Raw genomic sequence first — 53,856 nt, forward strand, 5'->3', positions numbered from 1 at the left:
CTGCCAACGCCACGCTTATGTTAAGGTCGTCGTCCATGGCTTGCCCAAAACATGTCTCTAACCGGTCAGTTAACAGGACAAGTTTTTCGGGGTTGCCTGTGCCGTCTGCGTCTTTGAGGCGGCGCTGCAGGTTTGCGAGGCGTTCGATGGCGCCTTTGGCTGCGTCCAACCCGTCGAAAGTGAAGTTGAATTGCTGCCGATAATGCGTACTCAACAGCAGATAACGGATTGCCAACGGGTCCAATCCCTTCGCCAAAAGATCCCGCAACGTGTAGAAGTTGCCTAGGCGTTTGGCCATTTTTTTGCCTTCCGCCAGCAGGTGCTCGTTATGCATCCACACATGCACGAAGGGTTTGCCGGTTGCTGCTTCGGTTTGGGCGATTTCGTTTTCGTGATGCGGAAACATGTTGTCCACTCCGCCGCAGTGGATGTCAAAGGTTTCGCCCAAATACTTGGTGCTCATGGCAGAGCATTCGATGTGCCAGCCGGGTCTGCCCTTGCCCAACTCTGTTTCCCAGTAAACATCGCCGTCTTCTGGCGTGTAGGCTTTCCAGAGGGCAAAGTCTTGGGCTTCTTCTTTGGCGTACTCGTCTTGGTTGACTCTGGCGCCTGCCTTAAGCTCACCAACATGCAAGTGGCTAAGTTTGCCGTATTCGGGGAACTTGCTGATGGCAAAGTAGATGCTGCCGTCTTCGCCTTTGTAGGCAAAGCCTTTCTGGAGGAGGGTTTTGATGATTTGCACCATTTCGGGGATGTGGTCGGTGGCGCGTGGGTAAACGGTTGCAGGCTGGATGTTGAGGGTTTGGATGTCCTCAAAAAAGGCGTCCGCATAGAAGTTTGTGTATTGGCGTAGCGGCTTGCCTTGTTTTTGACTGCCTTTGATGGTTTTGTCATCCACGTCGGTGAGGTTCATCACGTGTGTGACGGAAAAGCCGCGGTGTTGAAGCCACCGTTTGAGCAGGTCTTCGAAGACGAAGGCGCGGAAGTTGCCGATGTGGGCGTAGTCGTAGACGGTGGGTCCGCACGTGTACATTCCCACCTTGCCCTCGTGTATAGGTTTGAGAGGCTCTTTTTGGCGTGTGAGGGTGTTGTAGAGTTTGATGCCGCTGCTGGGTTTGGTCATCAGTTTTCCCATCAGAGTAGTTTTTGGAAGTTATTTAAGGGTTCCATCCTCGGGTTGTTTGCGGGGTTTTTCGCGAGTCAGGCTCAGCGTCGCAACGCCGGCAACGATGAGTGCGCCGCCAATCAGCTGGTTCACGGTTGGCATTAAAGACAAGATGGCAAAGGAGAAAACTGCGGTGAGGAAGGGTTCCATGGTGCGGATGGTTGCAGTTTTAGAGATTTCCCAAACTTCCAGCGCCTTAAAGAACAACACAAAGCTCACGACCATGCCTGTGAGTGCCCCCAAGGTTGCGTAGCCCCAAGTGATGGGTGGAAAGGTTAAGTCGAGTTTTCCAAACGCCAAAGCGTACACGAGTAGAAATAGGAAGATGAAGAAAGAGCGCCCAGCGGCGAGGCTGAAGGGGGGGATGTTTTCGACAAAGAACTTGGAGAACAGGTTTACGGTTGCGAAGAGCACGGCTGCCGCCAGAACCGCAAGGGTGCTGTAGAGTTCGACCTGGGCGTTTCCCCAAGCCAAAAAGAACAAGCCGCCAAGCGCCACCAGCACGCCTAAAACTTCGACCTTGCTCATCCGCTCCGCCAAGAGGGCGACACCGAAGAGTATGCTAAAGACGATGGTGAATTGGATGATAAAGGCGGCGTTTGTAGGTCCCGAGATGAGGATGCCGTAAGCGTACAGCAATGAACCTGCCGCGTCGAAAACTGCGAGCAGGGCGATGGGGCGCCAGTTGCTTTTGATGATGAGTAGATGCCACATTTTTTTGGATGCCACAAAATATGCCAGAAAGAAGATGCTGGCAAGGGCGGGAAAAAGCACGTTCATCGTTTCCAAGTTCGTGTAGTCCAAAACCAGCTTCATGAACACGGGTGTGATACCAAACATGAGGCTGGCTAGGACAGTGAACAGGACACCTTGGCGTTTTGCAACCATGACAAGCATACCTTTGCGGCTGCATTTAACTCTTAAGCCCAACCGCAACAAGCAACTGCCTTTGGCAAACGATTTTGGTTTATAGCCCCCTTTTCTATTGTAGAGCGAACAAGCGAGAAAGCCAGAACACCACGCCTATACGTTTCAGCGCCCTCAAGCAGGGTGGTTGAACAAGGTTTTTGCATTTGCCATGACTACTGCAAGTTTTCTAGTTGCGGGCAGGCTGGTTTGGTTGTGGAAGGTAGACCCTCTATAGGTTTCTGCATCGAATCAATATTTGGAACCTAATAGGCGGCTAATAGGTTCACGCTGCCTCTTGTTGTAGGGTACTTTCTCCGACCAAAACTCCGTTAAAACAGGCGGTTTGAAAACGAAAAATAGAAGGGAAAAGCAGGATTTAAGAATAAATTTACCTTGTTGAACTTGGCTCACGTCTCAATACTAACAGCACTACACCTATGACAGCAATAATTGCAATGACACCTATGACTATGTATATCACTGATGCCCCTTGAACTGCTCCGAACACTGAAGCGGTTACTGTAACTGTCCATGTATTAGATGTTGCTGTTGCAAGTAAAGAATCTTCGGTGTCTTCGACAGTTGCATGTATATTAAATGTTCCAGCTTCGGTTGGATTATATACGAAATTTGCTGAGGTTGCACCAGCCAAGTGATCACCATTTAAATACCATTGGTAGCCGTATGAGTTTGTTCCACCGCTTGCTGAAGCTGTGAATTGAACTTCTTGGTTTACGTCACATGATGTTGTTGAACCGCTAATTTGTAGCTGAAGTGGAGGATTTATAGTTAAAGCTGCAACATTAGATGTTGTAGTGTATTGCCCAGAAGAGCCTACTACAGAATATACTCTGAAATCATATGTTGCTGGGCTTAGACCAGTTACAGTATAAGTATTCTGGGAAGAATCAGTAACTGTTGTTAATGTAGACCATGAACCCCCGTTTGTACTCATTTGTATGACATAGCTTCTAAAAGGCACTAAAGAAGAGTAGCTGTTATAATCACTCCACTGCAGGCTTGCTGTTGTTGATGTTTTGGAAGTAATTGTTATTGCTGGAATCGATGCCGTTACTACTTGTAATGTGTTTGACTGCGCTGTGCTTGAGCTTATTATTTCTGAAGCTGAGTCTTCTACAATAAAATAGTAACTTGTACTTGGACTTAGACTATCAACAGCAAAGTTCGTTGTGCTTTGGTCGGTTATGGTTGCAACGGTATTGAACGGGCCGTTCACCGATGTTGAGTATTTTACGGTATAGCTTTTGAATAGCCAATCATCAGATTTAGTCCATGATAAGGTCACTGTTGTCTCGGTTTGTGCTGGCGAAGACAATTTAGGACTGAATGCACCGTATGCAGGTTTCGTCGCGTAAATCAAGCTTAGAATTAAGAGCAACGTTATAGCGAAAAAAATACAATTTTGTGCTCTCACAGTTTTCATTTCTCCAAATTTTAACCACTAGTTATCTCTTTATGACTCAATGTGCATTTAAGATTTTAGAATTATTTAACATCTCAAGAGAGCCAATCTATTGGGCGTTCTCGATTTTATCGAAGGGTTTATTGTTTGCATTATACATTTTATTAACTGACTTCGTATGGCTGAAAAAACATTATCCATCCTACGAGCCGTGGGAAACCCCAACAAAGCCAAAATAATAGCCCACCTAGCCAAAAACAGGGGCGAAACCGCAGAAGACATAGGCAAACATCTCGGCTACCCGTTGCCAACCGTCTACAAATATTTACGGGAACTTGAAGAGGCACAGATTATCGAAAGCGAAGTTAAAGGCAATACCCGAATTTACTCCGCTGGAGACTTCAAACTTGAGGTGTCACCCAAAACGTTGGCAGAAGCGTTTGCAGAGCAAACTTTTGAAGATGCCTACAAAGGCAAGTTTGGCGGTGAAGGCATAAAAAGACTAAAGGAAGCCATCAAAAAAGTGAAAGCAGGCAAGCTAACGTTCAGGCAGGCAGCATCTACTTTAGGAATTTCCTACTTTGAATTTGTAATGCTCATGGAAGAAAATGGCGCGCTCCATGCCTAAACGCATAGTTATTGACTCCTCAGTTATCATCGCTTTAAACAGTGAAGGAAAGTTAGAGAGTCAGTTGGGTCAGTGGGTAAAAGAAGGGTACGAATCGGTTATTCCAAGAGCTGTAGCAGAAGAAGTTATTGATGAACCGTTACGTTGGGCTAAAAAAATCAGAGGAAAAATACCAGCCATAGCAGAGAAGATAGACGCATCAGTTAACAAAATAGAAAACGCCATTGAACACGGGTTGATAAAACAGGAAAAGGTCAACTACAGAAAATACTCCAAGGTAATGGATAACGTTAGACGACATCTAAGTTCATTTGAAGCCAAGCCCGAACACGCAATAAAAAAGGGTGACCCCGAATTGATTGCATTAGTCATTCAACTGTTCGAGGAAAAACAAGAAAAAGTATTTGCTTCCACTTTTGATAAGGGCTTACTGAAGGCGCTTAAACCATTTAGCGACAAAGTTGAATATGAAGTTATGAAAATCTAACGCGGCGCAACATCGTTTAGCACGTGAGCAGAACTTTGATTGGGTTTTGTGTGTGGTCGTTTGCGGTCGCTATTGCCTTCTCGAAGTCCTCCAGCTTAAACTTATGTGTTACGAGACTTGCCAAGTCCACTTTTTTGTGGGCAACCAGATTCACTGCTGTGGGGTACTCGGTTGCGGAGATGTAGGTTGAGAAGAAGCATGCTTCGTCTGCGTCGCCTAAGTTGAGGTAGCCTTCAAACTCGCCCACCAACGCTACCCGCCCCGCTTTGCGTACAAGGAAAGGCGTTTGCTCCACTGTTTTTTGGGTGCCCGCCGATTCCACAACCACATCCGAGCCGCGCTCTGTAATCTGTTTAACCCGCGCAACAACGTTCTCTTCTGCGGCGTTTATGGTGTAGTCGGCGCCCAGCTTCTTGGAAAGCTCTAAACGGTAGGCTTCTTTGTCTACGGCTATGGTGCGGCATCCTTTAAGCTTGGCAACCTGCATCATAAGCAAGCCGATGGGTCCCTGCCCGATGATGGTAGCGAAGTCGTCAGCGTCCGGCTTTAGCATGTTGAGCGTGTGCAAGGCAAGCGCAACGGGCTCCATCATGGCGGCTTCATCGTCGCTGACGCTGTCAGGCAGCGGAATCAGGTTGCGTTCCCGAATGGCTACGGTTTCGGCGAAGAATCCGCCTTTGGTTAACCCAAAATACAAAACCCGCTCACACAGCGACGGCTGCCCCCGCATGCAGTAGAAGCATTTACCGCAGTTAGTCACTGGCGAGAGGACCACGCGCTCCCCCGTGTCGTCTCGGATGCCCCACGCGTCGTGCCCGATGATGCGTCCGCGTTTGATTTTCCAGTCGCCGCGGTACAGGTGCAGGTCGGTTCCGCAGATGCTGCCTGCCCTAAAGTGGACTAGAACTTTTTTGCGCTTCACTTGCGGCTCAGGGACCTGTTCAACTTTGATGTTTTTGGGACCATGATAAACAACGGCTTTCAAAACAACCACCAGTTAACCTTTCGCCGCGGAAACTATTAAACTTGCCCAGCCAGCAGCCAGCAAGTGTAGGCGGAGTGCAGCAACATAGCCTTAAAGCCTTTCAGGAGAGAGGGTTTCTGAACGTTTGGTGTTGGAGGTGATTGTTTGGAAAAGAAAAGCATGCCTAAACCGGTCAAAACCAAGGAAGGCAAATATCAGTGCCCTGAAGACCAAGAGGTGTACAACACCCAAGAAGAGTACGAGAAGCACTGCGAAGAAGAGCACATGAAAAAGTAACAGCCTCAAACAGGGGCTTTTCAGAATTTTTAACCCTTTTTACGCCGCCCTACGTTGGAGTCTGTTTGTTTGTGGTTGCGTTAAGTGTATAACTTGGCAACGCATAATGGCTTGTGCTGATACTTATGGGCACGCAGGAAGTTACCGCAGAGAAGCTTTGGCAAATTTTAGTGGAAACGGTGCAGGCAAACGTTATGTACCCCACGCATAAGGCGTACACGCGGGATGTGATTTTAAAGGAGCAGCCAGACATCTCCGCCGACGATTTAGCTTTAAAGTTGAACATGCCGTTGGGAGAAGCCATGGTTATCTTGCAGGAGCTGCAGGGAAAAAACCCGATCTGAACAGAAAGCCTCATATGGGCAACTCAATATTGCTGACACAGCAAATTTGAACAAATCGTTAAATTGCAATCATTACACGATATGTTTAAATATGCATGACGCAATCTGAGCTTCCTAAAGTGATTATAATGAATAATACAGGCAAAATTATTGTAGCAGCCTTGATTGTGATAATCGTCGCAGCAGCAGGCTCCTACGCTTACGTCAGCATGCAACCTGCAGAATCACCCTCACCTTCGCCTTCTCCAACAGCAACCGCAACCCCCACCCCAACCTCAACCCCAACACCAACAGCAACAGCCACACCAACCGTTGCCCCCACGCCAACCGCGACGCCAACCACAGCCCCAACCCAAACACCCACAACTGCACCAACAGCAACTCCGACGCCCACATCAACACCTACAACAGCACCAACCCCGACCCCAACTGTAGCCCCCACCGCAACGCCAACGCCAACAGCTACGCCGACACCAACAGCAACTCCAACAGTTGCCCCCACACCTACACCTTCCCCAGTAACCTTAACAGTCTCCTCAACCACAAGCCTCCACGACACAGGACTTGAAGACGTCGGACCAGACTCCATAAAGGCGGCCTTTGAAGCCCAATACCCATGGATTACCGTCAACTTCTTGGCTCAAGGCACAGGCGCAGCCATCCAAACCGCCATGAGAGGTGACGCCGACATGATAATGGTCCACTCCCCCTCACAAGAAGAAGCCTTCTTAGAAGGCGACTATGGAGTGAACCGCAAAATCATTGCTTACAACTTCTTTGTCATTGTTGGTCCAGCAGATGACCCCGCCAACATCAGAGGCATGGCGCCCGCAGACGCCCTCAAACAAGTGTACACATTAGCCCAAAACAACACACCAGGAGTCATCTGGGTATCCCGAAATGACAGTTCAGGAACATACACCAAAGAGAAGAGTCTCTGGACATCTGCAGGGTTGGACATAAACACCGTCAGCCAAGACCCAGACTGGTATAAATCAACCGGCAGCGGCATGGGACAAACCTTGCTGATAGCTAACGAATTCAACGGATACACCCTCTCCGACACAGGCACATACCTCTCTTACTACAGCCAAGGCAACATTCAACTCGACACAATCGTTGACGCCCAAAAAGACCTGCTTAATGTCTACAGCGTAATAGCCGACAACCCGCTCAACGAGAACTTAACCAACACAAACTTTGACGCATCCATGCTGTTCATAGAATTCATTGTCTCTGATGCAGGTCAAGAAATCATCGCAAACTACGGCGTAGCAGACTACGGCAAACCACTATTCAACTCCTTCCTGCCCTTAGTCAACGGACAAGCCCCTAACGCCACACTACTGGGCTGGATAGAGAACTATGCGTACATCCCACCCAATGTAACTGAATGCCCCGCTGAATACCGATACAACGCCACTGACCTATACTCAATGCCCTACGACGCGCTTCCAAGCCCCAGCCCCATAGTAGTTCAACCCGCAGCAAACGTTGTCGACGACTTGTACCCACAGCCAATGGTCACCGCCTACGCGCCAGTAGCCACGCAACCAGAGCAGCCTTAAACAGAGCAATCTTGTTTCGAGGCGGAATTTCAAAAGACTCAAAAACCCCCTCCCCCATTTCTTTGTGACTGTGATGCCCGATATTATCCTTCAAGCATTTCAGAGAGCCTTGGAACTAATTTTAAGCGGAAACCCCGAGTTTTACGCAACCGTCTACCGAACAATCTACGTTTCGGGGGCAGGCACACTGCTGGCATGTGTGTGGAGCATCCCTATCGCGGTTATTTTAGGGCTGTACTCGTTTAGGGGAAAATGGGTAATCAAGGGCTTATTTAACGCCTTGATAGGCATACCCACCGTGGCTTTGGGATTGCTGCTTTACTTGCTCCTCTCCAGACAGGGCGCATTTGGCTTCATGCACTTGCTTTTCACAGTCAACGGAGTTATGATTGGTCAGGCCATACTGGTCACCCCAATAATTGTCAGCTTTGTCGCCAACGCATTAAGCACCTCCGACGCCCAAGTTCGAGACTTAGCTCGAACCCTTGGCGCCTCAAACTTGCAAACAAACTTGACAATTATGCGGGAAACAATCTGGTCCATGGCGCTTGCCATTGTAGCCGCCTTTAACCGAGGCTTTGGAGAACTCGGAATCGCCACCATTGTAGGCGGAAGCATACTGGGCCAAACCCGCGTTTTAACCACCGCCATCGCCCTCGAAATAAACTATGGCGCCTTTGACGTAGCCATGGCATACGCAATAATTCTCATGACAATCGTGATTTCATTAACGTTAACGCTTAACTTGATTGAGAAACTGCGGCAACAAGAGAGCATCTGGAACAAAAATAGATTAGCCATATGGAGACACTGGGGTCAATGAACGCTAACCTCCAACTTGAAAACGTAGAGAAAACATTCAACGACGTAAAAGCCTTAGACAAAGTAAGCCTCAGTATGAATGGCGGCAAAATCATCGTACTTATCGGCGTCAACGGCGCAGGCAAAACCACGTTGCTGCGGATTTTGGCAGGTTTAGAAAAAGCCAACAAAGGTAAATTATATTTTAATGGCACAAAAATCTCCGACGGAGAACTACGACACATCGCGACGTTAGTTTTCCAAAGAACAGCCATGCTAACCCGGTCAGTTTACTCGAATTTGGCGTACGGCCTGAAAATTAGGGGACAAAATGATGAAGCAATTAAAGATAAAATTGCTCAGGCACTACATACAGTTGGTTTGAAGAATTTCGAAAAACGCAAAGCCAAAAAAACCTCAGGCGGAGAGCAACAGCGAATTGCCTTGGCAAGGGCGTTTCTGTTGGAACCCAAAATTTTGCTGCTGGATGAGCCGACCGCGAACTTGGACCCGAACAGCGCCATGATTATCGAACGCGCCATCATAAACAGCAAAAAAGATGACACCATCATCATAATGGCGACTCATAATCTAAGTCAAGCGCGACGGTTAGGGGATGAGGTTATTCATATTCATGGGGGGAAAATTGTTGAGCGGGCAAACCCTGACGACTTCTTTGACCGCCCCCAGAGTGAAATCACCCGTAAATTCATAAATGGGGAACTTGAATTCTAACCGATATCGTGGCTAATCAGATTAGATTTATTAATGTTTTCCACGCATACCATAATGGATGCTCAACCACAAACATAAGCCCTTATGCAAAGTCTGGATTGAATGTGATGGAAAACCAGTGATAGGCAAGGGCGGAGCAGAGATTCTTCAAGGTATAACCACCGAAAAATCGCTCACCAAAGCCGCCGAAAAAGTCGGCATGTCCTACCGTTACGTTTGGAATTACATCCAGAAAATTGAGAAAGCCGTCGGCGAACCCATCGTCCAAACCCACAAGGGCGGAAAAACAGGCGGGGGCGGAGCAGAACTAACAGCGTTGGGTAAAAACTTGTTGGATGAGTATAAGCAGTTAGAGGGCTACCTTAACCAGATGCTCTCTAACGCCGATGATGGAGTGGAGGTGAAGAATTTGAAGATAAGTGCAAGAAACAGCCTAAAAGGAAAAGTCCTCTCCGTTGAAAAGGGCGTCATAACCGCTAAAGTCAAAGTTGAAATCGCCGTGCCCTCCACGATAACCTCAGTTATCACCAAAGAATCCGTGGAAGAGCTGGACATAAAAGAAGGCGACGAAGTCACCGTCATCATAAAGTCTACTGAAGTGATGATAGGAAAATAAAGTTTGGATTTTACTCCACTACGTAACGGTAAGCGATGTGCTCGCCGGCAGTGGAGCTTTTTCTAATGATTTTAAGAACATCGCCAGGTTTTGCCCCGATGGCTTTAACCGCAGGGTCAGTGGAGGTTATTTGGGGCATCTGGTAAGGCTTAACTTTCAAGTGCTCCAGCAGACGTTCACGTTCCTTCTTGGGAAGGATTTCGTGGCGGGGAACCAAAGCGTGCTCGAAAATGTCAAACACGGGGAAAGACTTCAGCAATAACTCTACTTTCTTTTTCTTTGCACCTGTCTTAACAGCGTGCGTGTAACGTCCTTCGGTGATAACGATGGCGCGGTCGATTTCTTTTTCTTTCATAATTTTGTAAAGTTGATTCATGGCTACGATGCCGACGGTGGCTTGGTCAAGAATGCACCAGATGAGGGCTTTTTCGTTGTCTTCGGGAATATCTACGGTGTAGCCGAAGGCACCTTCAAATTTTTCTTTGTCAAGCTGCTTGTATTTTCGTAGTTTAATTAGAACTTCTGCCTTGCGCTCTTCCACGGTTAGTGCTTTAACGCTCACACTGCAAACCTCAAATCTTAGAATACTTCCGAGTCTTAAACAAACCCTTAACCCTTAAACTTTATGGTGAAGAAAACAAAGAAGCCAAAACCCCTAAACCCGTCAGGTCAAGTTGTGACTAGCATTTGCCTACAACAACGGCTTCTATCGGAAAACAAGGGGTAAAACAAAACAAAAAGAAACAACTAAGGCAGAAAAATCGGGGTTGGACGGGTTAATGTGATTTTAGCCGTTTAATCAGCTGCTTGGTACGCTCCTCGTCACGCAGGTAATCCTCCAGCATCCCGCTTATCAACTCGTAAATTCGCAAGTCATTAAGCAAAGCCGTTTTGCGCAGTTCCCGATGCAAATCCTCGCGCACTTCCGCAACGACCCGTCGAGGCTTACCCAAACGTTCAACTCCGTTTCGCCGTTTTATAACGGCTTAGGCTATCAGTTTTTGCCCGCAAGATATACACGTAGTCTGCCAGCAAAGGCGCCTCCCTACCCAACTGCAGCGTCGTCTCCAGCGTCTGCGTCGCCGCATCCACATGATACTCCGCATTGAGAACCCGAAAATCCGCGTCCACCCCCTCCACAGGCAACACAACATGCACAGTGTCCCCCGCCAGAATAGGATAAGCCGCAAAGTCCAAAACGGCGCTTTTAAGGGTGAGGCTTTCGGCGGGGGTTTTCAGGTTAGCCAGCAACGCCGAAGCACGTCCAACGCATTCGTGGTCGCTCCAAAGTTCCTCGTTAACCTCCACCTTTTCGCGTAACCCAAAATTTTGTTGACTCGGGGCATCTTGGGCGATTGCAGTGTAACGTTTGCCTCCGAAAAACAAGCCGTCCACCCAAAACGCCCCCGTGCTGGGTTCATTAAACCAGCAGATAAGGCGCACCTGCAAAAGGTGCATCCAGTCAAAACCTGCATCCACTATCCATTGGTCTTGGTTTTGGGTGCCCACGCCGACCTGCAGTTGGAACCATTTGCCTGCCCCCACCGTCAACTCATGGGTTGCTACGCGTCCAACACTGTCAAAAAGCGTAAGGGAAACGTTGCCGTTGTAGGTGGCGTCGCGGTTAAGCCACAAATTCAAAACAGGATACGCTTCAGCGTCAACCATGCTGGCGGTTTCCAGCGAAAAGATGCATCCGCCGTAGCTTACGGTATCGGCGTACGTTTTGATGCTGCCTGCGCCCTTAGCTTTCACCGCCTCATCAAAGCTGACAACGCCCGAGGTGGCGTTCCACCACCCATCCAGCGAAGCGAGGCTTTCAGTCCAAGCGTCCTTGTCGTCGGGCACGCTTTTGTCTTGGGCGCCGTAAATTGTGATTTTGTTGCGCACGCGGCTTATGTCTTGGCTGTATTCGCTTTGCTCCACTTGTTCGGCGAGGCTTGTGGGGTTGGGTTTGGTTGAGCGGCTGAAAAACTCGAATTTGCCGTCGGGTGCCACACGGAAATCAAAGCCTATGACACCTTGTTTGTCGGCGCTTTCGGCGATGTACTTGAGGATGTCAAAGACCGGCGTGTCTTCGTAGCTCAGATTGGTGTAGGTGGTGTCGGTTGCTTCGACCAGTTCCACGCTGTCACGGACGTGGCTTAAGCCCACGTAGTAGTCCAGCAGGTTCTTGACGATGTCTTCGCCTTTTGTGTTAGTGTAGGTTTTGGTAACCACACGACGAAACAGCCGTTCACCCCAGCATCTGCCCGAAACATGCACGTAACTTGCCGAGGGCGTAGAGGTGTACTTGACGGTTTCCACGCGGCAAATCATCAACAGCGGGCAAACGGCACCCCTGCCCACGCTTATACTGCCGTCCAATCCAGCAGTAATAGGAGACATGCCTGTTGGGCTGTATTTGCCCTCGAAATTTGCCAAAACCACCTCAAAACTGCTGACTTCGGTAGTGCAGCCCAAATGCACCTGCAACTCAACCACGTCGCCCTGCGACGGCGCAACCGAACCAAACGCAATTGCCACACTTGGAGAGGTTACGCTCATGTTACTCGACTCCGCGTCGGTACAGTTCGGCTTCGCCTGCGCGTTGGATGCTGCGGGTGGCGGTGGGGGTTTGGGCGGCGGCGTCGTTGAAGTTTTGCACGCTGGCGGTGGCGTTGTTCATGCTGGTGGCAAAACTCATCATGGCAGCAGCAGCCGCAACAATCACCGCAATCCCTACCCCCGTCAAGGCAAGAAAGGTGGCAAAGCTTATGTTGAGGCTGTTTTGCACGGCGGCGGCAACCGAGGTAGCGGCGGCGTACACTTTCTGCGCGATAGCTACGCCTGCGCTGGACCGAACGAATATGCCAAGGGCTGTGACCATCATCATCGCCGAGTTAACAACGCGGGCTTGGGCGTCGTCTAAAATTCCGAATTGGTTGGCGATGTATCCGATGGCGGTTCCTGCAGCGCCGATGCCCGCCATTGCGGTGCCCAAGGTTTTAACGCGGGCGGCCAGGTTTTGGGCGTCGGTTTGGATGCGGCTAAATTCGTTGCTTGCCTGATTCACGGCGCGGATGGTGATGGCGATTTCGTTAAAGCTCAAAGACCTGCCCCCGTTTTGGCGGATTCTATGGCTTGACGTAGGGTGCGTTCTAATTCGGGAAGCCGCTTTTGAAGTGCTGGCTGAAGGAAGGGGCGTGCACGACGGCTGGAAGAGCCTAACTCGATGGCTGCCGCGTAGGGGGCGGTTGCGCCGACTTGGGCTTGCCACTCCTGCGTTCGGGCGTAGATGCTGGTTTTCAAGCGTCCCGTGCGCACAGGCACCAGCCGAACAGCTTCAGCTTTCACTGATTCTGCCCACGCCGCCAGTTTGCTCTGCAATTGAGTGAGGGTTTCTTGGTCGAAACGGCTGAGTGCCTGAGAGAATTCTTTGGCGCCTTGCACGCTGATTTGGATGTTAACGCTCATGTTTTTTGGTTTCCTCCTGGGTTTGGCGGTCTAACTCGTTAAGGATGACCGAGAATTGCTGGATGGTTTTGGCGGGTTGCTTTGCGAGTTGGGTTGGAGTCCATCCGAATTCTTTGCAGAGCCTGAAGTCCGTGACTGCGGGGTTGGGTTTTTGGCGTCGGATGGCTCGGATAAAAAAGCCGTTTCTTCCCGGTTGACAGCGCAAAGGTCGTTGACTTTCTTGGAGAACAACTCGCCCAGCGCGATTGGTACGCCATCTTCTTCGCCCAGCAGCCGCTCAAGTGACAACGGCTGGTTTTGGGGTTGCTGTTTTAAGCTTGCCCAGATGGTTTCAGCTTGAATGGCGATGAAGTCGCTGCTGACCACTTGCCCTGTGATGGGGTGATAGCGGGTGTGTTTTTGGATAATGCGGCTGCGTTTTGCCCACGTGATTTCTTGGAAAACGTATGTACCCGCATATTGGGCGCCGTATTCGGCTCCGAGGGTTAGGGTTGTTTGGTTCATGGCGGATCCTCTCAGGTTAGGGTGAAGGTTTTGGCGACAAACGCCGCTTTGAGGCTGACGAGCTCTTCAATACGGACAGGGGCAGAGGCGTTTTCCCATTTGCATCCACTAAACGTTGCTTTGTTGGCGCCGCCTAAGCCAAATTCAAGGCTGAACTCGGCGTCGTCGATGATGCCGTCAAATTCCTCTTTGCTCTCAAACTCAAACGTTACCTCGCCAGTCAGGTTGCGGTGCCGATGCGGCAAATACTTGAGCAGATGCCCGTTAGAGGCGCGGATAACGGGGACTTGTTTGAGGTTGTTTTCGATGCTGAATTTCCAGTCGGTAACGCGGTCTACTGTGGCGGCGTCTTTTTTGATGTAGCTCTCATAGAAGGGCACGGCTCCCGAGTAGTCTGTGTAGTTTGCGTCCGCAATTTTTGAGGTGCCCAGGGTGAGGTTCTGAGCCAGCAGTTCCGCGTCAGCTTTCACCACGTCTTCAACGCTGCAGGCGACTTGGAGTTTTTGGAATTTGCATCCTGCATAGAGCAGTGAAATAATGTTGGTTGCCGCGGAGAAGACGCCTTTATAGTAGAGCAGTTGGATGCTGAGGGAGGTTTCAAGTTCGTTTTTGGCGTACTGCAGAAAGCTTATGGGGGCATCGCTGGGCAGGGGGTAGCTGAGTTTGAGGGTGGGTGCTCGTAAGCCTTTTTTGACTGCTTGCAGGTCGGGGTTGCCGACGCCGCGGATTTTGAGGTTGTTGGGGTTGACGGCGGGCTCTAAGCTTTCGGCTTGGACACTCAGCATCAACGGGGAAGTGGGGGTTTGCCCAAAAGCCGTTTCAGTCACGTAGTAGAGGCGGCTTTCGTGGGCACTGTAGGTTTCTGGCACTTCAATTTACGCTCCTATGTTCTCAAAGAACCATGATTTCACGGTGAATTCTGTGCGGAAAATTGTGGGCGTCACGTCTACGCGGTCAACGTCGCGGTAACTCACAAGGTCACAGTACGTTATGCCCTTGACCGTTACGGTGCATGCGGCGTAGTCGCAGGTTAAAACCGCAGGGGTTTGCCCGTCACTGGCGTTGGTGGTTTGGGCAAGGCACCACACGTAGCCATCTTCGTCGATGTAGCGGGGCAAATCCTGCAGCAAAGTCACGGTTACGGTCTGGTCTGAACCTGAAACACCTGACTGCGCCTGCGTCCAAGCCGCGGACTCGTGATTCCACGCTTTCACGGTAACGCCGTTTCCGCTTGGCACCGTTCCGTAGCCCTCAAACAACAAACCAACGCGGGTTGCGGCTTCCTTGCGGTTCTCCAGTTTAAACCCAAAAAGCAGGGCTGCCACTTTGCCCTCTTCACTGCAGCTGACTTGGCATCGGCCATCGTCGCTGCGCCAGAGCTGGACAATTTGCTCATTAGTCAGTTCGGTCCAACCCGCATCCTGAGGCGCGGCTTCGGCGGTGCCCCAAAACGCCCTGTGGGTCTGAGACGCGGCGCCCAATGCGTAGAAGTCGTATTGGGTTTGGTTGGGGGTGGCGCGGGTTTGTCGGATGACGCGGCTGATTTCTTCGGTGAGTTTGTTTCGCAGGGTTTTGGCGGATTCATTGGAGGTGGGCTGCTCGGTGACCCAGATGTTGACTCGCAGGGTGGAGGTGCGTCGGCGGGTTTTGCCGCTTAGCTCCAGCTTCTGGTCGGAGGTTTCCGCCAAGCCAACGGTGACTTGGGCGTCGTAGCCTTTGAAGGCGTCCGCGTTTTGCCACTCCCCCGCCACGCCGATGTTGGCGAAGGCACCGTTGTCTTTGACCACCCGTAGGTTTGCTTTCAGCAGCCGAATCAAGGTGAGGGCGGGGTTTTCGGTTTCGCTCACTGCCCAAGCAGCCTCCGGAGGGTGACTTTTTGGAAAGCTGTTTCGCCGCGGAACCCAAACGCCTCCACGGTGACCGCTTCGTAGTCGGCGCCTCGGCAGCGTAGCTTGTCGCGTCTCCTGACAGGCGCAAACACGTGCAGGGTTAGGTAGTCGGTTGTGAGGTATCCGGGCTCCAGCAGGGTCTCCTCCGCCTTGGTGGGCAGCACGATGGCTTTTAGGTCGGTGCCGTCGCCGCACTGGGTTACCTCGCCCAACGCCACCAGAGGATAGAGGGTGACGGCTTCGCCTTTGCTGTTAAGCACCTGCACAAACCGCGTCAACGGCGCCTCATACCCCACCAACAGCTTGCCCAGCCAGCAAACCGTCGCCATCGCCTGCACATCCGCCACCGCCACGTAGTCCGCGTACTTAACGCCCCAATACATGAAGGCGTCAGCGTGGGCTTGGATGATTTGGGTGCTGAACTGGTAGGCGGGTTTGTCGTGGTCCCGTCTTGGGGTGGCGAGGATGCCTGCGGTTACGGCGTCGTAGTAGTCACATGCTGGAGTTTTGGCGTGGACGTTGAGGTAGCCGCCCCAGCAGACTGCGGGGTTGTAGGCGGGGTAGGTGGGGGAGGCGCCGATGCCGTTAAGAAACGCATACGTCTTCTCCACTGTGACGCTCCAGCCCTCGTACTCGTAAAGCCCCAGCAAAGCGTATGCCAATGTGTCATCGTATGTGATGGCTTTGGCGGCGTCGACGCGGCGCCATTGGTTGTCGCCGTATGGTGCTGGGCTGTAGTGGTCAAAACAGCCCTCCAAGCCGACGCGGTAAAAGTTCACGGCGTCCGACATCATCTCCTCGTATCGACTCTTGTTGGCGGGGTCAGACTCAGAGAGCATCCGCAACGCCACCAACCCGTAAAGCGCCTCCACATCCATCTCAGGCAGCCACGCATCCTCCAGCGTCACGGCTCGGGCAAACCCGCCAAAATACCGTTCATGCACACCCCGCAGGCTTGGTTCATGCTGCATGTTGAATAGGTAACTGTTGCCTGCAAGAACCGCAGCCTCCAAGTACGCCGTGTTGCTTGTGAGCTCGTAGGCTTTGAGCAGCGCAGGCACCGTGCGGCAAGCATCCACAGCGTAAAACTGGGTGCTGTTCTCAACGCTTCTAAAGCCGCCACACGCCAGCTTTTCAGTGTCCGTGCATTGCTGGGTTAAGATGAAGTCGGCGAGCTCCACGATTTTTGCCTCTACTTCGGCGCTTCGGTCATCGAATTGGCGGTCGAAGTACGCCTCGAAGAGAAAATCCACCGCGAACGCTGCGGCAAACGCTGCCCTGCCCCAAGTCAAGTCAGGGCCAACGTCGGGAACCACGTAGACGTAGGGGGCGTAGTCCATTACAAAATCATAATAGGTTTCGGGCAGATTTGGCATACTAAACGCTCCCAAGAATTGGCTGCTTGAGCCCCGAGAGGAGGCGGTCAAGTTCCTGCTGCAGAACGCTCAGCGGCGGAGCTTGGCTGAGCACATTAACGTTTTGACCGCCGACACTAAAGCTTAAGCCTGCGGCGGAGCCTCCTGTTAAGTAGCAGACTGCGTGGACGGCGGCGAGCAGGGTGATGTATTCTTTTTCGGCGGCGGTGCAGTCGGCACTGTCAATTTCTCTGCCCAACTCCAAAGACAACGTGACTGTGGCGCGGTTTACCATTTTTTCCAGTTTAGGGTCGGGGACGTCGGAGGCGCCGATGTTGATTGCGTCTCGCACGTCGCTTAGGGATACGTTTGCCATCCTGTTCAACTCCAAGCTTTAAATGGGTAACAGGCGGCGATTTAAGCAATTTTGACAAATAGAAACACAAAAACAGACACATTTACCCAAATATACGTTTTCTTTAACCCATTAACAAAAATAAGCGCATAATCAAGCCTTTCTATTCACTCTTGTTAAAAAAGGCTTTTCTGTTACACCCACCGCAAACGCAAAAGCCGCAGGTTCGGGAACTCGGCGCTGGAACCTCTGAGCGCATGTTTTCTCGGTTGGTCAAGGCGTTAGGGTGTTGCGGGGAAGGGGGAGCGGAAGGTTTCGTCTAATCCGCCCAACCTTTCATCGACAACGCGTTGACACCATCAGGGCAGCCAGTTGAGTTCAACGTGATGGACCCAGCCGCGTCTGCGCCGTAGCTCTCCCCGTAAAACAAACTGTTCCCCCACAGGAATATCAGCTAAATACTCTAGCTCCAACACGCAAGTAAAATTGAGAAAGGAGCAATTAAATTGAAAAAACCTAACGGCAACAGTCGTTATGCAAGTTTTAGGCACATTAAACTATTGAGTCTACTGTGCGCAGTTTGCGTTTTGGCAGTTTCGTTACCTTTAGCACATGCAAACTATAACTACGTAACCCAAGTCGGCAGCGAAGGCACCGCCGATGGACTGTTCACGTTCCCACACGGAATAGCCGTCAACGCAAGCGGATACGTATACGTCGTCGATTCAAGCAACCAACGAGTTGAAGTCTTTGACAGCGCAGGGAACTTCCAATTCAAGTTCAGTGGGGTTTTCTCATCACCCAGAGGCATAGCCTTGGACAGTGAGGGAAACGTCTACGTGTCAGATTCGGGCAATGACAAGATTCACGTTTTTAGCTGCACAGGCCACTATAAGTACGCAATAGGCAGCGTAGGTTCTGCTAATGGCCAATTCAATAACCCCTATGACGTAGCGGTAAACGGCAGCGGCTACATCTTCGTCGCAGACACATACAACCATCGTATCCAAGTCTTTGACAGCACAGGTCATTTCGTATTCAAAATTGGCTCCAACGGCGTGGGCAATGGCCAATTCAATTACCCCTTTGGTATAGCGGTTGATAATTCTGGAAAAATCTACGTAGGCGACACATACAACCACCGCGTTCAAGTCTTTGATGCCTCAGGCAATTTCCTGTTCAAATTCGGCAGCATAGGCTTTGGAAATAACCAATTTGACCACCCCCGAGGAATAGCTGTTGATGCTGCTGGAAAAATCTACGTCACTGACGAAAATAACTTCCGAATTCAGGTCTTCGATAGCACAGGCACTTATTTGGACACGATTGGCGGCATGAGCACCGGCATATTCAGGTATCCTTGGTATGTAGCTGTTGACGGGTTAGGCAACGTTTACGTTTCAGACACATGGCACCACTGCGTAAAAATCTTCCACGACAGCCTATTTGTCCTACCAGAAACACCCTTCGGCACTACCATAGTAGCAGTATTTGTCGCTGCAGCCGCATTCGCCGTAATCAAACAACATAAAGCAAAACGACCTTAAACAGCAACAAAAGTCAGTTAAGTTAGGGAAATTTTTCCACCCTTAACTTTTTTATCTTTTTTATTAATACCCACGAAAAATTAGTAGTACATCTCCGCCCAATTTCCCACACGAACAAAAAACGGATGGTTAAGCGCCAATTTTCTTATGCCTACAAACCATCAGAGACGCCGACGCTACAAAAAGCAAAACCAGAGCAACTTCCGAGGGGAATTCTGGAACTTGAGGCGACCCCGTTGGGGTTGGCTTTGGGGTAGGCGTTGGTGAGGCAGTCAGCGCAATAGTGAACGTTGGATGTGCAGTATCCATCGCGGTAGGCGTAGGCGTCACTGCTGGATCCATTGCCTCTGAGTAGAACGTGTGCAGCACATCGGCCACGGTGTTTGTGGCAAGGTTTAACGATTCGCCGCATCGGCTTTTAAACGCAGGGTCACTCCAGTTGTAATGCGTATCCATCCAAGTACAGGTTAACCCTTCTGCCCCGTCAAAGGTGGTGTCCCTCGCAACCGCAACAGCCGCATCATAAGCCGCCCCAACCGCAAGGTTTCCGTCAAAAACCAAGCAGCCATCAAAACTGCTCGTGTATATCTCTGTTCGGGCAAGCACGTAATTCTCGTAGTCGCTGTGATGCACCTCCGCACCCCACACCGTTGATGAACCCATAACGTGTCCAAAAACCGCCATGTCCGATACGTAATGCGTCACCATCCCCAAATGCAATGCCACGGCGCTGAAGTTGCCTGATGTGAAGCTTGCCTGCGCGTTGGCGTATTCCTGCTCCGCTCTCACTGCAGAGGCGTCATCATGCAGGGAACCGTTCGCATAGAAGTAGATATGGTGTTTAGTGGTGTCGCCTAAGCCGTCGAAAGTGTTTGGGTTGTCTGGAAGCTCGGTTCCGTACAAGAAACTTGAAAGATGACTTTCGAAGAACTGCTGCTCATCCGTGGGGAGCTAGCCCAACGCATGCTGGGCAATCCAGTCATGTGTGCCATAATCAGGAGTTGCAGGGTCGGCACTGTATCCGCCGTTGCTCCAAGCCAAAACCTGACCACACCCACTCAAAATTAAAGCTACACAAAAAAACCCAACCACCAGCAGGCTAACAGAATTTTTCTTCTGCATGACTGCTACGTTGAGTAATCTGAATTTAAGAGTTACCACACACTACCAGGCAAGAAGTGCATTTTGCCAAAGAACTAAAGAGAAAGAACAGGGGGACTGCTGAGTTTTTTGCGGTTCAAGTTCAACACTGCGCGCCCAGACGCAACGTCCACCATGACCGCGGGCCCAATCAACGTGCCAGTTATCTTCTGCTCCGTTGAAGACACGTAAGCGGTTTTGCCGTCAGCTATATCGCCGGCGGTTGCGGTTCCGTCCAAAGCTGCAGACAAAAGGCTGATTTGCAGTTGAGTTTTCTGCGTAAGCATAAGGCTTTCAGTGTGAGTCTGCATACCCGATTTGCTCATGGTTAATATATGGGGACCTTTATCTTGCAGGGCATCCCCATGCGTCTGATTGTAGTAACCACGCGTAACAATTTGAGTAGGAATAGCCCCCGTGGTTTCGTCAGCGACACAGCGGAAAACCTCCAGGCCCGCATTATCGGTGAGCACGACAGTAGCGCCTGGAGTTGTATCAAGGTCTAGTTCGTATTGACGGTTGACAGTTGCCGTGGCGGTTCCGTAGTTAAAGGTCCAAGCGGTACTTAAGCAGTTGACCATGTTAATGGTGTAGGTGCGGGCAGCCGAAAACCAAACTAAAGCACCCAAAGGAACCACAACATCCCAGTTAATCAGGGTGTAGGTCCCATCAAAGTAGGGGGCAAAAGCGTAGTAGGCTTTCGAGATGTTTATGTTGCTGACGGTTACGTTAGCCGGCGGGGCTTGGTACGCGATTGAAACGCCGAGAATAGTGCAGCCAAAAGGAATAACAGTCCCTGCTAACCCAACTCCGCTGGAAATAATGGAGTTCCACACCCTAAAAGTGCCTGAGTTTCCGTTGAGCCGCATGTTTTGTGAGCCAGAGTTTATGAAGAAACAGCCATAAACGTTGACGGCTCCGCCGTTGTTAACGATTGCGTCACCGTAGTATGCTGATTGAGCCAAAGAAAAGCAGACGCCTTGATCAGTTTGATGGACAGCCTCATCAAGGGACCTGCCAAAAGTAACCATCGCGTTTGACGCGACAAAAATTAGGCTTTGACCATGGGCAGTTAAAATGCTGGACCCAAACGATAGCTGCTGAAAAGTGCTGGCAAAGTACGTTGGGGTGGTTCCGTCGCCGATGACCAGTTTGCATTCGATTAAAAACTGGCTTTGACCTTGCAGGTGAATTTTGCCCCAGCCCCCAGCCAAATCAGCGTTGTAGAGGTCTATGAATCCGAGGGGGACGCTGCTGGTGCCGCCTACCGCCGTGACCGCATTTGCGGAGGAGTCATAGGTTATTGTGCCCGTCACAGTCCAAACCTCATACGGACATACAGCAGTTGGGCTGTCGCATATAGATTGAAGCCTCAACCACCTTAAGCCCGCTCCACATTGGCTAAGGTCCCGTTGGCGTTCCAAGTAAAAGTCAAAGTGAAAAGCAACTCCGCACCGCCGTAGGCTGAAAGCGCCGAAACGTTGCCGTCGCCGTTCCACGTGAAAGCCAGCTTAGTGATGCGTTTGCCTGAGGGAGGCGCCATGATACCGTTTAAGGCGCTGTGGATGGCGCGGTAGGCTTCTTCGTATCTGCCGTAGGCAACCTCCCCCACTACGCTTCCTCCGTGCCCTGCATCTCTTGGGGGATCCACAGTTCCCACCCGAACTTCAAAGCGTTTTTGCGGAACTCGTCTTCCCGAATCAGCTTCAACTCCGCCGCCCTCAACAAATCCGCCACATTAACCTCTTTAGTTTGGGGGGTTCCCCAATGCAACCGCACCTGCGCTTTAGAGGGGTCAAAACCCGCCTGAGAAAGCACCGCACTAAAGAGTTCGCGTTCCACTTGCCGCTTGATGTACCGCTGCACGGGGTGGATAAGCATGTTCTGCAGTTCCAGAGCCGCCTTCGCGGAAGCCTCGGTGAAGCCGGGTGTGCTAAACAAGCGGGGCAAAGGGGTTTCACAGCCCAAATAGAACTGGTTAATCAGGTGGTCTACGTAGTATTCGAAGCGGGCTCGCGGGTCCAGCGACACGGGTTGGATGGTGCCTTTGCCGTTGTAGAAGAGCCAAGCGCCTTCTTCGCCGCGGTTCTTGATTGCTTTCTCAAAGTTGCGAATCGTGTTCTCGTCGGCGCGTTCCAGTAGCGCCAACACGTCTGGTCCCGCGTACTTTTCAAAAATCTTGGGCATGATGCGTTCGATTTTGGCTTTCATCCACGCAAACGCTGGACGCTTATCCGAATGCAACGTCAACGTATGCAGCAACACCTGCAAAACGCCCGTGCCGTAGCCTGACTGGTCAAGCGGGTTAATGCACCAATGAATCACCGCTTCGGGAGCAAGGTTTTCGCCGCCATATTTGTGCCGCAGCTTGTAGCTTTCGACTTTGTAGGCGACTTTCAGGTTGCTTGCCGCATCCGCCAAAGTCCGCTGCTCAATGCGCTCCACCGCGTCCACAGGCAACCTACGCAATTCCATAAGGTTTTGGGGGGTAAGTTTGAGCCAGAAGTCGTTGCCGCAGGCAATCAGCGTCCGAGCCATATCCTCCAGCAACGCGTCTAGGTTTACGGCTTCGTTGAATTCGTCAACTGCCCGTTTGGCGTCGGCTGCCTGCGCGTAGCTGTCGTTTACGGTGGTGTAGAAGCCCGAACCAACCGCTGATGCCGCCAACAAATCCACACTGGACTTGCAGGTAGGGTCACGTTCGTAAAGAGCCATGACCTCGCACAGAGGCACAGTGGGGGTTTCGTAAATGGTGGATTGCTGGGGAAACACGTAGCCACTGCGGGTTTTAACGGGCAAAGCTTCAGTTAAGCGTTTTAGGATTTTGCTCACTAAATGACCTCCAAAAATTTGGTTCCTTTCGCGGTTATAATGTAGGCAGCGCGGTGTTCTTTGCCGCTTTTCTCCACGTAGCCACCCTGAACCAAGTAACGAAAGATACCCTCGAAGGTGGCGTGCGTGCCGAAACGGCGAACCGTGCGTTTTTCCAGTTCAGTGCGGCAAAGCGGCTGCCTACTCAGCTCTCGGAGAACGGTCTTTGCCAACTGCATTCGTTCAGCTAAACGTCTCATACTCATCACCTGAAATTTTGGTTAGAGAAAAAAGGGGAAAAAGATGCGGCATCAGCGGCGCCTCAAGCTATTCTGGTGCGGTGAGGGAGGTGGCTATGTTGGTCATTTTCGCGATGGCGTTGCTTCGCAGGACGCCCACACCAAAACGGGTGGTGGCTCGGACTCCGTACTTGCCGTTTTTGATGTCTTCCCAGTCATCCACCGTTATGTCCCGACGCAGAAGCATCACAGACGCAACCCGCGTATCAACCGCATAAGCCGTCCCGTTTGGGACCAGAGTGCTGGCGCAAACCCGCATACCCAAAACGCTGCCGATGCTGCCCTGCTCCAAGTTCGTCTGCTCGGAGGGCAAATACTGCGCATGGATAAACTTGTCGTCGGTGAGCAATTGATGCAGCTGGGTCTCGTTGACTGCCAAAACGGTGGGGCTCCAGTTTTCTTTCCGCACCGCTTCATGCAGCTTCACCAGCCCCGTCCAATCCATCGCGGCGCTCTGCTGGTCAATGGCTGCTCCACCCGCCAAGTCGCCCGCTGCGACAGCGCCGTAAAGCGCCAGAACCGCGTTAGTTTCTTCGGCGCCTAAGGCTCTGCCGACTTTCTCCACCATACGGTCCAGAACGTTCCAGGTGGCATCTTCGAGGAACTCACGGGTCCACTCTTCCGAGGACTCCGCAAGCACGTTCGTGTAGACATCCACGTTGGTGTTTTTCTTGCCGCTTAGTCGGGCTGCGGCGCCTTCCGCATAGCGGTAAGCCACAGCGTCAGCTTCCAGCGGGAACCGCTCCATCGCCTCAGATGTGGGCAGCACGGTGATTATGCTTCTGCCAATCATCTCAGGGTAAGCCGCCTGCACCAGTGTGTCATGCAGCCGACCCACGGCGCCCACCGAATCACTGAACAGTCCCTCTCGAACGCCGACTTCGCAGTACCGCTTCAGAAACGGATGCATACCCGCCTTGTGCCGCAGGTTCTCCACGTGCTCTTTGAATTCGCCGTCGCGCTGCATCAAAGACTCAAAAAGTTTCGGTTTCATGCCATCTGCCTCACAGTCGGATAAAAAGCAGGTCGTTTGCGGCTGCGGTGGTTTCCAATGCGGTGCCGAGTTTGCGGTTGTAGTAGATGGTGTAGGTGGCGGTTCCGTTTTCGTTGACGGCTTGGTCGGACAGCATGAGGACACGTTTGGAGGCGTCTGCGCCGTAAACGGCTTTGCCGCGGGTTATGGCTCCGCCTGCCTTCACTTTAACCCTACCATGGGTCAAAACGGGGCATTGGACGCCTGTGGCGGCGTCTTTAACAGCTATGCCTATGCATTCTTGGGGGGCGGCAGCGGGGCTGACCTTGTGGTCGGCGCTCAGATAGACGGGGTCACCTTTGGTCACCTGCACGGCGGCTTCAAAAGACTCCACAACCGCGTTGGGGTCGTCGGTTTCGCCTATAGCCATCCAGCTTTTGCCTGTGCAATCAGTCATATTTTTCATCTTCTCCAGTTTTTCGTTTTCACCAAGTTCATCCTCAGCTACTCGCGGTCACCATGTGACTGTGATTTTGGCGGGTTTGCAGCTTCAAAATCGCTCGGCGCAGCTCCTGACACATTCGCTGCGGACCCAAACTCCAGCTACGCTGCACCAGCGGCGAAGGCAAAACCTGCTCCATGAGCTTAATGGCTTCGCTGACTCGAAGGGTAGGCTCAAGGGGCTTTGCAAAAAGGCTCTCCACACTGCTAGTTTCAGCCGACGCAGGAGGGGCTTGCGGGTTGGATGCTGTGGGGGTTAAGTAGTCGGGGTGTAGCCGCAGCCAATCCTGAATCCGCGTTTGGTCCCAAAGCTTGTCTTTGGCAAAAAACAGCGCCATCGTCCGCTGCACCTCAGGCTGACCACGAAGCTTGCCCATGAGCGCCAACACGCCGCCTTCCCTGTCCAGCCAAACCACGCTGAAATGTTCAGGCAAAAACGCTGCGGCGTCAGGTTGCAGGAAACCCAAAACGTATTCTCCTCCGATTAAGGGTTCGGCTGCGTTTTGCAGGTGAAGTTTTTCCATGATTTGGATGTTGGCTTCGGGGATGCCGGGTACGGCTACGAGGCTGATTTCAGCGTTGTGTAAGCCATGGGGAACTTTGCCGCTGAGTAAATCCACAGTTTCATAGTCGGCGCCTACGCTAACATGCTTGACGAGTCCTTTGCGGATTTTGTCGGCGGTTTCTTCATCAAAAACCTCCGCCTCATACAGCAGCCTCTGCCCATCCCAGGTGGCTTTGGTGACTTTTCCCACGGCGTTTGGCACCGCCACATGCTCGATGTACATGGGGGCATCCACCAGTTTGCCCGCAAAACGCTGCAGTTCGGCAGGCGTGTAAAAATTGAGGTTCCGACTCATGCCCGCCGTTAAGGCAACCCCTCGTATGCGGAGGGGTTTTTCGGTGATTTTCTCCTGAATTGAAAGGAACCAAACGGTTCTGCCCCGTTCCGCAAGGGTTACCTGTGGGTGCTGCTCAAGCCACATTTGGGCTTTTTGCAGGGTCCAGCCGGTGGTTTTGTCAAAAAGGTAACTTTGAATTTCCAGGGCGTCCTTGCCTTTGGGTTTGCCGACTACGGCGTGGATGCCTTCTTCTTGGCTTAAGGGAACTGTTTTAAGCGTGTCGGGTTCAAATTCGTCGGGGCTACGGTGCCCGCTTCGGATGAATTGTTCGGTTTCTTCCCAGGGCATTTCTGTTTAACCTCACATATCTGATAGCACAATTAAATACGGGGAAACCCAAAAGGCGACTTGTACCCTCTGTTGACGCGCGCAAGGGACAACGCGTGACCATCAGGAGGGTAACTTGAAGTAAAGTAGTGGTGTGTCGTGGCTAGAAAATGTGTAGTTCGGGTCGTTTTAAGCAAAGAGCAACGGGAAATCCTGTGTGAACTGTCAAGGCGGCTGGGAACCAGCGAAAGTGAAACATTACGCATGGCGTTTATGGATTACGCCAAAGAGGTAAGTTTAGTCAAGGAGAGTTTACATAAAGGACAAAAGTAGGCGACACGTGCAACACATAGAGCAAAAAATGCACCTCCAAGATTCATTAGCTTTAAATTACAATATAACCATAGAATGGTGTACTCTTCGCTGTTGAACTGCAAAGTTCCAAGGCAATAGCGTGGGTTCGAAATGGCTGCAAAACCAGATGGCTTTAATAAAATTCTGCTGGACTCTATAGATGGAGCCCTGCTATCATTAGGAGAATCAGCAAAGCAATCGATTTACTTCCACATCGAACACAACTACAAAGTAACCAGAAACCAAATCCCGCAAAACTTGGAACAATTCCAGAGGGCACTTGAAAAAATTTTCGGCTTAGGCTCGCAGTATCTGGAAATTTTAATCATGAAAAATCTTTACGCCGGAATTGGTTGCCCCCTTAATATGGAGGCGACTAAACAGCTTGAATTCATCGCGTACATCGATATGGCTAGACAGAACTTTTTAAACAGCTCCTGTGTAAGGCAGTAGCTGCGAAGTAGGTTTTGAATCTGGATTTGAGATTCGTAAGCCCTTTATTTTTCAAAAGCACACTCACAGTTAGACAGATTCCCGTTACGCAACAACGTGGAGTTAAGACATATGGATAAACCAACCAGAATCCTCATAGTTGACGACGACGAAAACATACGGAAAGTGCTTCAAACCATCTTAGAAGACGAAGGCTACGTCGTGGACACAGCAGAAACAGCCAAGAAAGGTATAGAGAAAAGCGAAAACGCCTTCTTCAATTTGGCACTGATAGATGTACGGTTGCCCGACATGGAAGGCATTGAGTTGCTGCCTAAACTGCGCAAAACTACACCCAAGATGCGCAAAATCATCGTTACGGGGTACCCGACCTTGCAAAACGCAATGGGAGCAGTTAACAAAGGCGCCGACGCGTACGTTATGAAGCCGTTTGATGTGGAAAAAATATTGCAGACCATCAGAGAGCAGCTTGAGAAACAAAACGAAGAAAAACGGTTCAATGAAGAAAAAGTTGCCGAATTCATCCAAACCCGTGTTCAAGAACTGGACTCAGAAGCCGAAGCAAGCAGCAAGAAACACTCCTGAACAGGGTTTGCTTATATAACTCCTTTTTCCCAAGACGTTGGAGTTAACATAGGAGGCACTTAGGGGGAAAGTATGAAAAAAATGTGGGAAAAAGTTTGTTTTTTTACTGTTTACGGCGTAAATTGGGGTTTTATTCAGGGTTTTAGAGGAAAAAGTTAAGCTCTGTGGAGATTGCGTTTTTAGGGGCTATTTTCACGAAAGAGCCGTTTGCTGCATTTTTTGTTTACTGCAATTTTGTGTATTTCCACGGTATGTTCAGAGGCATATCAAGGGGGCTATTGTAAAATTACTGTAAAAACACCTTATATACGCGCTAAACATAGCGTGTATGGTAGTGGGCTGCACACTATCGACGAGAAAACATTGGCACAGGCTGCCCGAAAAATGAAATGTCCATACTGCGGATCAGAAGCGAAAACTCTGGAAACACGAGATTCCCCAGAAAACACTACACGCCGAAGAAAAGAATGCATCAGTTGCGGCAAACGGTTCACCACCTATGAATACGTGGAAACCATCGAAATGATGGTCCGCAAAAAAGACACCAACCTTGAACGGTTTGACGCTAACAAAATTATCCGCGGGCTGCAGAAAGCATGCGAAAAACGGCCAGTAACAATGGAGCAAATCCACCAGTTAGCGGGGCGCGTTCGGCAGGATTTAATGTTAAAGGGCAAAGAGGAAGTTTCGTCGCATGAAATTGGAGATTTAGTAATGAAGTACCTCAAAGACTTAGACCGCATCGCCTACATTCGTTTCGCGTCGGTTTACAAGAAGTTTGAGGAGCCTGAAGATTTCAGGCGGTTACTTCTTGAGGTGAAAAAAGAATGAAGTATGTTAGAAAACGTGATGGAAAACTAGAACCTTTCGATCAAGAGCGTATTACAACAGCCGTCTGGAAAGCTGCTAAAGCCGTTGGCGGAAGAGACCGCAAACAAGCAAAAGAAATCAGCGCCCAAGTTATGGCTGAATTGAACAGCCGATTCGGGGAAGACGGTTGCCCCACCGTAGAAGAAATTCAAGATATAGTTGAAAAAATGCTTATCGAACACGGTCATGCCCAAACCGCCAAAGCCTACATCTTGTACCGCAAACAGCACCAAGATATGCGTGAACTTGCTGCACTTCTAAGCTCCGCAGACCTTGTCGACCAATACTTAGAGGTAGAGGATTGGCGGGTTAAAGAAAACAGCAACATGAGCTACTCACTTCAGGGTTTAAACAACTACTTATCCTCCACCGTCATCGCAAAGTACTGGATAAGCCGCATTTACCCTGAAAACATAGCCGAAGCACACTTTGCAGGCGACATCCACGTTCACGATTTAGGCGTTCTGGGACCCTACTGCGTAGGTTGGGACATAAGCGACCTGCTCATGTCAGGATTTGGCGGTGTTGCAGGAAAAATCGAGAGCAAACCCGCAAAACACTTTCGAACCGCATTGGGGCAAGTTGTGAACTTCTTCTACACCCTACAGGGCGAAGCCGCTGGGGCACAAGCATTTAGTAATTTTGACACTTACTTAGCGCCTTTCATACGGTATGACCACTTGTCACAAAAAGAGGTGGAGCAGGGACTACAGGAATTCTTCTTCAACATGAACGTACCCACCAGAGTCGGCTTCCAAACCCCATTCACCAACCTAACATTGGACTTAACTGTCCCTGACTTCATGAAAAACGAAGGCATAATGTTCAACGGAAAAATTACCCAAGACACCTACGGCGACATGACCAAAGAAATGGAAATGTTCAACATTGCCTTCGCCAACGTCATGGCACAAGGTGACGCCAAAGGCAGAGTCTTCACCTTCCCCATCCCAACCTACAACATAACCAAAGATTTCGACTGGGACTCCAACGTAGCCCAAAAAATCTTTGAAGTCACCGCCAAATACGGCGTCCCCTACTTCAGCAACTTCGTCAACAGCGACATGAAACCCGAAGACGTTCGCAGCATGTGCTGCCGCCTACGCATAGACAACCGCGAACTACGCAAACGCGGCGGAGGCTTCTTTGGCGCAAACCCCCTCACAGGCAGCATCGGCGTCGTCACCCTCAACATGCCCAGAATTGGCTACCTCTCCAAAAACGAAGACGAATACTTTGAACGTATAGAACGCGTCATGGACATAGCCCGCGCCAGCCTAGAAATCAAACGCAAAACACTAGAAGCCTTCACAGAAAGTGGCCTCTACCCCTACAGCCGCCGCTACCTACGCCACGTCAAAGCAAAATACGACCGCTACTGGAAAAACCACTTCTCCACCATCGGCATAGTGGGCATCAACGAATCCTTAGTGAACCTGCTGGGACAAAACATCAGCTCCAAAGAAGGCTTAGAATTCGCAGTTAAAACCATCGAGTTCATGCGCAAAAAACTCTTAACGTTCCAAGAAGAAACAGGCGACATCTACAACCTTGAAGCCACCCCCGCCGAAGGCACCGCCTACCGATTAGCACGTATAGATAAACGCAGATATCCCAACATCATCTTCGCAAACCAACACCAAGTTGTCGCCAACAATGCAGAACCCTTCTACACCAACAGCAGCCAACTACCCGTAGACTTTAACGGAGACCTCTTTGAAGCACTGGAAAATCAAGAACAGCTACAACCCCTCTACACAGGAGGCACCGTCTTTCACATATTCCTGGGCGAGCGGCTACACTCCTGGAAGTCAGCCGCTGAACTCATCAAAAAAGTCTCCAACAACAGTCGGCTACCCTACTTCACGTTGACCCCAACCTTCAGCGTCTGCCCCAACCACGGCTACGTAAGCGGCGAACACAAACAGTGCCCCCTCTGCGGAGCAAACAGCGAAGTCTACAGCCGCGTCGTAGGCTACCTCAGACCCGTAGACCAATGGAACGACGGCAAACAAGCAGAATTCTCAATACGAAAAACCTTTGATAAATCCATGGTCATGGTTGCACCAACCATAACCGCCTAATGAGTGACTGCACAAATGAAGTTTAGCGGACTACAAAAAGTAAGCCTCATTGATTACCCCGACAAAATCGCCTCCGTTCTTTTTACTCCCGGATGCAACCTGCGATGTGGATTCTGCCACAACTGGCGCATAGCGGTAGACCCCCAGCCGCCGTTTCTGCAGGAAGCAACCGCCGTGGAGCTGCTGGAAACACGGAAAAAATACGTTGACGCTGTTGTCGTCACAGGCGGCGAACCCTGCATGCACAAAGAACTGCCCCGGTTTCTGGCAAAACTAAAGGAGCGGGGGTTCTTGGTGAAGCTGGACACGAACGGCTTTTTCCCTGAAACTTTGGAGGAATGCCTGGGCAACGTGGATTATGTGGCGTTAGATGTGAAAACATCCCCCAAGAAGTACACGCGGCTGGGCGCATCCGATACAGTTGGACTGATGCGGGCAGTGGAAATGCTCAAAGCCGGCAAAGTCGCCTACGAGTTTCGCACCACAGTTGTTCCAGACCTAATCACGGCAGAGGACATGGAAGACATCGGCGAAGTGGTCAAAGGCGCCTCAACCGTTGCACTGCAACAGTTCATACCCCAAGACACCTTGGATAAGAGTTTCCAAGCCTTAAGACCATATGCCCCAGAGGTTATCGACGGCTTTGCAGAAAACATGCAAAAATATGCTCAAAAAGTAGTGGTACGCGTATAGCAACCACGAAGTCAACCCCCAACCCTTTTTAACCACCTAAATGGCAGCACCTGCGGCTTAGTGGCTTCGGGCAATTCGATGCCGCTTCCCCAAAAGCTCCACCGCCGCGATGTGGCTGCATCGGCTTTTGGTCAGAAAACCCTGACAGTTACAGCTGAGTTTTCCCGTGTAATCCTCCACAACCGTGTAGGTGCCGTGGTCTCCGATGACGTTGTAGGCGCCGTTGCCAAGAAACTCCACGCGTCCAGACTGGGCAAGTTTGCGGGCTTTCTGATACATCACATCAGGTCGGAAATGTCGGGGCACTGTGCAGCCTCCACGGTACCTTAGAAGGGCAGGTGCAGGGATAAAGGTTTTCTGTTCCCACCCGGGTACGTTTCGGTTTCTGGCTTAAGGCTTATAACCGATGGGCAACAAACAGGAAGTGGGAATGCGTTGTGGCTAAATCTGACCCAGAAAAAGTTGCCGCCCAAATGGAGGACATGCAGCAGGAGATAAAAAACCTTCAACTGGCGCTGGGAGAACTTGTGGACGCCCTCATCACGGAGGCAAAACCGGATTTTTCGGAAATCAAAAAACTACAGACGCTAAAGAAGAAAGCCCTCACGCTGGGCGAAGAAGCCGTGGAAGAGGCACCAAAGCCCGTCAAAGCCACAAAGGCGAAGGCTAAACGGCGGAAAACAGCCAAAAAACCTAACGTGCCAGTTTAGGGCTTGAGTTTGTAAAGCAGCACAGCTACGGCAGCAGTCATTATGCCCAGCCAAAAAACTAAGTCCACAGCCAACGCGGAGATGTCTACGCTCCACGCGTTGGCGGGTTCAGCGAAGGTGCTTAACGTGTTTGTTGCCCACGTTAACGGCAAACCGTAGTCGACGTGTACGAAGTCGGGCCAGTTGTAGGTGAAGCCAAACAGAAGCGCCACGGCGGTTAAGGCGGACCATGGGAGCATGAAGGCGATGACAATTAGGGTTTTGCGCATGAGACGTAGAGTGGTGCTATTGCCTAAAAAGCGTAACTCAAGCGTGTAAGGTATAGCAATTTTGGGTTTTGAGAAAAGGTTTAAGTGATGTGTAAACAGTACTGTTTACGGTGACATTTGATGGCTCAAGTTCAACTCAGGCTCCCCGAAAAGATGGTCGCCGAAATTGACACCTGGGTAGCCGAAGGCAAATTCAAAAGCCGCAGCGACGCCATAAAAACCATAATCTCCCTCTACGAAGAACGCGAAAAAACCCGCCAATTCTACCAAATGCTCAACAAACGCAGCCAAGAAGCAAAAACGCACCCCGAAAAGCGGGTTCCCTTAGAGGAAGTCTAGAAGCGTGGTTTTCAGGGTCCTGCTGCACCCCACTGCGTCCAAGGCTCTGAAAAAACTTGACGAAACCAACAAAACCCACATCAAGGAGGCGCTTGCCGACGTTGCCGCTGACCCATGGAAAGCTGGAAAACCGCTGCATCCCACAGATTTTTGGAGCACCCGAAAAGGCGACTTCCGCGCCATCTACGAGATAGACTCCGCCCAAAACAGTGTAATTGTGCTCTTTGTTGGGCACCGCAAAAAAGTGTACACTGACTTCACTAAAATGCTCTAGTCGAAAAATCACAATTAACGGATTCTCATCAACTGCACGTCAATGCCATTGAATTCTTCGTCTCTGCCCACCACCAAAGTCGCGTTACATGCTTGGGCAGTTGCCACGGCGAAGGCATCTGCCAGTGACATGGCGTGTTTGCTTTTGATTTGGGCGGCTTCGCGCCACAACCCGTTGTCTGCGATGGGCACGATTTTTAGTCCGTAGAGCCGCAAGTTGCGCTGTTTCTCCTCCGCCAACGCAGGATCCAAACGGCACAGGATATAGCAGATTTCGGCCAAGTTCAGCAGGTTCATGTAGCCTTCTGCTTCGCCGTTTTGGATTTTCTGCAGCAGGTCACGGACGGTTTCTCCGCCTGCCTCGCCCAAGTAAAAAGCCAAAATTGCCTCAGAGTCAAACGCCAACCGGTCCAACCCGCTTCTCCCTCTCCTTGTCGGTTTTGGTTTCTTCTTTGCGTGCTTCCGCCAGCAGTTGCCGCGCCGTTTTTCCCTTGGCCAGGGGCTTTAGGGAGCCGAAGTCGTCGGTGGGGGAAGGCAGCGGCTTAAGCACAAGTCCGCATGCGTCTTCTTCAAAGACTACCTTGTCTTTTATGCCGTATTTTTGGCGTAGGCGTTTGGGGATGGTGGCTTGCCCTTTTTTGGTGACGGAGACAACTTCGACCAACTTTTTCACACAGTAATACTTAAAATAAAAGTAATACTTAAAGATTAAGGCATTACTTATTCTGGAACGCGGACAACACGGATTGACAATTAACAGAAGAAAGCACAAAACACAAACGAAAGCACCTGTATTGCTGTGCCCATTTGTTGGAAAGGTTTATGTGGGCAAAATCGCAGTAAATATTGTGGGTGTGTACAAGTGGGTAAAGCTAAGATGGATGAACGGGGCAGAATCCTCATTCCCCTTGACGAACGCGAAAAACTCGGCCTAAAAGCCGGAGCCGAATTTGACCTCACCAGACAAGACGGCACCCTAATCCTAAAACCCATCCTCCCAAAAATACAACACGTTAACGGAACCCGCCGCAGATGGGGCAAGGAAGCGTTCTTTGATGTCGGAGAAGCCACATTCAGTGAATAGTAGCAGCGAAACGGTGGAGAGGCGGGTTTTTGACCTCAGCGCCTTAGCCGTGTATCTGGTCAAGGGGCATCCGGGCTACGAGTATGTTTCGCCCGTTGTCGAAGAGGGGTTACGTGGGGGTTACGTTCCGATTGTTTTTGACTTTTTGCCGATGCGCGCTTACTGGATAATGACGCAACGGTGGAGGCTGCCTAAACAGGAATGCGCCGACACCGTCAAACAGTTCCTGCAAACCTATACAACCCCGCAGTACCCCGCCCTGACCCGCGAAACCATTCTCAAAGGGTTCCAGCTTGCCGACGAGCTTGGGCATGACGTGTTTGACTGTATGTACCTTGCACTTGCAAGGCAAGAAAATGCCTCCGCCATAGTCACGACCGATACGGATTTTGAGAAACTCTGCAACCAAACAGACCTAAAATACATTAACCCCGTGCCAGTTGAGGTTCTAAGACGCTTCAAAGAACAAAACAAATGAGTTTAGGTAAGGTAAACCTACTGAGCCTCTTTAGAAGTACTCAAGGAAAGTCAACTGAAGCAAAAAAGCTTAAACTCGCAAACCACCCATAGTCTTAATCATGCAAGACGCCGAAAACATCAAACGCATCCTCACCATGCATAAAGCAGAACTAAAACGGAAATTCAAGGTGAAAACCCTCGGTGTCTTCGGCTCCTACATCCGCGGCGAACAAAAAAGCACCAGCGACATTGATGTGCTCGTGGAATTTTCTGAGCCTGTGGGGCTTTTTGAGTTCATGAAATTGGAGAATTACCTTTCGGATTTGCTGAGTGTCAAAGTGGATTTGGTCTCGAAAAAAGGGTTGAAGCCGCATATCGGGGAACGCATCCTTGAGGAAGTCGTCATGATATGAAAAGGCGCGACCTTCAAGACTATCTCAGGATATCTTGGACGCCATAAAGGACATTTATGATTTCACCGAAGATACGACTTATGAGCAATTTATTAATGACCGAAAAACCCTCAATGCCGTTGTTCGCAGCATTGAAATAATAGGCGAGGCGGCAAAACAACTTCCCGACCCGCTTAAAGCAAGGTACAGTGAGTTGCCGTGGAGGGAAATCACAGGCATGCGAGATAAGCTTATCCACGCATACTTTGGCATGGATACCGAAACCCTCTGGCAGACCATCAAAGAAAACATACCCCCACTAAAGCAGACCATCCAAAGAATGCAGAAAGACCAAGAAAAAGGCAAAGCTGCAAATTCGTTTCCTGCATGAAAACCTTATAATTCCAAACTACGTATCCTTTTTCAGGTGCCAACCTTGACTCAGGCGAATTTAGATGAAGTTTACGCCGAAGTTAAACGCATGCGGCAAGAACTCAAGTCACTGGAGGAGAACCTTAACAGTCTTGAGGCTCGGCTGATTCCCGAAGAAAAGGTAACCCCTCAAGAGATGAAAGAGCTCAAAGCCCTCAAAAAGGAAGCTCTACAAGGCGAATGCATATCTTTTGAAGAAGTGCTCAAGAAGCACGGGGCAAAAAAACGTGCCTAAATACCGCCTGACTTTTCACCGAAAAGCCGAAAAAACCTTAGACACCCTGGATGAGAAAATCAAGCGGCACCTACTTGAGGAAATAAGCTGTTTAGCAGATTTTACTGGACTCAAAACCAATTTAGACATTGCAAAGATGCAAGGGCAAAAACACTTCTACAGACTGCGCACTCAAAAGCTGAGAACAGTTTTCTGTGTGGACCAAAAGTCAAAAACAATAATTATTTTGAAAATTGAGAAAAGAGAAAACGTCTATGAATGAGACCTCCTGAAAGTTTCAATAAATTGGAGGAACGCGGATAGTGAATTTCGGCAGTGAAAATTCATCTATTATCTGGACGCTCATAATCGAAATAAAACAAATTTGTTGTAATATAGAGTGGCGGACAATTTGAATCCCGTAAAATATTTTGAAGCACTTTAATGTGAGGTTCCATGAAAACCCCAATATCGCCTTCCTCTACTGACCACGATTCGTATTTTGGCTTTGCTACACCGTACTCGAATAACCTCAATATTGCGGGTTTGTGAACAACATTGAGTAAAAACGCACCTGCTAGAGCATCTCTCGCATTTTTCAGAGTAGATTTTTCGAAATTGCTACTGAATTCGTGCTTTATTTTATTGTAAGTTGTCCACCATTCAGGAGACGCCCCAGTTTCAAATTGCTTAAAAGGAAAAACTACTTCATTTTTGGGAAGTTTCTTAAAAAACACCTTTCTTTCTGATAGGCAATATTCTTTTCCGATGCTTAAGTAATCTCTTATGGTTGCTTTTTGAGCTTTGACTTTTTTAAGTATTTCAGGATATTTTTTTGAGAAATCAGGAAACCGAAACATCTCTTTAAAAGCTGAATCAATATGAGCACCTATAGCCAAAGTCAGGTTAAGTAATCTGAAAGAATACACGTTCTCGTTGCCCTCAAGATAAGGAACATACTTCGTAAAATCGATAAATTGGCGTTCCAAATCCAAATAATACTCCCAAAAATACCCATTTCGAAAGTTATCCCTAATGGTTTCCATAATGCCTAGAAGGAGTAAACAAAATAAAACAGTTTCGAACTGTAACAGGATATAAACAAATCCGAAAAAAAGCCCTTGATATACAAAACGAATTTACAAATTTATAAATTTATGAATTGATAAATTTTATAACACTTTAAAAGCATCATCTGCTTTTTTATCCATTTGTGGAATCATAATGAAAGAAATCCCAATCCAAATTAAGAACCTGACCGCAGGCGACCTCGTTCAGGTTGAGTGGACCGACGCCTCCATCGGCAAGAGCTTGAGCAACGGTTTAGGTGGCATTGATGTCCCCGTCAAAAGCTGGGGCATCTTCATCGGCGTCCTTGGGCAGAAGCGTCGGCATGTGATTTTGGCGCAGAACGCTTTCCGCTACAGCGATGGCCTCTACGACATTGACTACACCGCCGTTCCCGTGCCATGGACTATCAGCGCTACCGTGTTGGCGAAGGGGCATGTTTCGGCGGAGGAAGCCAAAGTCCTGCTGCACAGCTTCACCATCAACGAGAAATCCAAATCCGACGCGCACACGTTGGGGCGGTGTCTGCGTCAGCGGAGGCTACGGAATCATTGACGGATTGGGTTAAGCGGGCACTGACGCGGCGCAAAGGAGCCGACAAAGCAGGACAACAAACGGCAACAGAAGCGTTGCCAAGTGAGCGGCTAGTTTTAGGCGTCAAATTCGCCATCACCGTCACCTTTTGCCTCTCAGCCGTCGAAATCGCCCACCTTGCCCTGCTTGGCTGCTGGAACAGCGAGGTCTTTGCCGCCATCACAGGGCTATCAGGCACGATAATGGGGATTCTGATTTCACAAAGGACGGAGTGAGGCGAACCTATTTGGAGCCTAATATTGATTCGATGCAGAAACCTATAGAGGGTAGGAGCCGACAAGCCCAACCAAAGCGTTTTCTGCAAAGAAGAATCACCAACTTGGCTGAAAAATTTGACGGCGATACCCAAGCCATCCGAGCCCAGCTTATTTTGGACCTTAAAAGCCTGCAGGAGCTTGCGGTAGAACAAGTTCGGTCAAAAGAAGGCAGAAAAACGTTGGAACATCAAAGCTGGGCAAAACTAGCAACTTACATCAGCCAAGTCATCAACGGCATAACCAAAACCTACGACGTAACCCAAATCAAAACCGAACTGGACCAACTCAAAAAAGCCATAGGAGAACTCGAGAAGCAATGACCATGGCACAGTTCCAACGGGAAATCACGCGGTGCAAACAGAAAGCCGAAAAAGCCGCTCAAAAACAGAAACAAACCTACCCCAAAGACCCCGTGCAGTTCTGCAAAGAAACCTTAGGCTTCAACCCCACCTCCTACCAAACCGCGCTCATCAGGCAGTTTGAAGAAAACCAATTCGTCGCGGCAAGGTGGGCAAGACAAACAGGCAAAAGCCACACCATAAGCGCCCTGCTCCTCCACTTTGCGCTTACCAACCCAAACAGCAACATAGGCATCTTTGGTCCCAGCTGGAGACAAACCAAACTCATAATCAAACACATCAACGGCTTCCTCAAAAAACTCCCCACCGAAAACAAAAAACCCCAAAAAACCGCCGTCGCCCTCACCAACGGCAGCACCATCGAAGCATACCCCAACAACCCCGAAACCATCCGCGGACCCAAACTCCACATCGTCTACGCCGACGAATTCAACTTCATCCCCAACGACGAAGAACTCTACGACGCCAGCCTCTTCACGCTGGGCACAACCGACGGCAAATTCATCTGCACCAGCACCCCCTGGCGCACCGACAGCATATTCCACAAAATCTTTCACGACACAGCATACGAGGATTACGCCAAAAGCCACGTAACATGGCAACAAGCCGTCGAACCCAACGGTCCCCTCAAGCACAAAATCCTTGAACGCATCAAACGACAACTCGAAAGCGACCCCGCAAGGTGGAAGCGGGAAATGGAGGCGGATTGGGCAGAGAACCAGAACGCGTGGCTTAGTCAAGCCTTAATCACCAGCTGCATTGACCAAGCCTTGGAGTACACCAGTTTTGAGCGAGCCGCCAAGGGCTGCTTCTATGCGGGTTTGGATTTGGGCAAACACCAAGACCACAGCGTCCTAGCCATAATCCACGCCGAAAACAGCCAGCTGCAACTGGCGCATATGCATCGGTTCCCGCTGGGCACACCGTACGCAAGCGTAATTGGCTACGTCAAAACGCTTAACGACCGATGGCAAACCCTCCAAAGCGTCTTTGTGGACTGCAGCGGCGTAGGCGACTACATCGCCGAAGACATGCAAAACGCAGGCTTAGACAACGTAGAGGGCATCAAATTCACGTTGGAATCTAAACAGGAGATGGCACAGCACCTCAAACAAGCCATGACAGAAAAACGCCTATACATACCATACGACGGAGAGCTTATTGCGGAACTTAACGTTGAACAGTACGAGTTGTCCAAGGAAGGCAAAACCAAGTTTAGCCATCCGCAGGGCACACATGACGACCGTTTCTGGGCACTCGCATTGGCAGCTTACGCCACAAGAGTTGAGCCCGCCCCGCAGTTGTGGGTGGTTGCCAAAACCGCAAACACAGGCAAAACGCGGCTGCAAAAACTTCGCCACCAACGCGCCAAACACAAAACACAAGGGGAAACCTGATGACCCGCCGCAAAGAAACCCTTCAAGTCACCAAACTCAAACGGGTCTACAACCGCGCAAAGGGCACATTCTGCTTTGACATCAGCTACCAAACCGCACCTGCTCAACGTAGCCAACGCACACGGGAAGTGGCGGAAGCGTTTGGACTGGGCGAAGACACAACCCAGCAGTTCACCCTCTACGACAACGTGCAGCTAAAAATCCGCCCAACCGACATCGTGCTCATCACCGGAGACAGCGGCAGCGGAAAATCCGCCCTTCTCAAAGCCCTCAAAGCCGACCTAGGCACCGAAGCCCAGGACGCCAAAGACCTCAACATCAAACCCGACACGCCCATCATCGAGACTGTCGGCGAAACCACCACCCGCGCCCTGGAAGTTCTCAGCAAAGTCGGCTTAAATGATGCCTTCCTGTTTCTGCGCAGCTATGCGGAACTGAGTGATGGCCAGAAACACCGTTACCAAATCGCAAGCTTAGCCCAGACCAGCGCGCAGTGGTGGATTTTGGATGAATTCACAAGCACACTGGACCGGGACACCGCCAAAATTGTTGCCTATAACCTTCAACGCCTCGCCAGAGCGCAGGGAAAAGCGGTTATAGCCGCGACCACTCACGCGGATTTGCTGCGGGATTTGGTACCCAACGTGCACATCCACAAACGCTACGGCAAACAAGTCACCGTCCGCTACCACCCCAACGCCAAAGCCAAAACGTGCAGCTTAACCCGCCAAATGCACGTCGAGCAGGGCACAACCACAGACTACAAAGCCCTCAGCCCATTCCATTACCGAACGGGGCGTTTGCCGCCTTCACGCAACATTTTTGTCCTCAAACGCAAAGCGGAACTCTGCGGCGTCATCGTGTACAGTTATCCGTCGCCGATGTGTTTTGGACGCAGCAAAGCTTGGAGGGGCACGTTCACAGAGTTGCAGCAGCAAGTGAGTATAATTAGCCGTGTTGTGGTGCACCCCAAGTACCGCAGCATTGGCTTAGGCGAAAAAATCATCCACGAAACCCTACCTATCTGCGGCACACCCTACGCCGAAGCCGTCGCGGTTATGGCAAAATATAACCCGTTTTTTGAGAAAGCAGGCATGCAAAAAACCGCTCAAAGCCAACCCCACCCCGCCGTCACCAAAGCTCTGGCGCAACTGCAGTCGCTTGGATTTGACGCTGCATTGTTGTCCAGCGAAAGCCACAACCAACAGCGGCTCAACCAAATCGGCACACAACCTGTCCTCGAGGTGCTACAGGAACTGTCTAGGCTAAATGGCGCGGTACGCAAACGCATCGCGAACCTCACCAACGTTTACCCAAAGCATGAGGAATTTGTCAACAAAATCGGCAGCCTTGACGCTGGGGGTTTGGCGAAAGTTTTGAAGCGGCTGAGTTTTGCGGCGCAAACCAAGGTTTACCTATTTTGGGCGGGGAGCCAACTGTGAAGCGTTGTTTGGGGTTTGCGGCAGAGTTTGGTTGAGCAGGGTTTGGGTTTGGTTTAGAAGTTCCTCTTGCAGGGCGTTGTACTGTTCAAGTTGGGGGATGTTTGGGGTTTGCAGGGTTTGGGTAAACACAACGGTTGCATAGTTTATCACGATGCAGGAAAAGATGACGGCGGATGTGATGAGTAGCAGGGTTGATAGGTTTGTCTGCATTTCTTCTCCTGAAGGTGTTTGTGCGGATGAGGTTTATGCGGTTTTTATGATGAAGAAGAGATACAGTTGCCTGTTTGGGCTTAAAAGTTCAGAGCTAAAAAACGCAAATCCCGAGTTCAGGCTTTGTTTAATTTGACTTTTTACACATAAAATCGGCAAGAAACATGTACAACACAAATTCGTTAAGCACCCAAAAACACTTAAACATAACAAAAGCAATGCAGGGTCAGGGGCTTGGAAGGGGCGTTTGTTGAGTTTGCGGAAGAGTCTGGTTGAAAAGGGAGTCCGTCTGGTTCAACACCGAATCCTCCAACGCCCTAAGCCGATCCAGCTGCGGGATGTTACTGGTCTGCAAAGCACTTTGAACCACAACCACTGCATAATCGATGACAACACAGGTGAGAATAACTGCAGAAGTTAACAGCAGCAAAGTGGCGACCGAAGTTTGCTAGCCTTCTCCTTCCTCCTCAAACTCAAAAAAACAAGCCGCAGTTTAATGGGTTGTTTCATTAATCGAAATATGTTGTCTTTTGACATACAAGAAAACCGCAAAAACTTGTTTGCATCACACAAGAAACTAGATTTTTTCTGCTAAACGTTTTTATACGCGAATAAGAAATGTTGCTACATCACACTGACTCATGTAACCATGAAGCTCCCAGGCTGAAGCTTTTGAATAAATGCATGGAACGTTTGTGATAGGAGAATCGAACACACGTTAGAAGTACAATCATTCCAAGACCTACCCTTAAGTAGGGAGGTTTTGAAAAGCATAAACGAGCTTGGATTTAAACAGCTTTTCCCCATACAAGCTCAAGCCATCTTGCCCCTGCTTGAAGGCAAAGACGTCATCGGGCAAGCCCAAACCGGAACCGGCAAAACCGCTGCGTTCGGCGTGCCCATGGTAGAAAGATTAGACCCCAGCATCAGAAAAGTTCAGGGCTTAGTTTTGGTGCCTACACGCGAACTTGCCATGCAAGTTGCAAACAACATGCACCTGTTTGCTAAATACAAAAAACTACGCGTGCTGCCCGTTTACGGCGGAGCCTCCATGGAAAGGCAAATCCGCGAATTATCCAACGGCGCCCAAATCGTGGTTGGTACCCCGGGACGCGTAATTGACCTGTTGGAACGCCGCGTGCTGAACTTGGCTTCGGTGAAGGTTCTGGTTTTGGATGAAGCGGACCGCATGTTGGACATGGGTTTCATCGATGACATCACCTTCATTTTGTCGCGGGCGCCCTCAACACGGCAGACTAGCCTGTTTAGTGCAACCATCGACAAGACGGTCATGAAGGTCTGTAACCGCTACATGAAGAACCCCGTGAAAATCTTTGTTAGCAAAGACGAGATTGGGGTGACGCAGATGAAGCAGTACTACAAGATTGTTAATCAGGGCGCCAAATTTGATGCCCTATGCACCATACTGCATGACAGCGAAGTTGACCGCGCCATTGTGTTTTGCAGGACGCGTCATGAAACCAGCAAGGTCGCGGATAAGCTTGCGAAGAAGGGTTATCGAGCGCAGGCGTTGCATGCGGGGTATACGCAGCCTCAGCGGGAACGTGCCATAAACGCGTTTCGTGCAGGAAAACTGAATCTGCTGGTTGCCACGGATGTGGCTGCTAGGGGACTGGACATTGACGGCATTACGCATATAATCAACTTTGATGTCCCTGAGGACCCGTTGGTGTATTTCCACCGTGTAGGCAGAACTGCGCGGAAAGGTTCGGACGGCACAGCCATCACTTTAGTTAGTTATGGCGAGATGAGCAATTTTGACAGCATCAAATCCATAACCAAAACCAAAATTGAGGTTATGGATACGGTTTGCAGTCAGGATTCGCCTGTTGTGGGCTTTTTTTAAACCACTAACCATAATAGGCGGAAAATCTACTCTCTGTTGAGGTCACGACCAGAGAAAATGTTTAGAGACCCAGTTTGCGGCATGGTACTAGACGAAAATACAGCGAAATTCAAAATAACCTATCAAGGCGAAACGTACCATTTCTGCAGTTTACAATGCAAAAAAAAGTTCAAGCGCCATGCAACCAAATACATCAAGTAAAGCGGTACGCACTTGACTACAAAACAGAACAGGATTCAGAAAACACACCATCAAAGCGGCTACGGGTACAGCGAAGTTTTGGTTTCATCAAACACGTGAATCAGTTTTTTATAAAAAATTGAAGGTTAGAGTTTGTCGGTTGCAGAAACATCCATCATGGTCAAGCCCGAGGCAGGTTTCGGGTAAAAGTCGGTGGATTTCTCGGGGAGACGAGCTCTTTTTTGAGCAATTTCCCATACTACCTTTGGACTGATGGAGTTAACAAGGAAAGCCAGTTTGGCTTCACCGCTGTCGATTTTATCCATTGCAGTCCGCATAGAACGCTCATAAAGAATGTCTTCCTCAATTTTCAGCTCACCAGTTTTCATCATGGTGTTGAAAACAACGTCTTTGAGGATGACCACATCAAGGATGTGTTCTAAGTTGGATTCGTTTAAAGCAGCAAGTTTTGCAACTTGTTGTTCATCTCTCAAAAACAAACCGTAAGCCTTTGTCCCATCGTAGATGCAGAAAGCATGTTCAGATTTATGCTTCTTCAGGTAACCTTCCATTACACTGACTTTGGGACTTAACTCTGAAATCTCAAAAAACGAAGCGAGCGCCTCAATGGTTTCTATAGTTAATTCAAATCGGCGCAGCAGCCTGTGAGTAGGCAATACAACTAACCCCTCATCTTGAACCGGCACCATGTAGCTCATGTGGAAGTTAAACGCTGAATCCTCCGTCCACTCCACCTGACTTCGACGTTCATCACGATAAGCCAGAGCACTCTCATATCGGTGGTGCCCATCCGTGATAACCAAGGTTTTGCTTTCCATAGCCATCTGCACCAACGCAATTTTTTCAGGGTCCGTTACACACCAAAGTTTGTGGCGTACCCGCAGCTCATCCTCCACCTCCATGTCTGGCGGCGTTTTGGCAACTTCACGGAGAAACTCAACGGTCACTTTTTCAGGGTCCGAGTAAATCAGAAACACCGGCTCAAGGTCCTTCTGAATTGTCCGCAGCATGTTAAGGCGGTCAGCTTTGGGCGCTGAATAGGTGGTTTCGTGAGGGAACACTAGACCTTCGTTGTAGGGATACAGCCTCAACGCGGCAATTAATCCCGTGCGCGTACAGTTTTTGCCGTCTAAACGGAATTCTTGGCGGCACACGAAAATTGCGGGTTCTTCATCTTTAGCCAGTACGTGCTCGTTTAGCCATTCGTAGATGCGTTGATGCACAGTTTGATAGCGGTTCTCTTCGATGGGCAAAATCAGGCGACAATAATTGTAGGGAGACTTCTCATAGTACTCCCGTTGCATATCTTGATTAATTTTGTCGTAGGGCTGAGTAATCAGGGACTTAAGAGCCCCTGCTTTTTCAGTATATCGAATGGCTTTGAAGGGTCGAACATCAACCATAGGTATCCACTCACTTCTCCAAAGCTTCTATAACCTTTTGAGCTATTTTTATACTAGTCTGAACTTGAGCTTCATAGGTCTGAGCCCCCACATGCGGCGTAGCAATAACGTTCTTGAGGGCAAGCAACCTGCTATTTTTTGGGGGTTCCTTTTCAAACACGTCCAAAGCGGCACCTTTAACTTTGCCGTGCAGAAGAGCGTCATAAAGCGCATCTTCATCAACGATTCCGCCTCGACTACAATTGATAAGCAACACGTCATCTTTCATCTTGGCAAATTCTTTTGTGGAAATCAGATGTCGTGTGTGAGGAGTCAAAGGAACATGAATCGTAACAAAGTCCGCTTGCGGCAACATCACGTCAATTGGGACGAATTCGTCACTGACACAAACATCAACAGTCAAAACCTTCATGCCCAGAGCAGAGGCAAGCCGTTTAACTTCTCGCCCGATGTTTCCGCAGCCCACAATGCCCAAGGTTTTTCCGTTGATTTCGGTGCCCATAAGTTCTTCTTTTAACCACTTGCCTTCCCTAAGGGTTAAGGTAGCTGGGATAATATTTCGGGCAAGAACAAGCAGATGCCCAATGACAAGTTCGGCAACACTAACTGAAGCCACATGAGGGGTGTTTACGACGGCGATACCCTGTTTTTCAGCTTGCGCCACATCAATATTATCTAAGCCGTCGCCTGCGCGCCCAATCACTTTCAGGTTTTTTCCTTCGGAAAGGAGGTCAGCTGTAACTTTAGTTGCTGACCGAACGATGAGCACATCGTATTCTCCGATTATGTTGGGCAACTCGGTTTTTGGAAGAGTCCACGCCTTTTTGACGAAGTACCCTTTCTGTTCAAACAGTTTGATTCCGTCTTCGAAAAGTGGGTCACTGATTAGAACTTTATAGGTCACGTTGTTAGGCCCCAAATCTCATCAATGGCGGCCAAAGCTTCCTTGATGCCTTCAACTGTCCACTCACCCATGTGGCCAATTCGGAAGGTTTTCTCGGCAAGCTGCCCATAACCGTTGCTTATGGTTAAGCCTTTTTCGGCGAGTTTTTGGTTAAGTTCCTTCACGTTTTTGCCTTGGGTGTTTGTTATGCATGAAACAGTTACAGATTCATAGCCAGCCTCAGGGAACATTTCAAAGTGCTTCTTTGCCCAAGCCCGTGTGAGTTGCGCCATGTCTAAGTGCCGCTGATAGATTTTTGGGTAGGTTTCGGCTATCATCAAGTCTAAGCGTTTATCCAACGCATACAAAAGCGAAACGTTAGGGGTGAAGGGCGTTTGATGCTTCTTTTCGAACTCGAAGATCTCAAGCAAATCCGTGTAACCGCCTCTGTTAGGCACCTCTTGGGCACGCTCCAAGGCTTTGTCGCTTACCAACGCAACAGCTAAGCCAGGGGGCAAAGCAAAGCACTTCTGGGTGGAAGCGAAAAGGATGTCAACGCCCATTTCATGCGGCAGAGTCAAGTCGCCGCCCATAGAGGAAACGCTGTCCACAGCAAAGACGACTTCAGGGTAGTCTTTTTTGACGAGTTTGCCGACCTCAGCAACTGGGCTTCTGGCGCCAGTGGAGGATTCATTGTGGCACATGGTTAATGTGTCGTACTCTCCTGACTCCAGCCTCTCAGCTACAGCATCGGGTTTGACAACCTTACCCCAATCCACTTCGATAAAGTCAGCGGGTTTGCCACAGGAACGGACGATTTCGCCAAAACGCTTGCTGAAGGCACCGTTGATGCAGCAAAGAGCCTTCTTTTTTACAACGCTTCTGCCGACAATATCAAACCACAAGGTTCCTGAAGAGGTTGTAGTTGTGGGCTGGTAGCCTTGGGGTAACTTAAAGAATTTTGCCAGTTTAGCTGTCACTCCGCCGTAGAAGTCGCTGAATTCTTTGCTTCGATGCCCTATCATTGGGTGGGTTTGTTCTTGAAGGATTTGGCTGCTGACCTCAGTGGGTCCGGGAATCAGGAGTTTTTTATGCATGTACACGGTTCTCCATGATGCTTAAGCGGTTAGAGGCACATTGTTTGGCGCTTTGTTTGCGTCATTTTGCTGTGTTCTGGTTCAAAACCTGACTACAAGCAAAACAAGTGATAAGTGGGTTAACTTTAGTTTGCGTTGAACCCGTAACGGTTGGATGCAAACGGTGCGTTCATTATAGTTAGCCTCTAGAGCAAGAATGGGTTTGGATTTTGGATATAAAGTTTATGCTGTTGGAGTCTGAGGTTCATTTTTCCGCGCACATAGAAGCACGGATACCTGTTCGGGCTGCACTACCAATTGAGAAGCATCAAGCAGTGAACTGTTTTAAAAGAGCCAAAACTTTTTGGGGTTCCACTGTTTTTCCCATGAAAACGTTCAGAGTATATTCGCCGATTTTCACCAAAACCACTTTCAGTGTGGCACACTCTATGGTTGCACTCTCTAACTTGCCCAAGCTGAAGAGATTGCTGAATTCTTTTATGGCGTCAAATGCTTGAGAGGTCAACAACGCGTACTCCACAGTCTTTTGAGAGTCCTTAAGATTAATTGTCGCAGTTGAACCATTTTTGAGTATGTAGCCTAAAACGCCTTCCATCTGGTTGACTTCTTTGAGGCATCGCTTTAGTTCTGGAGAAAGGTTAAGTGACGGGTCAGGGTTAGCATCGATAACAATGGGAGTGTTTTGGGTGTTTGTGGTTTCTTGCCGTTTTTGTTTTTTGGGGGTCACGTGTTTTCCTCCTCAGTGAAAACGGGTCTAACTGTGACAAGGGCACCTTTACGGATTTCTAACAGCTGCTGCAGTTTCTCAGGAATCTGAATCACACCCTTACCCTCAAGCCTTGAGTCTCTCACGGGCTTAAAGTGGCATCGTAGTTTTTTGCCTACTTGCGGCTCTTCCACCTCAACTTCCAAAATTTTTTGGTCGCCGTAAAAGTTTTTCCATTGGGAGAGGACTTCGCGGTCAACTCGCACGACATTTTCCGAGCAAGTCACCAGCCTTAAGCCGCTTAGAGTTTCCACCATAAGTTGGCTGGCGGGCGCCTCGGGCAAAGTTGGTTCAGGTTCAGATTTCCCGTAAACTGGCTCAGGAATTTCCGCAGGGGTTTCCTGAGAGGTCAGGTCCATGGTTGGAGCTTGGGGTTCGTTGTCCAGACCTTCAGGTTCGGGTGGAAACTGGTTTTCGGTGGGCGATTTTGTGGTTAAGTTAGGATTAACTGTCTGAAGCACTTTTATGACTGTTGGAATCACAACATGAATTAAGTTGCGAAGGCTTTGTTCGTCAACTTCACAGTCAGCTATGGTTGCTAAGTAAAACTCGTTTAAGCCGGTAACCGTGACTTTGTGGTTCTCGCCTTGGAAGGTGAAGGAGTCTAATCCGCCGAAAGCGTGGGCATGTTTAGATAAGGCTTGGATTGCTTGAGCCGCCGCGTCTGCTGCCGCTTCATCGGTTACGTAGTCTTTTGCTACAAGCTGCGCGTCGGCTGTGAAAAGAAAAGCATGCTGCACGTTTGGGCAGACATGTTTGACTTCGTTGAGGGCGCTGTTCAACGCCAGGAAGCAGGCTTCAGAGTTCATCTTAAACCTCCAAATAGTTTGGCTATGAGAGTTTGAAGAGGATACGTTCGGGGACGCCTTCGTTTTCTACCACGAGGTATTTGAGTCCTTCAGTGTCCCCCAACTGGTCAAACCATTTGAGGGCTTCGCGGGCGCGCTGCATTGTGAGCAGATGCTCTTGAAAACTGCGAACCACCTGTTCGATGGCGTTTAACTCGTGGAAAGGGGTTGCGTCCAAGATTATGTTGAGGCTACCGACGGTGACTTCGCCGTTACCTTCGTTGCCGCCTTTTTTGCCAGAGAGCTTAAGGACAACTTCACAGATTTTTTTGGATTTTTCGGCTATGATGCGGATTTCGTCTAGGCGCCGCAGGTATCCGCTTAAGGTGCTTTCGGTGTCGCCGATTTCTTTGTCTAGGCGGTCAGCTAATTGTTCGGCTGATTGATACTCTTTTATTTCAACGACCATGGTTTGTTCCTCGTTAAGTTATTGATAGATAAGGAAGGGAAGGCGGTGAAACGCTGTTCACCTACCGAAACGTTGGTTCTAAAGAGGTGTGTGTTATGTTCCAGGAGCGTTCTGCTGCGCTGAGCCGATGACTTGGTTGCTGCCGTCGTAGAAGCCAATCTTGTAGCTGTTGCCGTTGACCCAGTCTGCTAGTGTACCTGCAATCACTAAGGTGGTACGGTCGCCAGCGTTGAAAGAAGTGCTATCATCCACTGCCCAACCACCATCAGTTAGCTCACTAATTGACGTTATTGGATAATCTTGGTTAGCAGGAGTTACAAGTTGATGGTTAATTTTAACTGAAACGACCACAATTGTCTTCGCACCAGAATTCTTCAACGCCAAATTCATATAAGTGCCACTTCATCCACAACAAAATCAACGTTTGCCACAGTAACTGAGGATGCACCCATAAACCCAATACTCACACCGCCCATTCAAGCCGCCACCACAACACTAACCGCAACCGCAATAAGAATAATCAAAGCCACAACACGACTAAAAGCGCACACATTCTTCTCAAATTTCCCAAGATAAGTGCTCAATTAATTCCCCGCCCAATTTCAGTGAAAACAGAAGAAGCCGAAAAACACATTTAAATCTTATGTCGCAAGATACTGTAGTGACTGTGTGTTGAACAGAGCAACACGTAAGCAAGAGAAACGGCGTGAGGAGGATTTAAAAGACGGGGAGAAGGAAGCGTAAACCAACTTGGGTTGTACGCTTATTTAGGTTTTTATGGTGTCAAAGAAGCCCAGAAGGAGTTTGGCTACTTTTTCGCCCAGGGGGGTGCTCAGGTAGTATTTTTTGAGGGGGTCTATGCGTTCGCTTTTTGCTAGCCCGAGTTCTTCGATTTCAATCATCCTTGCGCGGAAGGTGCCGTCGCTTAGCGTCAGGTTGTTTTCGCGCATGAAATCTTTTGCGTCTTTCCATTTGCCACGGTTTACGTACAGCAGCAGCAAACAATCGATAGCGTGGTCCTTCTCAAGCATAGCTTTAATGGCTGACATCTTGGGGTCAGTCAGGACCTGCTTGACCTTCTCCTCTTCTCCATTTTTCTTCATGAGTTCATCACACATTCCTGTTATGCTTTACTGTTAATGCACTTCACGTCAAGGTTTTTAACCTATATTACGAGTTGTGAAACATATCAGCAGACGCGTCTCTCAGCACGTGTAGGTTTCACAAAGGTAGTGTCGGCGAAACCTCCTTATAAATAAATTCCTTACCAACCCCTCAGAAACGGAATATACAACAAAAAAACTAGTAAAACCCCCATGTTTAAGCGATAAAGTACCAAAAAATGAAAAAAGACAAACACAAAGCACACATTTTCCCCTCATGAAGACGACGCCGCATGGCTTTTTTATTCAGGAACATAATTGTCAACGTGACCACGGCAAGCAGAGGCAGAAGCATCCAAGAGGGAACCTCGGGGATTGAAGGGGACGGCGTTAAGGTTTGGGGTGGACTTGAAGGGACAGTTGATGGGGGGCTTGGGGAGGGAGAAGCCGAAGGGAAAGGCGATGTTGCTGATGGAACAGTTTGGCTTGTGTTAGCTTTGAGGTTAATTTTAGCTAACCAAGTATACCCGTTTCCGCCTGCAACCGCGTAGCCTCCGTCACTGGTTTGGATAACTGAGTAGGCGTAACTGCCCTCCAAGTCTAGCGTCCATTGCTCATTTCCTTGAGCATCTGCCGTAACAAGCAGGGTGCCCGCAATTGCGAAGCCGCCGTCATTTGTCTGCATCATACTCCAGCCTTGTCCAGCCCCATAATACTGGGTCCACCGCAGGTTGCCCAAAGCATCTGTCTTGACAATGCCAAGATTCAAGCCGCCGCCGTTGCTACGTAGCCACATCCAGCCGCCCAAAGCGTAGCCTCCATCGGCGGTTTGGACAACAGCGTAGGCAAAGTCTTTGTCTTTGCTGCCGTAAGTTTGAGTCCACTGAATTTCTCCAGCAGAATCAGTTTTTATAAGCAAGTAGTTTGGTTCATTACCGCTCACTCCGCCCCCCACCAACGCATATCCCCCATCGCTTGTCTGGATAAGCGAATTCACCGTTTCATCCCCCAACGTTTTATTCCACATTTCATTGCCTGAGGCGTCGGTTTTTAGAAGCCAAATGAAGCCGTTGGCGTCGTTAGACGAAATGTGAGTTTGCCCCATTGCGGTGTTCGTTTGACCAGTTAACGCGTAGCCGCCATCGTTGGTTTGAATTACTGAAGTTGCCCAGCTGAAGCCATCTCCGATGTAGGTTTTGTTCCAAAGTAAATCGCCCGCCTCATCGATTTTTGCGAGCCATGCCCCTCCTGCATATTGACCGGCAATGGCATATGCGCCGTCTTGGGTTTGGATAAGCCAATTACCCAAGAAGTTGCTTGAGCCCAAGTAACTTTTTCTCCAGATTAAAGTCCCCTCTGAATCAATCTTTAAGAGCTCAACGGGGTTATCAAGAAATGGAACGGTTGCGCTTCCAAGTAGAAAACCGCCTTCTTCAGTTTGAAGGACAACGGAGCCTGAATTCCCGCCGCTATATGTTTGGTTCCATATTATGGAGGGCACCAACGAAGCACCCGTGGTGGAAGTGTTGTTTGGCGAATCAGAAGCTGAACGCACACAGCAGGCAAAGGATGAGCCAAATAAAATCAAGGCTACCAAAAAGAAGCTCACAAGCAGGTTTTTCATGGCTGCCAACTCCTCCGCCCTATTGTTGCTGTAGCTAAGGTGGTAGCTAAGAGTAAAATCAGAACTGCCCATGCAGAAAACTCGGGAACGGAAAAATCCCTGAAAAGGGGATAGTTGTCGCGGTAGATGACACTGTTGTCTCCATTAGCAACTATATGGTACGCGGTATTTCCTATTCCTGTGTTGTCGATTTCTGAGGCATTGGGGCACTTTGCCAAGTAGTCGCTCCAGTAGTTACCTTCCCCGCCTTTGTCCCAATAGTTGACTAAAGCTTTCCAGTTGTCGATGGTTCCAAAGAGCAGAACTTGAATTTCGTTTGCGGTGAAGTTGTTGTGGTAGAAGGTGTTGTTTGAGGAAGGGGCAACGGCAACTCCGAAGGGGTTGTATGCGAAGGTGTTTTCGGTTACAGTGTTGTTTGAGCAACGGTTGAGTTGTAACCCATAAGCGGAGGTACTGTTTGCAATGCAATTGCCGACAATGGTGTTGTTGTAGCTTTCATTGTCGAAGGAGACCCCAAAACTATTGCCCACCACAATGTTTTCTTGTATGATGTTGTTACTTCCGCCTGAAACGTATATGCCACATGCACCGCAGTTGGTGATGGAGTTTGCAGAAATAATGTTACAAGATTGCCCAGAGGCACGGGTTAAAGATGTTTCAAGTGAGATGCCATTCCCGTAACGAATGTAGCGGATTATGTTGTTGCTTATGTTGCAGTTCATACTTGATTGGAGGCGTATACCGTCGGGCTGAGGAATCGAGGCTGTGTAACCAGAGCAGTTTTCAATTGTGAATCCAGCTATTGTGACGTTGCTTGCTTTAACGTCGATTATGGTTGCTGTTGTGTAGTTTGCGTTTATGATTGTTGTGTTTGTGTTTTCTCCAATTAACGCTAACGGCTTGTCAATTAGTAAAGTCTCAGTGTAGGTACCTGCTTTCACAAACACCCTATCGCCGGCAGAGGCGCCTTCAAGGGCAGATTGGATGGTTGAATACTGGTCGGGCACTGTTAGCACTTTTGCTTCGGCCATGGAAAGCTCAATGTCCACAAAGCCGACAGCTACCAAACCAAATAAAACAAGAACCAACACATGGAGAGACCTTTTCTTCATGGCAGGTATACCTTAAGAAGACACAAGCGGCGCTTCGTTTAAGAGTATTTGTATAGGTTTCTTGACACAAAAAACCTGCAAAAAACGAAACGCAGGTAACAAAGAGAGGCTAATTGGGAACTTTTTTCGCTATCAAAGACCGTGTATAAGAGGACCAGCTCGAACATGCTTCGCATTAATCAATGAGGCTGGACTGCACAAAACAGTAGGAATAAATCAACAAAAAGGAAAAAGGGGCGTGTTTAGGTGAAGCTGCGGGTTTCTTTACGCTTTTCCGCTTCTTCAGTGAACCGCAAGATTTCGTCGATGATTTCCACGTTTGACAGCAACATGCGCCTGCAACAGTAACGTTTAACGCCTAAACTGTCCAACACGTCTTTAGCGTTTTCGCCTGTTCGGATTCGCCGGGCAAACTCTTCCCATTTGTCGCCGACCAATTTGCCGCAGGTGAAGCATCTTACGGGAATAATCATCGCGTTTTGGTCTCCTTATCTGTAGCTCTTTTGTTCTTTGGACCTTGCGCCTGGGCCACCAAACTTTTTGGGTTCCTTAGAGCGTGCATCGCCAGCAACCATGGTGCGGTCGTACTCGTTGAAAACCGTCTTAAGGTGAGTACTCTTGGTCCATCGTAGCAGGGCGTTGGCAATTGCCATGCGTGCAGCTTCAGCTTGACCCATGTAGCCTCCGCCGAGAGTCTTCACATCAATGTCCACTTGCTTCCAAGTGGCATCGCCAGCTTGCAGAAGGGGCTCCATGATTTTCTCGCGTGCAACTATGGGTTCATAAATCTCGACTGGAGTCATGTTAATGCGTACTCTGCCTGCTCCTTGCTTTACAACGGCGCGGGCAGTTGCGGTTTTTCTTTTTCCACTAACAACTAGCACTTTTTTACCTGGCATACCTATGCACCTTGATTCCATCCTATTCCTATGGCGAATTCGCCCAGAGTGAAATGTGGACCACTCAACCTTGAAACATCAGCTTGCGCAATTGTTTCTAACGTTTTGCCTTTGAACTCTTCAGGCAAACCCAAATAGACTTTTAAGCGTTTGTAGGCAGTTTTACCTTTCGGCTGCCTCCAAGGAACCATGCCGCGAACAGTTTTGCGGACAATACGGTCTGGTCTGCGGGAGTGGAATGGACCACGCTCAGGAGCCCCAACCTCCAAAAATTTGTGGGCTTCAGCAACCTTGACTTTTCGTCTGCCAGAAATCACCACTTTCTCGGCGTTAACTATGATTATACGTTCGCCGTTGAGGATGCGTTTGGCGACAACGCTGCATAAACGACCCAGAATGAGTCCTTCACCGTTAACATATGCAACGGAAACTTGTTTGGGGGAGGTTTTTGTAGCTTGCATCATAATCACCTAATTATTTTAACATTAGAGCCTTTTGGGTTAGCTTCCACAAGCTCAGTTATTGATAGATATCGCGCGTTCGCGCCAGCAAGTTTTGTTTTTGCCTTATCTGAAGCATCAAAAGCGGCAACCGTGACAGCATGGTCAAGAGAACCAGAAGCCAAGATTTTCCCGGGAACAATTACGGTTCCACTTTCCTCGGAGTTCCGGTTAATTTTGCTCAGATTCACGGCTACACGCTGCCTGCTAGGTTTAGCCAAATATTCAGCAACATCAAGCCATATGCCTGCGTCTTTCTCTCGACTCTGCGTTTTGAGATACTTGATAAGCTGCAGGAGTTCAGGATTCGTCGATTTAGTTTCTCTCATGGCACTTCAACCTTTAGCTGTTCTTCGAATTCACAAAGTTGTTTATCCAATATTTTTGTTGCTTCCTGCAAGATACGTTCGGGCGGAAGCGCACCCGTTGACTCGATATTCATAACAAAAGTGTCCTTTTCCCAGCTGATTTTTATGCCGTCACCTTTCTTGGGGCAAAGCTCTACACAATCCATGCACAAATTGCAGGCTAAAAGGTCACGAACTTCGACTGTTTCCCCTTTTATGGCAAGCACCCGTTTGGGGCAGATGTCAACACATTTTTGGCAGTCGCCACATTTTTCGGTGGGAACCTCAATTTTTGGGTAATACTTGTAGGCACATAAGCATAC

At 49.5% G+C, this 53,856-nt stretch carries 75 protein-coding genes and 2 pseudogenes (2 of these 77 only partly in view); 31 read left to right on the forward strand and 46 right to left on the reverse strand.

Going from position 1 to position 53,856, the window contains the following annotated elements; all coding sequences use genetic code 11:
• The 3 genes from cysS to ACBZ72_09270 form a co-directional block, all read right to left on the reverse strand.
• On the reverse strand, positions 1–1,123 hold the 5' portion of the coding sequence (gene cysS, locus ACBZ72_09260; GenBank protein ID XES76359.1) for a cysteine--tRNA ligase. It extends 299 nt beyond the left edge of the window; the window shows 1,123 of its 1,422 coding nt (coding positions 1–1,123); its start codon is at positions 1,121–1,123; its stop codon lies off the left edge, out of view.
• Between the two features lie 30 nt (positions 1,124–1,153).
• Positions 1,154–2,053 carry a DMT family transporter gene (locus ACBZ72_09265; GenBank protein XES76360.1) on the reverse strand — a complete coding sequence of 300 codons (900 nt, stop codon included), beginning with the start codon at positions 2,051–2,053 and terminating at the stop codon, positions 1,154–1,156.
• A 409-nt stretch (positions 2,054–2,462) separates the two neighbouring features.
• On the reverse strand, positions 2,463–3,518 hold the full coding sequence (locus tag ACBZ72_09270; GenBank protein XES76361.1) for a fibronectin type III domain-containing protein: 1,056 nt from the start codon (positions 3,516–3,518) through the stop codon (positions 2,463–2,465).
• A gap of 157 nt (positions 3,519–3,675) precedes the next feature.
• Between ACBZ72_09270 and ACBZ72_09275 the strand changes: the two genes are divergently transcribed.
• Both ACBZ72_09275 and ACBZ72_09280 read left to right on the forward strand, forming a co-directional pair.
• Positions 3,676–4,125, forward strand: a complete 450-nt coding sequence (locus tag ACBZ72_09275) for an ArsR/SmtB family transcription factor (protein XES76362.1) — start codon at positions 3,676–3,678, stop codon at positions 4,123–4,125.
• Positions 4,118–4,612 carry a hypothetical protein gene (locus tag ACBZ72_09280; protein XES76363.1) on the forward strand — a complete coding sequence of 165 codons (495 nt, stop codon included), beginning with the start codon at positions 4,118–4,120 and terminating at the stop codon, positions 4,610–4,612. The genes ACBZ72_09275 and ACBZ72_09280 overlap by 8 nt, the downstream gene beginning before the upstream one ends.
• A gap of 16 nt (positions 4,613–4,628) precedes the next feature.
• On the opposite strand, the gene ACBZ72_09285 is transcribed toward ACBZ72_09280, so the two are convergent.
• Complete coding sequence (locus ACBZ72_09285; protein ID XES76364.1) at positions 4,629–5,597, reverse strand: zinc-binding dehydrogenase; 969 nt, start codon at positions 5,595–5,597, stop codon at positions 4,629–4,631.
• Between the two features lie 144 nt (positions 5,598–5,741).
• On the opposite strand from ACBZ72_09285, the gene ACBZ72_09290 reads away from it, so the two are divergent.
• From ACBZ72_09290 to ACBZ72_09315, 6 genes are all read left to right on the forward strand, one after another.
• On the forward strand, positions 5,742–5,873 hold the full coding sequence (locus ACBZ72_09290; GenBank protein XES76365.1) for a hypothetical protein: 132 nt from the start codon (positions 5,742–5,744) through the stop codon (positions 5,871–5,873).
• Positions 5,874–5,998: 125 nt separating this feature from the next.
• Positions 5,999–6,217, forward strand: a complete 219-nt coding sequence (locus ACBZ72_09295; protein XES76366.1) for a hypothetical protein — start codon at positions 5,999–6,001, stop codon at positions 6,215–6,217.
• Positions 6,218–6,345: 128 nt separating this feature from the next.
• Positions 6,346–7,785, forward strand: a complete 1,440-nt coding sequence (locus ACBZ72_09300; GenBank protein ID XES76367.1) for a substrate-binding domain-containing protein — start codon at positions 6,346–6,348, stop codon at positions 7,783–7,785.
• Between the two features lie 73 nt (positions 7,786–7,858).
• Positions 7,859–8,608: an ABC transporter permease gene (locus tag ACBZ72_09305; GenBank protein XES76368.1), complete on the forward strand. Its 750-nt coding sequence runs from the start codon at positions 7,859–7,861 to the stop codon at positions 8,606–8,608.
• Complete coding sequence (locus ACBZ72_09310) at positions 8,605–9,321, forward strand: ABC transporter ATP-binding protein (GenBank protein XES76369.1); 717 nt, start codon at positions 8,605–8,607, stop codon at positions 9,319–9,321. Before ACBZ72_09305 ends, ACBZ72_09310 begins: the two co-directional genes overlap by 4 nt.
• A 58-nt stretch (positions 9,322–9,379) precedes the next feature.
• The gene (locus tag ACBZ72_09315; protein ID XES76370.1) at positions 9,380–9,937 is read left to right on the forward strand and encodes a TOBE domain-containing protein; all 558 of its coding nucleotides are present in this window, start codon (positions 9,380–9,382) and stop codon (positions 9,935–9,937) included.
• A 10-nt stretch (positions 9,938–9,947) separates the two neighbouring features.
• Here the strand turns inward: ACBZ72_09315 and ACBZ72_09320 are convergent, their stop codons facing one another.
• The 11 genes and pseudogenes from ACBZ72_09320 to ACBZ72_09370 all read right to left on the reverse strand — a co-directional run bounded on the left by ACBZ72_09320 (position 9,948) and on the right by ACBZ72_09370 (position 17,517).
• A complete protein-coding gene (locus ACBZ72_09320) occupies positions 9,948–10,193 on the reverse strand; it encodes a DNA-directed RNA polymerase subunit H (protein XES78674.1) in 246 nt (81 codons plus the stop codon).
• A 12-nt stretch (positions 10,194–10,205) separates the two neighbouring features.
• Positions 10,206–10,499 (reverse strand): annotated as a pseudogene (locus ACBZ72_09325) (restriction endonuclease).
• A gap of 214 nt (positions 10,500–10,713) precedes the next feature.
• Positions 10,714–10,890, reverse strand: coding sequence for a hypothetical protein (locus ACBZ72_09330; protein ID XES76371.1), 177 nt, complete (start codon positions 10,888–10,890; stop codon positions 10,714–10,716).
• 4 nt (positions 10,891–10,894) lie between these two features.
• Positions 10,895–12,484: a hypothetical protein gene (locus ACBZ72_09335; GenBank protein XES76372.1), complete on the reverse strand. Its 1,590-nt coding sequence runs from the start codon at positions 12,482–12,484 to the stop codon at positions 10,895–10,897.
• A gap of 1 nt (position 12,485) precedes the next feature.
• On the reverse strand, positions 12,486–13,028 hold the full coding sequence (locus ACBZ72_09340; GenBank protein XES76373.1) for a hypothetical protein: 543 nt from the start codon (positions 13,026–13,028) through the stop codon (positions 12,486–12,488).
• Positions 13,025–13,393, reverse strand: coding sequence for an HK97-gp10 family putative phage morphogenesis protein (locus ACBZ72_09345; GenBank protein XES76374.1), 369 nt, complete (start codon positions 13,391–13,393; stop codon positions 13,025–13,027). Before ACBZ72_09345 ends, ACBZ72_09340 begins: the two co-directional genes overlap by 4 nt.
• Before the next feature lie 30 nt (positions 13,394–13,423).
• On the reverse strand, positions 13,424–13,897 hold the full coding sequence (locus ACBZ72_09350) for a hypothetical protein (GenBank protein ID XES76375.1): 474 nt from the start codon (positions 13,895–13,897) through the stop codon (positions 13,424–13,426).
• Between the two features lie 11 nt (positions 13,898–13,908).
• The gene (locus ACBZ72_09355; protein ID XES76376.1) at positions 13,909–14,766 is read right to left on the reverse strand and encodes a phage tail tube protein; all 858 of its coding nucleotides are present in this window, start codon (positions 14,764–14,766) and stop codon (positions 13,909–13,911) included.
• Between the two features lie 6 nt (positions 14,767–14,772).
• Positions 14,773–15,744 (reverse strand): hypothetical protein, encoded by a 972-nt coding sequence (locus ACBZ72_09360; GenBank protein XES76377.1) that lies wholly within the window; start codon positions 15,742–15,744, stop codon positions 14,773–14,775.
• Positions 15,741–17,162, reverse strand: a complete 1,422-nt coding sequence (locus ACBZ72_09365) for a hypothetical protein (protein ID XES76378.1) — start codon at positions 17,160–17,162, stop codon at positions 15,741–15,743. The genes ACBZ72_09360 and ACBZ72_09365 overlap by 4 nt, the downstream gene beginning before the upstream one ends.
• Before the next feature lies 1 nt (position 17,163).
• Positions 17,164–17,517: a hypothetical protein gene (locus tag ACBZ72_09370; protein XES76379.1), complete on the reverse strand. Its 354-nt coding sequence runs from the start codon at positions 17,515–17,517 to the stop codon at positions 17,164–17,166.
• A 485-nt stretch (positions 17,518–18,002) separates the two neighbouring features.
• Here ACBZ72_09370 and ACBZ72_09375 point away from each other — a divergent pair, with 485 nt between their 5' ends.
• Entirely contained in the window at positions 18,003–19,043 is a 1,041-nt protein-coding gene (locus ACBZ72_09375; protein ID XES76380.1) for a 6-bladed beta-propeller, read from the forward strand.
• 129 nt (positions 19,044–19,172) lie between these two features.
• Here the strand turns inward: ACBZ72_09375 and ACBZ72_09380 are convergent.
• From ACBZ72_09380 to ACBZ72_09420, 9 genes and pseudogenes are all read right to left on the reverse strand, one after another.
• Positions 19,173–19,961 (reverse strand): annotated as a pseudogene (locus ACBZ72_09380) (hypothetical protein).
• Positions 19,962–19,994: 33 nt separating this feature from the next.
• Entirely contained in the window at positions 19,995–20,204 is a 210-nt protein-coding gene (locus ACBZ72_09385; protein XES76381.1) for a hypothetical protein, read from the reverse strand.
• Between the two features lie 35 nt (positions 20,205–20,239).
• Positions 20,240–21,559, reverse strand: coding sequence for a hypothetical protein (locus ACBZ72_09390; protein XES76382.1), 1,320 nt, complete (start codon positions 21,557–21,559; stop codon positions 20,240–20,242).
• A gap of 5 nt (positions 21,560–21,564) precedes the next feature.
• Positions 21,565–21,834, reverse strand: coding sequence for a hypothetical protein (locus tag ACBZ72_09395; GenBank protein XES76383.1), 270 nt, complete (start codon positions 21,832–21,834; stop codon positions 21,565–21,567).
• A complete protein-coding gene (locus ACBZ72_09400; GenBank protein XES76384.1) occupies positions 21,795–23,015 on the reverse strand; it encodes a hypothetical protein in 1,221 nt (406 codons plus the stop codon). Before ACBZ72_09400 ends, ACBZ72_09395 begins: the two co-directional genes overlap by 40 nt.
• Positions 23,015–23,254, reverse strand: coding sequence for a hypothetical protein (locus ACBZ72_09405; GenBank protein XES76385.1), 240 nt, complete (start codon positions 23,252–23,254; stop codon positions 23,015–23,017). Before ACBZ72_09405 ends, ACBZ72_09400 begins: the two co-directional genes overlap by 1 nt.
• A gap of 67 nt (positions 23,255–23,321) precedes the next feature.
• The gene (locus ACBZ72_09410) at positions 23,322–24,287 is read right to left on the reverse strand and encodes a phage major capsid protein (GenBank protein XES76386.1); all 966 of its coding nucleotides are present in this window, start codon (positions 24,285–24,287) and stop codon (positions 23,322–23,324) included.
• A gap of 10 nt (positions 24,288–24,297) precedes the next feature.
• The gene (locus ACBZ72_09415) at positions 24,298–24,723 is read right to left on the reverse strand and encodes a DUF2190 family protein (GenBank protein ID XES76387.1); all 426 of its coding nucleotides are present in this window, start codon (positions 24,721–24,723) and stop codon (positions 24,298–24,300) included.
• 43 nt (positions 24,724–24,766) lie between these two features.
• Positions 24,767–25,957, reverse strand: a complete 1,191-nt coding sequence (locus ACBZ72_09420; protein ID XES76388.1) for a hypothetical protein — start codon at positions 25,955–25,957, stop codon at positions 24,767–24,769.
• 138 nt (positions 25,958–26,095) lie between these two features.
• Here ACBZ72_09420 and ACBZ72_09425 point away from each other — a divergent pair, with 138 nt between their 5' ends.
• From ACBZ72_09425 to ACBZ72_09450, 6 genes are all read left to right on the forward strand, one after another.
• On the forward strand, positions 26,096–26,269 hold the full coding sequence (locus ACBZ72_09425) for a hypothetical protein (GenBank protein XES76389.1): 174 nt from the start codon (positions 26,096–26,098) through the stop codon (positions 26,267–26,269).
• 132 nt (positions 26,270–26,401) lie between these two features.
• Entirely contained in the window at positions 26,402–26,743 is a 342-nt protein-coding gene (locus tag ACBZ72_09430; GenBank protein XES76390.1) for a hypothetical protein, read from the forward strand.
• Between the two features lie 111 nt (positions 26,744–26,854).
• Positions 26,855–27,328: a response regulator gene (locus ACBZ72_09435; GenBank protein ID XES76391.1), complete on the forward strand. Its 474-nt coding sequence runs from the start codon at positions 26,855–26,857 to the stop codon at positions 27,326–27,328.
• Positions 27,329–27,712: 384 nt separating this feature from the next.
• Positions 27,713–28,159 carry a transcriptional regulator NrdR gene (gene nrdR, locus ACBZ72_09440; GenBank protein XES76392.1) on the forward strand — a complete coding sequence of 149 codons (447 nt, stop codon included), beginning with the start codon at positions 27,713–27,715 and terminating at the stop codon, positions 28,157–28,159.
• Positions 28,156–30,282 (forward strand): ribonucleoside triphosphate reductase, encoded by a 2,127-nt coding sequence (locus ACBZ72_09445; protein ID XES76393.1) that lies wholly within the window; start codon positions 28,156–28,158, stop codon positions 30,280–30,282. Before nrdR ends, ACBZ72_09445 begins: the two co-directional genes overlap by 4 nt.
• Before the next feature lie 15 nt (positions 30,283–30,297).
• On the forward strand, positions 30,298–30,975 hold the full coding sequence (locus tag ACBZ72_09450; protein XES76394.1) for an anaerobic ribonucleoside-triphosphate reductase activating protein: 678 nt from the start codon (positions 30,298–30,300) through the stop codon (positions 30,973–30,975).
• A gap of 57 nt (positions 30,976–31,032) precedes the next feature.
• Here the strand turns inward: ACBZ72_09450 and ACBZ72_09455 are convergent, their stop codons facing one another.
• Positions 31,033–31,281: an SWIM zinc finger family protein gene (locus ACBZ72_09455; GenBank protein XES76395.1), complete on the reverse strand. Its 249-nt coding sequence runs from the start codon at positions 31,279–31,281 to the stop codon at positions 31,033–31,035.
• A 131-nt stretch (positions 31,282–31,412) separates the two neighbouring features.
• On the opposite strand from ACBZ72_09455, the gene ACBZ72_09460 reads away from it, so the two are divergent.
• Complete coding sequence (locus ACBZ72_09460; GenBank protein XES76396.1) at positions 31,413–31,685, forward strand: hypothetical protein; 273 nt, start codon at positions 31,413–31,415, stop codon at positions 31,683–31,685.
• Here ACBZ72_09460 and ACBZ72_09465 read toward each other — a convergent pair.
• Entirely contained in the window at positions 31,682–31,954 is a 273-nt protein-coding gene (locus tag ACBZ72_09465) for a hypothetical protein (protein XES76397.1), read from the reverse strand. The genes ACBZ72_09460 and ACBZ72_09465 overlap by 4 nt on opposite strands.
• Before the next feature lie 120 nt (positions 31,955–32,074).
• Between ACBZ72_09465 and ACBZ72_09470 the strand changes: the two genes are divergently transcribed.
• Both ACBZ72_09470 and ACBZ72_09475 read left to right on the forward strand, forming a co-directional pair.
• The gene (locus tag ACBZ72_09470) at positions 32,075–32,293 is read left to right on the forward strand and encodes a ribbon-helix-helix domain-containing protein (GenBank protein ID XES76398.1); all 219 of its coding nucleotides are present in this window, start codon (positions 32,075–32,077) and stop codon (positions 32,291–32,293) included.
• A 4-nt stretch (positions 32,294–32,297) separates the two neighbouring features.
• Positions 32,298–32,567: a type II toxin-antitoxin system RelE/ParE family toxin gene (locus ACBZ72_09475; protein ID XES76399.1), complete on the forward strand. Its 270-nt coding sequence runs from the start codon at positions 32,298–32,300 to the stop codon at positions 32,565–32,567.
• A gap of 14 nt (positions 32,568–32,581) precedes the next feature.
• Here the strand turns inward: ACBZ72_09475 and ACBZ72_09480 are convergent, their stop codons facing one another.
• Both ACBZ72_09480 and ACBZ72_09485 read right to left on the reverse strand, forming a co-directional pair.
• On the reverse strand, positions 32,582–32,980 hold the full coding sequence (locus ACBZ72_09480) for a type II toxin-antitoxin system VapC family toxin (protein ID XES76400.1): 399 nt from the start codon (positions 32,978–32,980) through the stop codon (positions 32,582–32,584).
• Positions 32,961–33,230 (reverse strand): AbrB/MazE/SpoVT family DNA-binding domain-containing protein, encoded by a 270-nt coding sequence (locus ACBZ72_09485; protein ID XES76401.1) that lies wholly within the window; start codon positions 33,228–33,230, stop codon positions 32,961–32,963. Before ACBZ72_09485 ends, ACBZ72_09480 begins: the two co-directional genes overlap by 20 nt.
• A 198-nt stretch (positions 33,231–33,428) precedes the next feature.
• Between ACBZ72_09485 and ACBZ72_09490 the strand changes: the two genes are divergently transcribed.
• From ACBZ72_09490 to ACBZ72_09515, 6 genes are all read left to right on the forward strand, one after another.
• On the forward strand, positions 33,429–33,650 hold the full coding sequence (locus tag ACBZ72_09490) for an AbrB/MazE/SpoVT family DNA-binding domain-containing protein (protein ID XES76402.1): 222 nt from the start codon (positions 33,429–33,431) through the stop codon (positions 33,648–33,650).
• Positions 33,622–34,128, forward strand: coding sequence for a type II toxin-antitoxin system VapC family toxin (locus tag ACBZ72_09495; protein XES76403.1), 507 nt, complete (start codon positions 33,622–33,624; stop codon positions 34,126–34,128). Before ACBZ72_09490 ends, ACBZ72_09495 begins: the two co-directional genes overlap by 29 nt.
• Positions 34,129–34,228: 100 nt before the next feature.
• The gene (locus tag ACBZ72_09500) at positions 34,229–34,522 is read left to right on the forward strand and encodes a nucleotidyltransferase family protein (GenBank protein XES76404.1); all 294 of its coding nucleotides are present in this window, start codon (positions 34,229–34,231) and stop codon (positions 34,520–34,522) included.
• Between the two features lie 34 nt (positions 34,523–34,556).
• The gene (locus ACBZ72_09505; GenBank protein XES76405.1) at positions 34,557–34,892 is read left to right on the forward strand and encodes a DUF86 domain-containing protein; all 336 of its coding nucleotides are present in this window, start codon (positions 34,557–34,559) and stop codon (positions 34,890–34,892) included.
• A gap of 45 nt (positions 34,893–34,937) precedes the next feature.
• Entirely contained in the window at positions 34,938–35,168 is a 231-nt protein-coding gene (locus ACBZ72_09510; protein XES76406.1) for a hypothetical protein, read from the forward strand.
• On the forward strand, positions 35,161–35,430 hold the full coding sequence (locus ACBZ72_09515; protein XES76407.1) for a type II toxin-antitoxin system RelE/ParE family toxin: 270 nt from the start codon (positions 35,161–35,163) through the stop codon (positions 35,428–35,430). The genes ACBZ72_09510 and ACBZ72_09515 overlap by 8 nt, the downstream gene beginning before the upstream one ends.
• A gap of 61 nt (positions 35,431–35,491) precedes the next feature.
• Here ACBZ72_09515 and ACBZ72_09520 read toward each other — a convergent pair whose 3' ends face one another.
• On the reverse strand, positions 35,492–36,142 hold the full coding sequence (locus tag ACBZ72_09520; protein ID XES76408.1) for a hypothetical protein: 651 nt from the start codon (positions 36,140–36,142) through the stop codon (positions 35,492–35,494).
• A 229-nt stretch (positions 36,143–36,371) separates the two neighbouring features.
• Between ACBZ72_09520 and ACBZ72_09525 the strand changes: the two genes are divergently transcribed.
• The 5 genes from ACBZ72_09525 to ACBZ72_09545 are packed head-to-tail and all read left to right on the forward strand — an operon-like array spanning position 36,372 to position 40,264.
• Positions 36,372–36,770 (forward strand): hypothetical protein, encoded by a 399-nt coding sequence (locus ACBZ72_09525; GenBank protein ID XES76409.1) that lies wholly within the window; start codon positions 36,372–36,374, stop codon positions 36,768–36,770.
• Positions 36,767–37,024: a hypothetical protein gene (locus ACBZ72_09530; protein XES76410.1), complete on the forward strand. Its 258-nt coding sequence runs from the start codon at positions 36,767–36,769 to the stop codon at positions 37,022–37,024. The genes ACBZ72_09525 and ACBZ72_09530 overlap by 4 nt, the downstream gene beginning before the upstream one ends.
• Before the next feature lie 11 nt (positions 37,025–37,035).
• A complete protein-coding gene (locus ACBZ72_09535) occupies positions 37,036–37,386 on the forward strand; it encodes a hypothetical protein (GenBank protein ID XES76411.1) in 351 nt (116 codons plus the stop codon).
• Positions 37,387–37,388: 2 nt separating this feature from the next.
• Entirely contained in the window at positions 37,389–38,822 is a 1,434-nt protein-coding gene (locus tag ACBZ72_09540) for a terminase large subunit domain-containing protein (GenBank protein XES76412.1), read from the forward strand.
• Entirely contained in the window at positions 38,822–40,264 is a 1,443-nt protein-coding gene (locus ACBZ72_09545) for an ATP-binding protein (protein ID XES76413.1), read from the forward strand. The genes ACBZ72_09540 and ACBZ72_09545 overlap by 1 nt, the downstream gene beginning before the upstream one ends.
• Here ACBZ72_09545 and ACBZ72_09550 read toward each other — a convergent pair.
• Positions 40,238–40,474, reverse strand: coding sequence for a hypothetical protein (locus ACBZ72_09550; protein ID XES76414.1), 237 nt, complete (start codon positions 40,472–40,474; stop codon positions 40,238–40,240). The genes ACBZ72_09545 and ACBZ72_09550 overlap by 27 nt on opposite strands.
• A 226-nt stretch (positions 40,475–40,700) precedes the next feature.
• Positions 40,701–40,904 (reverse strand): hypothetical protein, encoded by a 204-nt coding sequence (locus ACBZ72_09555; protein ID XES76415.1) that lies wholly within the window; start codon positions 40,902–40,904, stop codon positions 40,701–40,703.
• 333 nt (positions 40,905–41,237) lie between these two features.
• Here ACBZ72_09555 and ACBZ72_09560 point away from each other — a divergent pair, with 333 nt between their 5' ends.
• Together ACBZ72_09560 and ACBZ72_09565 are read left to right on the forward strand one after the other, a co-directional pair.
• The gene (locus tag ACBZ72_09560; protein XES76416.1) at positions 41,238–42,341 is read left to right on the forward strand and encodes a DEAD/DEAH box helicase; all 1,104 of its coding nucleotides are present in this window, start codon (positions 41,238–41,240) and stop codon (positions 42,339–42,341) included.
• Positions 42,342–42,398: 57 nt separating this feature from the next.
• A complete protein-coding gene (locus ACBZ72_09565) occupies positions 42,399–42,542 on the forward strand; it encodes a YHS domain-containing protein (GenBank protein ID XES76417.1) in 144 nt (47 codons plus the stop codon).
• Positions 42,543–42,667: 125 nt separating this feature from the next.
• On the opposite strand, the gene ACBZ72_09570 is transcribed toward ACBZ72_09565, so the two are convergent.
• From ACBZ72_09570 to ACBZ72_09640, 15 genes are all read right to left on the reverse strand, one after another.
• A complete protein-coding gene (locus tag ACBZ72_09570) occupies positions 42,668–43,945 on the reverse strand; it encodes a DUF1015 domain-containing protein (protein XES76418.1) in 1,278 nt (425 codons plus the stop codon).
• 10 nt (positions 43,946–43,955) lie between these two features.
• On the reverse strand, positions 43,956–44,849 hold the full coding sequence (locus ACBZ72_09575) for a hydroxyacid dehydrogenase (GenBank protein XES76419.1): 894 nt from the start codon (positions 44,847–44,849) through the stop codon (positions 43,956–43,958).
• A complete protein-coding gene (locus tag ACBZ72_09580; GenBank protein XES76420.1) occupies positions 44,846–45,925 on the reverse strand; it encodes an alanine--glyoxylate aminotransferase family protein in 1,080 nt (359 codons plus the stop codon). The genes ACBZ72_09575 and ACBZ72_09580 overlap by 4 nt, the downstream gene beginning before the upstream one ends.
• Positions 45,926–46,232: 307 nt before the next feature.
• A complete protein-coding gene (locus tag ACBZ72_09585) occupies positions 46,233–46,652 on the reverse strand; it encodes a roadblock/LC7 domain-containing protein (protein XES76421.1) in 420 nt (139 codons plus the stop codon).
• Complete coding sequence (locus ACBZ72_09590; protein ID XES76422.1) at positions 46,649–47,500, reverse strand: hypothetical protein; 852 nt, start codon at positions 47,498–47,500, stop codon at positions 46,649–46,651. The genes ACBZ72_09585 and ACBZ72_09590 overlap by 4 nt, the downstream gene beginning before the upstream one ends.
• 22 nt (positions 47,501–47,522) lie before the next feature.
• Positions 47,523–47,948: a hypothetical protein gene (locus ACBZ72_09595; protein XES76423.1), complete on the reverse strand. Its 426-nt coding sequence runs from the start codon at positions 47,946–47,948 to the stop codon at positions 47,523–47,525.
• A 93-nt stretch (positions 47,949–48,041) separates the two neighbouring features.
• Positions 48,042–48,338: a hypothetical protein gene (locus tag ACBZ72_09600; protein ID XES76424.1), complete on the reverse strand. Its 297-nt coding sequence runs from the start codon at positions 48,336–48,338 to the stop codon at positions 48,042–48,044.
• 377 nt (positions 48,339–48,715) lie between these two features.
• Positions 48,716–49,051, reverse strand: a complete 336-nt coding sequence (locus ACBZ72_09605) for a hypothetical protein (GenBank protein ID XES76425.1) — start codon at positions 49,049–49,051, stop codon at positions 48,716–48,718.
• A gap of 217 nt (positions 49,052–49,268) precedes the next feature.
• Complete coding sequence (locus ACBZ72_09610; GenBank protein XES76426.1) at positions 49,269–50,747, reverse strand: hypothetical protein; 1,479 nt, start codon at positions 50,745–50,747, stop codon at positions 49,269–49,271.
• Positions 50,672–51,787, reverse strand: coding sequence for a nitrous oxide reductase family maturation protein NosD (locus ACBZ72_09615; protein XES76427.1), 1,116 nt, complete (start codon positions 51,785–51,787; stop codon positions 50,672–50,674). The genes ACBZ72_09610 and ACBZ72_09615 overlap by 76 nt, the downstream gene beginning before the upstream one ends.
• Positions 51,788–52,029: 242 nt before the next feature.
• Positions 52,030–52,260 carry a DNA-directed RNA polymerase subunit N gene (locus tag ACBZ72_09620; protein XES76428.1) on the reverse strand — a complete coding sequence of 77 codons (231 nt, stop codon included), beginning with the start codon at positions 52,258–52,260 and terminating at the stop codon, positions 52,030–52,032.
• Positions 52,261–52,275: 15 nt separating this feature from the next.
• A complete protein-coding gene (locus ACBZ72_09625) occupies positions 52,276–52,686 on the reverse strand; it encodes a 30S ribosomal protein S9 (GenBank protein XES76429.1) in 411 nt (136 codons plus the stop codon).
• 2 nt (positions 52,687–52,688) lie between these two features.
• Positions 52,689–53,147 carry a 50S ribosomal protein L13 gene (gene rplM / locus ACBZ72_09630; protein ID XES76430.1) on the reverse strand — a complete coding sequence of 153 codons (459 nt, stop codon included), beginning with the start codon at positions 53,145–53,147 and terminating at the stop codon, positions 52,689–52,691.
• A gap of 5 nt (positions 53,148–53,152) precedes the next feature.
• On the reverse strand, positions 53,153–53,515 hold the full coding sequence (locus ACBZ72_09635) for a 50S ribosomal protein L18e (GenBank protein ID XES76431.1): 363 nt from the start codon (positions 53,513–53,515) through the stop codon (positions 53,153–53,155).
• A protein-coding gene (locus tag ACBZ72_09640) for a DNA-directed RNA polymerase subunit D (GenBank protein XES76432.1) crosses the window boundary here: on the reverse strand, positions 53,512–53,856 show its final stretch. 459 nt of this gene lie beyond the right edge of the window; 345 of the gene's 804 nt are visible here — the last part of the coding sequence; its start codon lies off the right edge, out of view; it ends in the stop codon at positions 53,512–53,514. Before ACBZ72_09640 ends, ACBZ72_09635 begins: the two co-directional genes overlap by 4 nt.

It is taken from the genome of Candidatus Bathyarchaeia archaeon, assembly GCA_041447175.1.
Taxonomy (GTDB): domain Archaea; phylum Thermoproteota; class Bathyarchaeia; order Bathyarchaeales; family Bathycorpusculaceae; genus JADGNF01.

Bases quoted from the DNA above. Each gene is read 5' to 3' on its own strand.
- ACBZ72_09265 (XES76360.1), bottom strand. From the start codon at position 2,053: ATGGTTGCAAAACGCCAAGGTGTCCTGTTCACTGTCCTAGCCAGCCTC.
- ACBZ72_09270 (XES76361.1), bottom strand. From the start codon at position 3,518: ATGAAAACTGTGAGAGCACAAAATTGTATTTTTTTCGCTATAACGTTG.
- ACBZ72_09275 (XES76362.1), top strand. From the start codon at position 3,676: ATGGCTGAAAAAACATTATCCATCCTACGAGCCGTGGGAAACCCCAAC.
- ACBZ72_09280 (XES76363.1), top strand. From the start codon at position 4,118: ATGCCTAAACGCATAGTTATTGACTCCTCAGTTATCATCGCTTTAAAC.
- ACBZ72_09295 (XES76366.1), top strand. From the start codon at position 5,999: ATGGGCACGCAGGAAGTTACCGCAGAGAAGCTTTGGCAAATTTTAGTG.
- ACBZ72_09300 (XES76367.1), top strand. From the start codon at position 6,346: ATGAATAATACAGGCAAAATTATTGTAGCAGCCTTGATTGTGATAATC.
- ACBZ72_09305 (XES76368.1), top strand. From the start codon at position 7,859: ATGCCCGATATTATCCTTCAAGCATTTCAGAGAGCCTTGGAACTAATT.
- ACBZ72_09310 (XES76369.1), top strand. From the start codon at position 8,605: ATGAACGCTAACCTCCAACTTGAAAACGTAGAGAAAACATTCAACGAC.
- ACBZ72_09315 (XES76370.1), top strand. From the start codon at position 9,380: ATGCTCAACCACAAACATAAGCCCTTATGCAAAGTCTGGATTGAATGT.
- ACBZ72_09335 (XES76372.1), bottom strand. From the start codon at position 12,484: ATGAGCGTAACCTCTCCAAGTGTGGCAATTGCGTTTGGTTCGGTTGCG.
- ACBZ72_09345 (XES76374.1), bottom strand. From the start codon at position 13,393: ATGAGCGTTAACATCCAAATCAGCGTGCAAGGCGCCAAAGAATTCTCT.
- ACBZ72_09350 (XES76375.1), bottom strand. From the start codon at position 13,897: ATGAACCAAACAACCCTAACCCTCGGAGCCGAATACGGCGCCCAATAT.
- ACBZ72_09365 (XES76378.1), bottom strand. From the start codon at position 17,162: ATGCCAAATCTGCCCGAAACCTATTATGATTTTGTAATGGACTACGCC.
- ACBZ72_09370 (XES76379.1), bottom strand. From the start codon at position 17,517: ATGGCAAACGTATCCCTAAGCGACGTGCGAGACGCAATCAACATCGGC.
- ACBZ72_09405 (XES76385.1), bottom strand. From the start codon at position 23,254: ATGAGACGTTTAGCTGAACGAATGCAGTTGGCAAAGACCGTTCTCCGA.
- ACBZ72_09410 (XES76386.1), bottom strand. From the start codon at position 24,287: ATGAAACCGAAACTTTTTGAGTCTTTGATGCAGCGCGACGGCGAATTC.
- ACBZ72_09415 (XES76387.1), bottom strand. From the start codon at position 24,723: ATGACTGATTGCACAGGCAAAAGCTGGATGGCTATAGGCGAAACCGAC.
- ACBZ72_09420 (XES76388.1), bottom strand. From the start codon at position 25,957: ATGCCCTGGGAAGAAACCGAACAATTCATCCGAAGCGGGCACCGTAGC.
- ACBZ72_09430 (XES76390.1), top strand. From the start codon at position 26,402: ATGGCTGCAAAACCAGATGGCTTTAATAAAATTCTGCTGGACTCTATA.
- ACBZ72_09435 (XES76391.1), top strand. From the start codon at position 26,855: ATGGATAAACCAACCAGAATCCTCATAGTTGACGACGACGAAAACATA.
- nrdR (XES76392.1), top strand. From the start codon at position 27,713: ATGAAATGTCCATACTGCGGATCAGAAGCGAAAACTCTGGAAACACGA.
- ACBZ72_09445 (XES76393.1), top strand. From the start codon at position 28,156: ATGAAGTATGTTAGAAAACGTGATGGAAAACTAGAACCTTTCGATCAA.
- ACBZ72_09450 (XES76394.1), top strand. From the start codon at position 30,298: ATGAAGTTTAGCGGACTACAAAAAGTAAGCCTCATTGATTACCCCGAC.
- ACBZ72_09465 (XES76397.1), bottom strand. From the start codon at position 31,954: ATGCGCAAAACCCTAATTGTCATCGCCTTCATGCTCCCATGGTCCGCC.
- ACBZ72_09470 (XES76398.1), top strand. From the start codon at position 32,075: ATGGCTCAAGTTCAACTCAGGCTCCCCGAAAAGATGGTCGCCGAAATT.
- ACBZ72_09495 (XES76403.1), top strand. From the start codon at position 33,622: ATGTCGGAGAAGCCACATTCAGTGAATAGTAGCAGCGAAACGGTGGAG.
- ACBZ72_09500 (XES76404.1), top strand. From the start codon at position 34,229: ATGCAAGACGCCGAAAACATCAAACGCATCCTCACCATGCATAAAGCA.
- ACBZ72_09525 (XES76409.1), top strand. From the start codon at position 36,372: ATGAAAGAAATCCCAATCCAAATTAAGAACCTGACCGCAGGCGACCTC.
- ACBZ72_09540 (XES76412.1), top strand. From the start codon at position 37,389: ATGGCACAGTTCCAACGGGAAATCACGCGGTGCAAACAGAAAGCCGAA.
- ACBZ72_09545 (XES76413.1), top strand. From the start codon at position 38,822: ATGACCCGCCGCAAAGAAACCCTTCAAGTCACCAAACTCAAACGGGTC.
- ACBZ72_09550 (XES76414.1), bottom strand. From the start codon at position 40,474: ATGCAGACAAACCTATCAACCCTGCTACTCATCACATCCGCCGTCATC.
- ACBZ72_09565 (XES76417.1), top strand. From the start codon at position 42,399: ATGTTTAGAGACCCAGTTTGCGGCATGGTACTAGACGAAAATACAGCG.
- ACBZ72_09570 (XES76418.1), bottom strand. From the start codon at position 43,945: ATGGTTGATGTTCGACCCTTCAAAGCCATTCGATATACTGAAAAAGCA.
- ACBZ72_09580 (XES76420.1), bottom strand. From the start codon at position 45,925: ATGCATAAAAAACTCCTGATTCCCGGACCCACTGAGGTCAGCAGCCAA.
- ACBZ72_09590 (XES76422.1), bottom strand. From the start codon at position 47,500: ATGAACTCTGAAGCCTGCTTCCTGGCGTTGAACAGCGCCCTCAACGAA.
- ACBZ72_09595 (XES76423.1), bottom strand. From the start codon at position 47,948: ATGGTCGTTGAAATAAAAGAGTATCAATCAGCCGAACAATTAGCTGAC.
- ACBZ72_09600 (XES76424.1), bottom strand. From the start codon at position 48,338: ATGAATTTGGCGTTGAAGAATTCTGGTGCGAAGACAATTGTGGTCGTT.
- ACBZ72_09605 (XES76425.1), bottom strand. From the start codon at position 49,051: ATGAAGAAAAATGGAGAAGAGGAGAAGGTCAAGCAGGTCCTGACTGAC.
- ACBZ72_09610 (XES76426.1), bottom strand. From the start codon at position 50,747: ATGGGCAGTTCTGATTTTACTCTTAGCTACCACCTTAGCTACAGCAAC.
- ACBZ72_09615 (XES76427.1), bottom strand. From the start codon at position 51,787: ATGAAGAAAAGGTCTCTCCATGTGTTGGTTCTTGTTTTATTTGGTTTG.
- ACBZ72_09620 (XES76428.1), bottom strand. From the start codon at position 52,260: ATGATTATTCCCGTAAGATGCTTCACCTGCGGCAAATTGGTCGGCGAC.
- ACBZ72_09625 (XES76429.1), bottom strand. From the start codon at position 52,686: ATGCCAGGTAAAAAAGTGCTAGTTGTTAGTGGAAAAAGAAAAACCGCA.
- rplM (XES76430.1), bottom strand. From the start codon at position 53,147: ATGCAAGCTACAAAAACCTCCCCCAAACAAGTTTCCGTTGCATATGTT.
- ACBZ72_09635 (XES76431.1), bottom strand. From the start codon at position 53,515: ATGAGAGAAACTAAATCGACGAATCCTGAACTCCTGCAGCTTATCAAG.